Here is a 57,671-nt window from a genome sequence, read left to right on the forward strand (position 1 = left end):
TTGTCCTCACCCACCGGCTGCTCACCTCCGCACCACCCCTGATCGCTTCCAAACCCACGTCTGTCAATGGCTCCGCTAGGTCTTACCACATTAGTAGTACACTTGGACAAGGGAAATCCGGGGTAAATGGTCCCATCGGCGCCGACCGCCGGGTCTCCGACTTCACCGCCGATTCCGAACGCCCACTTCTGCGTGGCGCTCGTGCCATTGTCGGTTAGCGCGTGGAGGAAGCCTTCATTGGAGCCGACGTAGATCGTGCCGTCGGCACTGACCGCCGGCGAGCAGAGCACAGCACCGCCGGTTAGGAACGCCCACTTCTGCGTGCCATTGGGGTTTACCGCGTAGAGGCGGTGGTCATAGGAGCCGAAGTAAACGGTGCCGTCGCTGCCGATTGCCGGCGAGCACTGCACAGAGTTGCCGGTTAAGAACTTCCACTTCTGCGTGCCGTTGGGGTTTACCGCGTAGAGGTAAGCGTCATCGGAGCCGACGTAGATTGTCCCGTCGGTGCCGACCGCCGGCGAGGAGTACACAGCACCGCCGGTTAAGAACGTCCACTTCTCCGTGCCGGGGTTGGCGCTGGTGCTGTAAGGGCTAAGCCCGGTGTGCGTGAGATTGTAATGGAACATCGGCCACGCCGATGTGGCCAACTGCGCGTGCAATACGGTCAGGGTTCCGATCGCCAGCATCGCAAACGCGGCCGCGCTCAAGGCCGCAATCACGCCAATCCGCACTTTTCCCGAAGACGGTTTCATTCGTTTGGAAATCACCACAGCCGACGCCGCTTGCCACACCACTAGCAGAAGCGGCCACAGCTTAAAACGGCCCAATAGAGCCGTGCCTTCAGGGGCTTAACCATTCCTCAAAACTTTCGGTCGATAATATTCCGTGCAAGCAGCAGCCGCGAGTTTTTCATCGCCGTCGGAACGCGGCGCTGGTTCCGCCGGAGCTGATGACGGAGGGAACTTCCGACGAATCGCTTCGACACCTTACCAGGGCAGAGGGTTCCGCCGGCCGCCGCAGCACACATCAGGAGCCGAGGCTTTAACGAAGACTTGAGATCGCAAATTGTGACTGAAAACCTTGACAGTCCCCCTGCCTCGTGCAGAATCCGTCAATGGCCAAGCCTCAACCCGTCGTCCCCCTCGAACGCATTGCCAACCGCATCTACCTGATCCGCGGCGAGAAAGTCATGCTCGACCATGACCTCGCGGAGCTTTACGGCGTTCAAACCAAGGTGCTGCTGCAAGCCGTCAAGCGCAATATAGAGCGTTTTCCAGACGACTTTCTGTTCCAATTCTCCAAACAAGAACTCGAAAATTGGAGGTCACAAATTGTGACCTCCAATCCCACCGCCAAGATGGGATTGCGAAGGCCGCCCTACGCATTCACCGAACTCGGCGTTGCCATGCTGTCCAGCGTGCTCGGCAGCAAGCGCGCGGTCCAAGTCAACATCGCCATCATGCGGGCCTTCGTAAAGCTCCGCCAGATACTTGCGTCCAACCGCCAACTCGCCCGCAAGGTTCAGGAGCACGACCGCAAAATCGCCATCCTTTTCGACACCGTCCAAAAACTTCTCACGCCACCCGAGCCGCCGAAGAAGCGCCCCATCGGCTACATTCACCACAAGGACTGACCCCACCCGTCGAGCGTAAAAGCGCAAACACTGAAATGCCGAAGAGGCCCTTTCCACGATCATGCTCCGCGCCCGCAAAGCATCGTTTTTCGATACCTTACGTGAGCATTCTCTGCTATAGAAAAAGACGTGATCGAAAAAACGCAGTGTTTTCAGTGCATTCAGCGAAACTTACACAGAAACTTACACATTTTCACATTTTATGGAAATAAACCCAATAAAAGAAAGGTTTTTTCTCTATAGTCAAACGACTTAAAATCCTCTGGAGCGAAAGTTCCGTGCGGGTTCGAGTCCCGCCCCCGGCATTGAAAATAAAGGGTTTTCTGGTGCGAAGCAGGATAAAGAGGGCCCCCGCGGGACGGTCGATCGTGCTGGCCGATTTTTGAGACTCCCGCCTAGCTGTCAAGCCGTGACGCAGTTGCCGCGTTGCAGGAATCCACGATCGCGAGGCCTGCTGTTGAATCGGCGAAGTACCTGCGCTGCGCCCATAAGGATACATCAACCAGCCCGATCATCACCGGCACCTCGATCAGCGGCCCGATCACAGCGGCGAAAGCCGCGCCGCTGTCGATTCCGAAGGTCGCAACGGCGACCGCGATGGCGAGCTCGAAGTTGTTCGATGCGGCGGTGAACGAGAGGGTAGCCGTCTGCGGGTAGTTCGCTCCCGCCTTCAGACTTAGCACGAATGACAACGCAAACATGATCGCGAAGTAGAACAAAAGCGGTATCGCAATTCGCACTACGTCGAGCGGCAGGTGGACGATTGCGGCGCCCTTGATCGAAAACATCACGACGATCGTGAAGAGAAGAAAGATCAGAGTGAGCGGGCTGATTTTCGCAGCGAAATGATCACGATACCAGGCTTTCCCTTTGAGGCCCGTCAGAATCTTCCAGGTAACGAACCCAGCAGCGAACGGTATGCCCAAATAGATGCCGACGCTTTTCGCAATCTCGCCAATCGTAATGTGAACGATGGCTCCGCCAAGGCCGAGCCATCGGGGAAGGACGGTCACAAACACGAAGGCATAGACCGAGAAGAACAGCACCTGGAAGATCGAATTAAATGCCACCAGGCCGGCGCAGTAATCCGTGTCGCCGGCGGCGAGATCGTTCCAGACGATCACCATCGCAATGCACCGCGCCAGACCGATCAAGATGAGTCCGACCATATACTCGGGGCGATCGCGCAGAAAAATGATCGCGAGCGCAAACATCAGAATTGGTCCGATTACCCAATTCTGGACAAGTGAAAGACCGAGGATCTTCCAGTCGCGGAAAACGTCTCCGAGTTCGTCGTAGTTCACCTTGGCCAGCGGCGGATACATCATCAGGATGAGACCGATCGCAATCGGAACAGAAGTCGTCCCAACGCTAAAGCGATCGAAGGCAGTCTTAACGCCGGGCCACAGGAAACCGAGCGCCACGCCGGCCCCCATCGCCAGGAAAATCCAAAGCGTCAGATATCTGTCGAGAAAGGAGAGTCGGCGCAGGACTGGAGCCTGTGCCGTCGTCATCGTTACGCTCATTGCGAACTTCTCCGTGTGGAGGAAGGTGCGAGATGCGGCTGCTATTCGCGCCCTTCGGGAAGTTTGATTTTCCCGATTTCTCTGACTCGCTGCCCGAGAGCGAAACTGTCGAGTGCCTCGATTCTCAGGCTCGTGAAGATTTTGATTCGATTCTCAAGTTCCCGGTAGATACGGAAAAAGAAGCGTCGCTTCGCATCATTGCTTCCTTCAAAGGCCGCGGGGTCGGCGACTCCCCAGTGCGCGGTGATTGGCTGACCAGGCCACACTGGGCACTGCTCGGCAGCCGCCTGGTCGCAGACCGTGAAAACGAAATCGAGGCGGGGGCTGTCCGGCGCAGCGAACTCGTTCCAGCTTTTCGAGCGCAGATCTTTGGTTGCATAGTTCAGCTCGTTCAACAGCTCGAGCGTCAACGGATGCACGGCGCCTTTGGGATGGCTTCCGGCGCTGTATCCTTTGAACTTTCCCCTGCCCCACCGTCCGATCGCGCACTCGGCCATGATGCTGCGCGCTGAATTGCCGGTGCATAGAAACAAGACGCTATACTCACGACTGGGCATGGACGCGATCATCCGTCGAGGCTTCGGTTCACTGTTGCGCCTTGGATGCGGAGCAGCAGGCGCCCGAACGGCGTCGAATAGAAGCGCATCGAGGAATCGAGGTCATCGACCCGGACGTGAACGTGAAATCGTTTCATACCGATACGCTCCGATTTTTCTTTGGCGTGGCCGTCTGCCGAGCCGTGCATTCGGTTCCGCGGTCTCGGGCGGCGGCGGGACTGCATAGTTCCGGCCGTCCCTCGCAGCAGTTGTCCGTCAGGTAAGCGAGGAGACCGTTCATCCCTTTGAAGTTTGCGCTGTAAATGATCGAGCGGCTCTCGCGTCGCGAGGTTACAAGGCCGGCAAAGCGGAGCTGGTTCAAATGAAACGATAGAGTAGGCGAAGGCTGGCCAAGTCGGTCGCCAATTTCTCCGGCCGGTAATCCATTGGGGCCTTTCTGGACAAGCAGCCGGAAAATGTCCAGGCGCGTCTCCTGGGCAAGCGCCCCCAATGCCATGATCACATTCGACTTCTTCATACTTTTAGACTTATACAAATGTCGTAGCGTGAAGTCAAATTGAGCCAATGCGGTCGTCGTTCGCCGGCGAGTAGTCGCTCCAGAATGATTCCCGGTCCGAGCTTCGACGTGTTGCATCTTGGTTATTTCGATGATACTAGAATCATCGTAGTGAAAGAGTTTGTGTCGCAACTGAGCGCGCTTGGACAATCCGGCCGGCTCGAGATCTTCCGCCTGCTGGTGCGCGCCGGGCCGCAAGGAACCTGCGTGGACGAGATCAAGCGCCGGGTCAAGATGCCGGGCTCGACCCTGTCTCATCACCTCGACGCATTGACCCGATGCGGGCTGCTGACGGCGCATCGCGCGGGCCGATTCATCTACTACGCCGTCAATTGGCCGAAAGCCGCAAAGTTGATCCGGTTCATGACCGAAGACTGTTGCGCCGGCCTCCCCAAGACGTTCGGCGCATCGCCGGATCGTTCCCAATCCACTAGCCGCCTCTCCCGTCAGGTAACGGGCAGGCACGGAGGTCACGATGAGTAATGAATCGATAAGGGAAAAGGTCAGGGAGGAGTACGCGCAAGTGGCGCGGCGAGTTACCAATCAAGGCGGCTCATGCTGCGGCTCGGCGGTGCCCGTGGGAAACCCAATCGCGCCCCGACCGTCTGATCGCTACAGCGAGGGCGAGATTGCATCGCTTCCCGCCAAGGCGCTTGCAGCGTCGCTGGGATGCGGGAATCCAACCGCGCTGGCCGAGCTGAAGCCGGGCGAAACCGTGCTCGACCTGGGCTCCGGCGGCGGGATCGACGTGCTGCTTTCCGCGCGAAGAGTGGGGCCGGCCGGCAAGGCGTACGGGCTCGACATGACCGACGAGATGCTCGCGCTTGCGCGCGACAACCAGCGCAAAGCCGGCGTCCAGAACGTCGAATTCCTCAAAGGCGAGATGGAGCATATCCCGCTGCCCGACAATTCGGTGGACGTGATCATCTCGAACTGCGTCGTCAATCTCTCGGCCGACAAGGATCGCGTGCTGCGCGAAGCATTTCGCGTGCTGAAACCGGGTGGGCGATTCGCCGTTTCTGACATCGTGGTGCGCGGTGAGATGCCCGGCGAGATTCGCCGTCGCGTCGAGTTGTGGGCCGGATGTATCGCGGGGGCGCTCGAGGAGTCGGAATACCAATCGAAGCTCGCTGCGGCGGGATTCGAACAGATCGAAGTGGAACCGACGCGGATCTATACGGCGGCTGACGCGCAGGGATTTCTTGCGGAAAATCCGGAGCTCGAGAAATTCGCGCAGATGGCCGATGGCAAATTCATGAGCGCCTTCGTCCGTGCGCGCAAGCCGGGCGCCGGGAGGAAATCGTGAAATCTATAACCGGTGTCAAAGTGGCGGATGTCGTCGCGGTCTATAGCAGTGCGCCGGCCGACCTTTTTCGACTTATGTTTGGGCAGCAAATTCACGTGGGAGGAATGAAGGCGTCGATCGATCTGGCGGATCGAGCGGGAATTGCCGCCGGGACGAAGGGGGTCGATCTGTGTTGCTGCAACGGCGCGGACATGCGCTTTCTCGTGCGGTTTCGCAATGTCGCGTCGATGGTCGGCGTCGATGTTACCGAAGCGATAGTCGAGCAGGGGCGGCGGCTGACCCACGAAGAAGGTCTGGACGATAAAATCCGATTCGTACTCGCCGATGCCTGCCAAAGCGGCCTGCCGTCGGCCAGCGCGGATTTCATATGGAGCGAAGATGCGTGGTGCTACGTCCCTGACAAGCCAAGGTTGATTGCGGAGGCGGCGCGCATTGTTCGTCCCGGAGGCGTGATTGCGTTCACCGACTGGGTTGAAGGGCCCGCGGGACTAAGTGATTCCGAGGCCCAGATGTTTCTCGGCTTGATGACGTTCGCCAACGTCGAGGACGTCGCGGGATACGCCAAGCTGCTCTCGGCAAACGGCTGCAAGGTAAGCGTCGCCGAAGACACCGGGCGGTTCGCGAGCCATGCGGATTTATATCTCAACATGATTGAGATGCAGCTTATGTATGATGCCCTGCGGCCTCTCGGGTTCCGCACCGACCTGCTGGAAACGTTCCTCGGCGGGTTCCGTTTCCTCCGTGACCTGGCGCGCGCGGGCAAGATCGCGCAGGCGCGGTTTATCGCGCGGCGAGGCTAGGCCGCAGCGGGTTTCAAGGTAATCGAGGTCGAAGCAACGCGAGTCTACGCCGTGTCTGTTGAGTGCTTGGTAATGGGCAAATCTCTGTTAGAGTAGCCCCCGGGAGATCAATGATGCCGCTATCGGTTCCATGGGAACGCCGACTTGTCGGATAAGATAGGGACCGCGACCGAACCGGCGAACCGCTTCCGCACCAGCAGTCAGTTACTCGAATGATTCGATGCCAAGATGCTGCGCAGGTCGTCACTACCAGATTTGAGGCAATGTCACACATCGCGAGGCGATTGTCGGCGTTGTTGATCCTCGCGGCGCTCGGCGCCAGCGGATGCCGCCACCCGGTGCGCGAGCAACGCGTGCTCGATCCGGCATCGCGCCGAGTCACGGCATCCGGCACAGTCGTCGGCTTCGTCGGCGTATACGGCAGTCACGCATGGCTCGGCATTCCGTTCGCCAAGCCGCCGCTCGGGGCGCTGCGATGGCGAGCGCCGCAACCGGCCGAACCATGGACCGGTACGCGCCAGGCACTCGATTTTGGCTCGGCGTGCACGCAGTTCCCGAGCCCGATCGGCGGCCTCGATACCGCCAGCGCGGGGCAGCCTGTCGGCAGCGAGGATTGTCTCTACCTGAACGTGTATGCGCCACGGGTTGGCGAGTCCGACGTGCCGACGGGTAACGCGCGGTGGCCGGTGATGGTGTGGATACACGGCGGCGCCAACACGGTTGGTACGGGGGCGCTGTACAACGGCGGTAACCTGGCGGCGACGCACAAGGTTGTGGTGGTGACGATCAACTATCGCGTCGGCCCCTTCGGCTGGTTCCGCCACGCCGCACTGCGGGGTGAGGGCGCGAACGAACTCGACCGATCGGGCAACTTCGCCATCCTCGATATCATCCGTTCGCTCCAATGGGTGCGCGACAACGTGGGAGCTTTCGGCGGCGATCCCGGCAACGTCACAATCTTCGGCGAATCGGCAGGCGCCAACAACGTGTACATGCTGTTGTTGGCTCCGCAAGCGCACGGGTTGTTTCATCGCGCGATCTCCGAAAGCGGTGGTCTGAATATGAGTACCATCGCCGAGGCCGAGCACTTCACCGACGATGCCGAACCGGGTCGCACCAACAGCTCGAATGAAGTGCTGGTGCAGTTGCTCATCAAGGACAAGCGCGCCGCCGACCGCGCCGCAGCCAAAACAGTACTCGCCGCGATGAGCGCCACAGATGTCGAGCGTTACCTGCGCGGGAAGACGAATTTCGACATTCTCCTGGCCTACATGCCGACGCCCACAACCGCCATGATCGAAATGCCGAAAGTCTTTGGCGACGGTGTGGTGCTGCCACAAGACGATCCGCTGCAACACTTCGCGCGTGCCGACGGATACAACCGGGTTCCCGTGATCGTCGGAACGAATCGCGAGGAGAGCAAGCTGTTCCTGTTCGGCGACCCAAGACGGGTGCAACGCATTTTCTGGCTCGTGCCGCGCCTGCGTGACGAGGCGCGTTACAGCCTCAGTGCCGAGTACCTGTCCAGGTTTTGGAAGGCGGCCGGCGCCGACGAGCCGGCGGCAGCGATGCGGACGACTCAGGACAACGTGTTCGTTTACCGCTTCGATTGGCACGAGGAGCCGCATGTGATGGGCGCGGATCTATCCATCATGCTCGGGGCTGCGCATGGTTTTGAGATCCCGTTCGTCTTCGGCCACTGGGATCTCGGACGCCAGGCCAACGTCATCTTCTCCCAGGACAATGAACCAGGCCGCCTGGCGCTCAGCAAACAGATGATGTCGTACTGGGCCGAGTTCGCCTATCGCGGCGCACCCGGGCGCGGTCGCGACGGTCGGCAGCCGCAATGGTCGGCATGGGACAACAGCGCGCCCACCAACCCGAAGTTCATCATCTTGGACACACCGGCCGACGGCGGCGTACGGGTGACGTCGTCCGGCACTCAAACGGCAGCGGGCGTGCTCGCCGCTGTAGACACTGATCCGCGTCTGTCAACGCAGCGCGACAAATGCATGATCTTCCACGATCTGGTGAACCGATCGCGCACGTTTACCAGGAAGGAGTATCCGACGGCCGGAAAGAGCGGGTGCGCAGCCTACCCGTTCGATACATATCCGTGGGGCGGCTGAGGCCGCAACCGAGACATCTGAGGGTTGCCGAAGGAGTGGAGCGCAGGCTCACAACTCTCGCGATTTTTCTATGAAAGATTCTAAAAAACCTCAGCCTGTTGAGAGCCGCGCGGCAAAGATGCTGCGCGAGATCTTCCAGTCAGGACGGCCGCTCACCTACATCCGCTCCTCCGAAGAGCAGCGAATCGGAAGGGTGCTGCGCGAGGTCGGCCGGGCGCTGCACGCATCCACACCGGTGCCCGTTTGGACCTGGAGCCTCACGCAAGGATTGCTTCGCGATGACGGAGTGGCCGAGACCGGCACTCTCGATCCTCGCGAAGCTCTGGACTTCATTGCAGCCCACAAGGACGCCGCCATCTTCCATCTCAAGGACTTTCACGAGCCGCTGCGCGAATCTCCGGAGGTCAGGCGCCGTCTTCGAGACCTGTACGAAAGCTGTCTCGATCAACGGAAGTTCGTAGTCATCAGTTCGCCGGTGCAATTCGTTCCTGAGGAGATCGAGCGGGATCTTTTGTATCTCGAACTGAGGCCGCCTGATCTCATCGAACTGGTCGAGTTTCTGCGGAGCGAGGCTCAGCAACTCTCGGCGCCCGGCGTCGGCACCGACGTGAGCGAGGCAACCCTGTACCAGCTCGCGCGCGCCCTGCAGGGAGTCACGCTCCAGGAGGCGCGCTACGCGGTGCGCCGCGCTCTGAGTGCGAGTCGAAGCCTCAGCGCCGAGTCGTTACCAGCCCTGCTCGAGGAAAAGCGGCTCCTGGTCAACCGCGGCGGCATCATCGAGTTTGTTGCCGACAGCACGAGCATCGGGCAGGTCGGCGGCCTGGAGAAGCTCAAGCAGTGGCTGCTGGAGCGTCGTAAACTGTTTCAACTCCGCGAGAGCCTGAGCACTGACATAGTACCCAAGGGCGTTCTCGTCATGGGCATCCCGGGCTGCGGCAAGAGCCTCTGCGTCAAAGCCATCGCCTCGCACTTCGAGCTTCCTCTCTATCGAATCGACATGATCGAGATCTTCTCCGGCAGGCATGGGGAGCCGGAGGGAGCATTCGTCCAGGCCTGCAAGACGCTCGAAGAGATGGTGCCCGCGGTGGTTTGGTTCGACGAGATTGAGATGGGGATTACGTCGGGGGATCCCGGCGGCGCGCAGGGCAGGATCTTCGCCTTCTTTCTGACCTGGATGCAGGAGAAGGCGCGCGGACTCTTTGTCGCCGCCACCGCAAACCGAATCGACCTTCTCCCCGCCGAGATGATTCGCAAAGGACGTTTCGACGAGGTCTTCTTCGTTGACCTGCCGCAGGTTGCCGAACGGATCGAGATCTTGAAGATTCACCTCGGCCGCCGGGGAATGGATGCGACCAAGTTTGACCTGGAACGATTGGCCGTCTTTATGAAGGGCTGGACCGGCGCCGAGGTCGAGCAGTCGGTCGTATCAGCGATGACCAGGGCGCGGCTGCAGGACCATGAGGTTACCGAGCAGGATCTCTTCTTGTCCGCCGGTGAGCTGGTTCCGCTGGCGCGCACCATGAAGGAACAGATCAATCACATTCGTAGCTGGGCGTTCGAGCGAGCGGTCCGCGCATCTCCCATTCCCAGCGGCGGGTAACGGGATGCGCAAATGAAAAGGCGCAGGATTGCCGCGTTCCCGACAACCGCCCTGCTTTCGCTTGTGATCGCGAAACCGGTACTTATCGCTTGACTATGATCTTCTAATGCAGGACCATCCGGCGGTCTTTGCTGAAGCCAAAACCCCCAGGAGAATCCATTGATAAGCCTCAAGACGATTCTTGCAAGTTTCACCGTAGCTTCGCTGGTGGTCTGCACGCTCGGCCTGAGCGGTCCGGCCTCAGCGCAGAGCCCGCCGACCTCACAGAAGCAGCTCGACATCGCGGCCGCCCGCGCAGAGCGCAAGGCAACGGTCGGCACCAACATGAATCTGAGCGCCGATGAAGCGACCAGGTTCTGGCCGGTTTACGACGCCTACGAAGCGAAGATGGACAGGATCGAAGACCGCCACGTCAAGGAGCTCAAAGAATTCGCGGCCAGGTACAATAATCTCACCGACGCCGATGCGAAGAAGAAGCTCGACGAGGTAATCGCCATTCAGCAGGCGCGGCTTGACGTGCAGAAAGAATTCATTGCGCGGTTCCGCGCCGTTGTCTCGCAGGTGAAGGTGACGCGGTTCTATCAAATCGACAACAAGATCCAGGCGTTGATCCAGTGCGACATCGCGCAATTGGTGCCGCTGGCGCAATCGCCGGGCGAGGTTGCTCAATAGTCAATCAGTACGGAACCAGTGACCCCGCCCCTTTGCGTTTGCAGACGGATTGTTGTTGGTGCGAGTCTAGCTGCCTCCGCCACATTGGCTCCAACTGAACATACAATCATCGGCCGATGTATCGACCGGCACCATCGTCCGCCTGCGTGCTTCATAGCACAATTGGACACTAGAATACTTAGATTAGCTTAGAGTAAGCTAAATATCACAGGCAGAATTATTGCTTATCCGAGGCGGGGAATTATTAGTCTCGTTTAAGTCGTACTGCTGTTTCACTCGGGGGAGGAGCAAATGAACAAGTACGCATGAAAAACACGACTCGGCGTGGTCGCGATCTTTTGTGCGACCGCGGTTGCGATTGTCGGCCCTCATAGCTCTCTAGGCTACGCGTCCCCCACCCCGACGCTATTCGTTACGGACTACATGACCCAAGCCGTGACTGCTTATCCGGCCGGGAGCAGCAACGGCGATGTCTCTCCGCTGACTCCCGCCCCTACCGACCTCGCCTCGCCAGGATGGATGGCCTTTGACGCCATTGGGAACATTTACGTCACCAACCAGGTCGGCACCATCACCATTTACGCCGCGGGGACCAACGGCGACATCGCCCCAATCGCCATCATCGCCGGGAGCAACACCGGCCTGGAGTCCCCAGAAGGCATCGCGCTGGATTCCTACGGCAACATCTATGTGGCGGATGACGGACCTTCCGGCAATGGCCCCAGCAGCGTGTTTGTCTATCCGCCGCTGGCAGTCAGCGGCACCGGGACGCTCAACGAGACCCCCATCGCCACCATCAGCGGGCTCGCCACCGGCCTGAGCGCCCCAACGGGCATCGCGCTGGATTCCAGCCGCAACATCTATGTGGCGGACAACTTCGCCGACAGCGTGTTTGTCTATCCGCCGCTGGGAAGCAGCACCGGAACGCTCAACGAGGCCCCCATCGCCACCATCAGCGGGCTCGCCACCGGGCTGAGCGCCCCAACAGGCATCGCGCTGGATCTCAGCGGCAAAATCTATGTGGCGGACAACTCCGCCGACAGCGTGTTTGTCTATTCGGTGTTAAGCCCGAGTTGCACTTCTGCGAGTCCTTGCGCCATTAGCGTGGCTCCCATCGCCACCATCAGCGGGAGCAGCACCGGCCTGGCCGACCCATACGGCATCGCGGTGGATTCCAGCGGCAACATCTATGTGGCGGATGAAGGCAGCAACAGCGTGACGCTCTATGAGCCGCTGGCCAGCCTCCTCATCGATCTCACTGCTCCCGACGTGACGCCCAGCGCCGCCATCAGCACGACCATGACCACCGGTCTGAGCAACCCACAAGGCATCGCGCTGGATTACAGCGGCAACATCTATGTGGCCGACCAGGGTGACCGAGGGTGCGATGGCACCGCCAGCGTGTTTGTCTATTCGGCGTTGAGCCCGAGTTGCACTTCTGCGAGTCCTTGCGCCATTAGCGGGTCCCCCACTGCCACCATCAGCGGAGACGCCACCGGCCTGTGCCGGCCACAAGGCATCGCGCTGGATTCCAGCAACAGAATCTATGTGGCGGATGACGGCGGCCTTGCGAACAGTTACACCCCGAGCGTGTTCCTCTATCCGGCGCTGGGAAGCAGCACCGGGCCGCTCAACGAAACCCCCACCGCCACCATCAGCGGTCCACTGACAGAACTGTATGAGCCCCTGTCCATCGCCATCACGCCGACTCCTGTGGTATCCGTGACGTCTTACGTTGAATTCGGAAACGAACCCGTCGGCGACACCGCCACCCAGATCCTGACGGTCAGGAACACCGGCAACGCGCCGCTGTCCATTGCCAGCGTTTCCTCCCCCACCGACTCGGTTAACTTTGCGAAGACCGCCAGCACGTGCCCGGCGTCCCAACTTGCACCGCTCGCGACCTGCACGATCACGGTCAGCTTCACGCCGCAAACGCTCGACATTCACAGTGCAACGCTTACGATTGCGGACAATGCTGGCGCGGACACGCAAACCGTGGCGCTTAGAGGCGCCGGCACGAATGATATGACGGTTTCGCCCGCCAGCCACGCATTCGGCAGCGTGAAGGACGGCTCCATGGAGACCCAGTCGATCACGGTGCACAATTATCAGACCATCTCGGTCACGCTGAGCGAAAGCATCGACGTCACTGCGGGCGGTAGCAATGACTTCAGAGTCGCGGGCGGCACCTGCACCGGCACGCTGGCGGCCACGACGGCTTGCACGCTGATTGTCACTTTTGCTCCGACCACGTTGAGTGCGGAATCAGCGACCATGACGGTTACCGACAGCCACGATACGCTCGGTCCGTACAATGTTTCATTCAGCGGGACCGGAGCGGTACCGGAATCCCTGTCGGCGAAGACGCTAAGCTTCGGCGGTGTCCCCCAGACGGGGTCCAAGACGATGAGCATCACGCTGACCAACGATGCCACCGGGCCGATCACGCTTAGCGGCACGAGGATCGGCGGCGCCAACCCGAGCGACTTCGCGGTGACGGGCGGGACGTGCGAAGCCTCGCTGGCGGCGTCCTCGAGCTGCACCTACGCGGTGACGTTTACCCCCAAGACCGAGACTGCGGAGAGCGGCACGCTTTCAATCGCGGTTGCGCAAGACCCCAATGGCGGTCCGCCGGCGGTCGCTCTGAGCGGGACCGGAACGATACCGGAATCCGTGTCCCCGATGACGTTAAGCTTCGGCAAAGTGGCCAAGACGGGGTCCAAGACGATGAGCGTCACGCTGACCAACAAGGCCCATGCCGACGGTGGATCAATCACGCTTGCCAGCCCGAGCCTTGGCGGGGGGACCTACGGGAGCGATTTCTCGGTGACGGGCGGAACGTGCACCACACTGCCGAGTGGGTCGCTGTCGGCGGCGTCGTGCACCTACGCGGTGACGTTTACGCCGAGCACCGAGGGGGCGGAAAGCGGCACGCTTTCGATCGGTGTGTCGGGAGACACGCTCCTCTCCGTCAGCCTGAACGGAACCGGAGTTACGCCGCTCAAGGTGACTCCGGCGAGCCTCGCTCTCGGCCCGGTTAAGGGAGGCAAGACATCGGCGGCGAAGACAGTCACCGTGACCAACGTCGGCAGCGCGACGCTGACGATAAGCAAAAGCGTCAGCGGGACCAGCGACTTCAAGGTGACGGGCGGAACGTGCACCACACTGCCGAGTGGGTCGCTGGCGGGCGGCGCATCGTGCACCTACACGATGACGTTCACGCCGAGCATCGTTGGAGCGGAGAGTGCGACGCTTGGGGTAAGCGCGGTTGGCGATACGGCCAGCCCACACAACGTGAGCCTCCGCGGCACCGGCGAGGCCTGATAGCCGGATCGATCCCGCCGCAATAGAACCAAGCGCCCTGTCCGGCTATCGCGGCCGGACAGGGCGTTTAGTTTAGTGGCTTTTGCAAGTAGCGTGCGTGTAAGAGTAAACATGACCGATGACGGCGCCCATTGCGACGATGAAGAGCGACGATAAGCATCGAGAGACCCTCGCGATCCTGGTCGGCGGCGGTCCCGCTCCCGGAATCAACGGCGTGATCGCCTCGGCCGCCATTGAGGCTATCAAGTGCGGACTGCGCGTGGTGGGACTGCGCGACGGTTATCGATGGCTGGTGGAAGGCGACACCGGGCACGTCGTCGAACTCGAACTCGAGGAAGTCAGCAGGATCCACTTCACCGGCGGTTCGATCCTGCGCACCTCGCGCACCAATCCGGCGCGCGACGAAGCGAGCCTGGGGCGCGTGGTCGATGCGCTGACAGCGCTTGGCGTTCGCTACCTGATCTGTATCGGCGGGGACGACACCACGTACGGTGCGGCGCGAATCGCCGAGCGCACCAGAGGCAGGATCGGCATCGTGACCGTGCCGAAAACGATCGACAACGATCTGCCGCTGCCCGAGAATGCGGCGACGTTCGGCTTCGAAACCGCTCGCGCCATCGGCGCCAGCATCATCGAATCGCTGATGGAAGACGCCCGCACCACCAGCAGGTGGTACCTGACGATCTCGATGGGCCGGAAGTCGGGATCCCTCGCGCTCGGTATGTGCAAGTCAGCCGGCGCTACGCTGGCGGTGATTCCCGAGGAATTTCGAGGCAAGAGGTTCGACCTCGCGCTGGTCGTGGACACTATCGTGGGCGCGATAATCAAGCGTCGCGCCAGCGGCCACGACGACGGCGTCGCGGTCATCGCCGAAGGGATCGCAGAGCGCATGGACGTTGGCGCGCTGGCTTCGGGGACGGCCTCGCAAGCCGACGCTTACGGCCACGTGCACATCGCGGACATCCCGCTGGGTATTGTCTTGCGCGATCAGGTGCGCGCGGCGCTCAAGCAACTCGGCATCGATGCCACCGTGGTCCCCAAGGACATCGGCTACGAGTTGCGCTGCGCGAAGCCGTTGCCATTCGACGTCGATTACACGCGAACGCTGGGCTACGGCGCGGTGCGCCACCTGCTAAGCGGCGGCTCCAGTGTGCTGATCGCGGTTGCGGGCGGCCGCGTGACGCCGGTCAGTTTCGAGCAACTGCTCGACCCGAACACGGGCCGGATTCGGGTGCGGACAGTGGATGTCTCCACCGAGTCATACCAGGTGGCGCGCTCTTACATGATTCGGCTCGAGCTGCAGGACTTCGAGGAGCCGGCGCTGTCGAAGCTCGCCGAACATGCCAAGCTCTCAGCCGCGGCTTTCAAGGCGAGATTCATCCCTTCGGTCCGCGCCACGACTGATGGGGCCTGAGACCTTTGGCGGGTATGGCTACTGAGTCGCGCCAACGCCGCCACTGCCGCCTTGGGGCGGATTCAATGGTCCACACTTGAAGCCTGCTGATGGACTGGTCGCACGCTTTGGATGACGCGGTTGATTTCTGGTTGTGAAATGCCGCCTGCGCACCTTTTGTCGCGAAACACGAAGTGAGTGCGGCCCTTGTTTCCGAACAGATCGGCGGCAATCGAGGGCGGGCGGTTAGCTGAGTTTCCGTATTGGAAGCCGTGGAAATCTTTCGTTTGAATCAGGAAGATGCCTGACTCCCCGTCGTTCGCACCCACCTGGATCGATTTCATCAGCAACAGCATTATAGTGCGAGCCGCCGCTCCTCGGGGCGTGAGTAAACCGATATCGCCAGGGGTGGTCTCGAGCGCAGCTCGGATGAAGGTATAGTCGGACTGTATAGTCTCGTCGCCATAGAATCGGGCGAGCGCTCTTCTATCAACGCCGTTCTTTCCAGGGACTCCATTCACAACCTCGTTTGGTGGGGGTGTGTAAAACACGATGGACTTTCCAGAATGAAAGGAAATCAATTGCCACTTTCCGACGAGTCTCGTCTTTTGCTCGTCCACATCGTCCCAGGGCACTTCGAATTCGTAGCCGAAATAGGAAAGCTTCCGGCCGGGCGCGCTGGAAATGGACAAATCCTTCAGCGCGACCGGGGTCTTCCACAAAGAGGGATCATCCTTACCCGATAAATTTCGTCCTTTGATGATTACGAACCAGGCCGAGACGCCGAAAACATATAGGTAGATGAAGACGACGCCGAACACGATTGCGCACCAAGTCAGGATACGGCGCCGTCTGGGCGTGAAGTGCGGAAGCCAGCCTCGATTAATTGCCCCCAAAATGCGCCCCGCTCCTCTTCAGTCGCCCTTGCTTAGCCGGGATTTCCATGGAAGGCAAACAGGCGGTGAACAGGATTCAAACGGGCGCCTGGCGCCGTCGCAGGCTGTCCTGAGGGGCCGATCGAGCGGCGCGGCGCCGCGATCAATCCAGGACACGGTGGCGGAGGGACCGGCCCTGCGGCCTATCCGGGGTATTGACAACCTAGCTGGCAGAAATTGCAATTTGTGGTAACTCCAGCAATTATACTTGTTGGATATGTTTAGAGTTGGGAGCTAAACAAAACATCGGGGACCTAGGGGACCCCAAGGAGCACTTACTTGGAGATCGATAAAATCGTTGCAGACTTGAAGAAGGAAAGGGACCGGCTTATCCGTGCGATCACGGCTTTGGTGGGAGCGGGAGCGGAGGCGGCAGGCAGGAGAGGCCGGCCCGCGGCTCCCAAGCCGGGCGCCACGAGAAGAAAGCGACGCGGCGGTATCACCAAAGAGGGCAGAAAGCGGCTGTCAGAGCTTATGAAGAAGCGGTGGGCCGAGCGCAGAAGGAAAGGACTAACGAAACTTAGTAAATAGCGGTGCGCCTGGATCGCCACCCGTCTGGAGTGTGCGGTTGATTCGCGACCGTCGCGTCCGCACAATCTTCAGATGGCGGATTCAGTACAACGCGCGTTCGATCTTGCGGCGGAGGACTACGACCGCACGCGGCGCCGGCTGGTGCCGGGGTTCGACGACTTCTATCGCGCGGCGATCGATTTGATTCAGTTTCCGCACGATAGCCAGCTCAAGGTTCTCGATCTCGGCGCCGGCACGGGCTTGCTGGCGGCGTTCATCGCGTACAGTTTCCCGCAGGCGCGGATCACGATGGTGGACATCTCGAGCGAGATGCTCGAGCGGGCGCGTGCGCGCTTTGAATTGGCCGGCGAGCGCTTCCGCTTCGAGGTCTCCGACTACGGCGTTGACCCGATCCAGGAAAAATACGACGCGGTCGTTTCGGCACTGTCGATTCATCACCTGGGCGACGACCAAAAGCGCTCGCTGTTCGCTCGAATCCACGGCGCGCTCAACGACGGCGGTGTATTCGTCAACGCCGAGCAGTGTCGCGGCGCGACCCCGGAGCGGCACCGTTTTCATCACGAGCGATGGATCACGCGGGTGCGCGAATTGGGGGTTGATGATCGCGACCTGGCGGCGGCGCTCGACCGGATGAAGTTCGATCGGGCGGCCACGCTCGAGGATCAGCTCCAATGGCTGCGCGAGGCGGGGTTCCGCGATATCGATTGCGCGTACAAGAATCTGATCTTCGCCGTTTACCGCGGCATCAAGTAGCGAAGAGCGGCGTCCGTCATTGTTCGGCGCGGCTCAAGACGCAAATCGCGTGGCCGGCGGCCGCCTGCCACCCGTACGCCTCCTTGCGTCTCCGATAGTTGGTAAGGTACTCGCGTTGCATACTATGAAGAACTCTCGCTGTTCCGCGCGGTGCTCGGTGACAAAGCGCGGGTCGAGCGCACCGATCACATCATGGCGGGCGCGCGGCGCTGCGCGTATCGGATCACGGCGCCGGACCATCGATAGGGAGCGTATCTTGCGGCGACCGTAGCTTCGAATTCCATTCGACTACCTGAACGAACGGTTTGAAGAAAAGTCGCAGTCTCGGCTAGGTTGGGCGCTGGGGAACGATGGCGCCGGCGCCCGATCCTGTTTCCGCGTTCCGATGGCGCAAAAGGATTCGCGATCTCGTGTAGTTGTAGTTGTAGTCAGGAGGAAATTTCATGGCGCGCAAATTATCAATCGGAGTCAATTGGCAGGGCAAGCTCGACTTCAAGGCGGCGATCGAACGCGCGAAAATCGCGGACGCCGCGGGAATCCATTCGATCTGGGTGGCCGAAGCGTGGGGGCGCGATGCCTTCACGCTGCTCACGCTGCTCGCGGAGCACACCGGCAAGGTGCAGCTTGCGACCTCGATCGTGAATATCTACTCGCGCACGCCGGCCGCGCTCGCGCAGCATTTCGGCACGCTCGACGAGTTGAGCAACGGCCGCATGATCATCGGGCTGGGCACCAGCGGTCCGCAGGTGATCGAACATTTCCACGGTATTCCGTTCAATCCGCCGCTGACGCGGATGAAGGAGTACGTGGAAATTATCAACATGATAATGGCGCAGACGCCGCTGAACTACGAAGGCAAGCTGTTCAAGCTGCAGCGCGGCTTCACGATGCGCTTCGAGACCCCGCGCAAGCATATTCCAATCTGGATCGCCTCGCTCAATAAAAAGAGCGTCGAGTTCACGGCGAAGAAAGCCGACGGATGGTTGCCGGTGATGATCCCGATCAACTCGCTAAAGAAAGCGATCGCGGATTTCCGCGCGATTGCGACGGCCGCCGGCCGCGAGGCGCGCGCGGTCGCCGTCAAAGCGCCCGGACACGTGACGGTAACGGCCAACATCGATCGCGCGGTTGCGGGACATGCTGCCAACGTCGCGTTCTATGCCGCGCGCATGGGCACCTTCTATTCCGAGCAACTCACGCGCTTCGGCTTCGGCGACGACGTGCAGAAGGTCAAACAGGCGTGGGATGCGGGCGGCTCGAAGGCGGGCACCGCGGCGCTGTCGCCCAAGCTGCTGGGCGAGTTGGGTTATATCGGCGGAGTCGAAGGCGCGATCGAGCGGCTCAAGGCGCAGGACGAAGCCGGCGTCGATCTGCATCCGGTGGAAATCGACGCGGGCGGCAAGCCGGGCGAGTTCGAGAAGACCGTCGCGCGGCTGCTCTGACGATCGTGCAGACGGAATTTGGCGATTCGCCGAGGGGCAATTCAGTGAGAATCAGAATCCAGCTGGTCGCATTCGCACTGCTGCTCGTAGCAGCCGCATTGCCCGCGCCGGCGCGCGCTGAAGACGCGGCGAAAGCGGACGGCATCAAGGTCGAAGTGACCGGCTTTCGAAACGACAAGGGGCAACTGGGATGCTCGCTGTGGCCAGGTCCCGCGGGATTCCCGCGCGACGATTCGCACATACTTGGTCACGTCTGGGCAAAGATTCAGGGCAATCGCGGCGAATGCGTCTTCGCCGGAGTTCCGGCCGGCGACTATGCCGTCACCCTTTTTCACGATGAGAACGGCAACGGCAAGTTCGATTCGAATTTTATCGGCTATCCGCTCGAGGGCTATGGATTTTCAAACAACGCCAAGGCCCAGTTCAGAGCGCCGTCATTCGACGAGACGAAATTTCACTATGACGGCAGCGGCACGAAGCAGATCCCGGTCCAAATGATTTATAGATGATGAAAGCAGTAATCGTTGAGAAACCCGGCGATGAAAATGCGCTCAAAATCGGCGAAATTGCCGAGCCTGCGATCAAGCCCGACGAAATACTGATTCGCGTCCGAGCCGCCGGGGTGAATCGCGCGGACATTCTTCAGCGCCAGGGATTCTATCCGCCTCCGCCGGGTGCGTCGGAAATCATCGGCCTGGAATGTGCCGGCGAGGTTGCCGCCGTCGGCGCTGCCGCCATCGGATGGAAAACAGGCGATCGCGCGATGGCATTGCTGCCGGGCGGCGGTTACGCGCAGAAAGCTGCGGTGCATTGCGGATCCGCGATGAAGATTCCCACGGCGCTGAGTTTCGAGGAAGCTGCCGGAATCCCCGAGGTCTTTCTGACCGCGTTCCTGAACTTTTTCATGCTCGTCGGGATCAAGCGCGGCGAGACCGCTTTGATTCACGGTGGCGGAAGCGGCGTCGGCACCGCATCGATTCTGTTGCTCAAGGAAACGGGCGTGCGCGTGATCGTAACTGCGGGCGCGGATGAGAAATGCGAGCAATGCCGGAAGCTGGGCGCCGACGTCGCGATCAACTACAAACGCGGGCCTTTCGCGCCGGCCGTGAAGGCCGCGACAGATGGGCGCGGCGTGGATGTGATTTTAGACAGCATCGGCGGCGCCTACCTGTCCGGAAATATCGAGTCGCTTGCCAGCGGCGGACGGCTGGTCCTGATCGGCTTGATGAACGGGACGCGCGCCGAGCTCGATCTGGCCGCCGTTCTGCGCCGTCATCTGAAAATCTTCGGCTCGACTCTGCGCACACGCCCAGCCGCCGAGAAGGCGCAGATCGTCGCGGCGTTCCTCGAGCAATTCGGCGCGGCTCTCGAAGCCGGCCGGTTGCGTCCGCCAATTTACAAGGTGCTCCCGGCCGCGGACGCGCCGACGGCGCATCGCATGATGCAAGCGAGCGAGCACTTCGGGAAAATCATTCTCAAGTTCGACTGATCCGGTTTGTTGACCTGCTCGCGCGCCGGGAGCATGGCGCGCCAGCCGGCGCTGGAACCGACGATTGATCCAAAGGCGCGCGCAAGTGGCGCAATTCGCGAAACTGATGGGTGTTCGCGCGCGCCTTCTGGTAGGATTCCGGGCGAGACAGCGTGAACCGCAAACCGATCAAACCCAACGCGCTCAAACCGGGCGATACAGTTGCGGTCGTCGCGCCCGCCGCGGCGATCGAACGGGAGCATCTCGAGCGCGGCGTCAACGTGCTCGCCTCGATGGGCTTTCGGGTCAAAGTTTCGCAGCGCGTGCTGGCGCGTTCGGGGATATTGGCCGGCGACGATCGCGAGCGGGCGAGCGAGCTTCGAGAATACTTTGCCGACCCCGAGGTCAAGGCGATCTTTTCCGCGCGCGGCGGTTACGGATGCGGGCGACTGCTGCCGCTGCTCGACTTCAAAGAGATGGCCCGCACGCCCAAGATATTCGTCGGCTTCTCGGACGCGACCTTTATCCTCAACGCGCTGGTCGATTTCGCCGGGATGGTATCGTTTCACGGGCCGATGGTCGCGATGGATTTTGCGCGAGGCCTGAGCCCGCGCGCGTTCGAGCACATGCAAGACCTGCTCGGCGGCAAACTCGACGGCTTCGAGCTCGAGGCGCGCGAGACGATGCATCCCGGGCCCGCACAGGGCGAGGTCATCGGCGGGTGCCTGTCGGTGCTGGTCGCGACGATAGGCACACCGTATGAGCCGCGCTTCGACGGCCGAATCCTGTTCCTCGAAGACACGGGTGAGAAAGCCTATCGAATCGATAGAATGCTCGTGCAGTTGCGCCAAAGCGGCGCGCTCGGCCGAGTGGCGGGAATTGTGTTCGGCGCGATTCGCGCGATCGACGGAAACGAGCAGGAGACGCGGCTGATTGCGCGCTTCGCCGCCGAGCAGACGGCCGGGCTGGGATGCCCGGTGCTGTACGGCGTCGAGGCCGGGCATGGCACCGAGAATTTTACGATTCCGTTCGGCGCGGTGGCGCGAATCGATTCCGCCGCGCGCCGAATCATCTTCACTGAGCCGGCCGTGACGCGGTAACGGGCCAAGTTTTCCGGAGGATTAAGCCTTGGGATGGAGTGATGTCGAGCAGGCATTCAACGACGCGGTCGAGGAGCGGGTGATTCCCGGCGCGACGGTCGTCGTGCGGCGCGGCGCGGAGGTCGCGTTCGAGGGCGCATTCGGATTCAGATCGATCGAGCCGAGCCGCTCGCCGGCCAAAATCGAAACCGTCTATGACCTGTCGTCACTCACCAAGGCGCTGGCGACGACGGTCGCAGTGATGATGCTGGCGCGCGACGGCAAGTTTCGTCTCGACGATCGGGTGACGCGCTTCTTTCCGAACTTTGGCGTGCACGGCAAGACCACGGTCACTTTTCGCCATCTGCTGGCGCATTGCTCGGGGCTGGCGGCATGGCGGCCGTTCTACCAGCGCATCCTGGATATCGAAAAAGGCGGGCGGGTCAACTTCATGGCGAGTCACGGCGCCAAGGAGTTTGCTTACGAGGAGATTCATCGCGAGAAGCCCGAGGCCGCGCCCGCGACCAGGACAATTTACTCGGATCTCGGTTTCATCCTGCTGGGTGAAACGGTCGAAAAGGTCGCCAGCGTCGCGCTCAACCGATTCTGCCGCGAGAAAATCTTTCACCCGCTGGGCCTGCGCGCGACCGACTATATAGACATCTCACTGGTCCGCTCGCGACGGCTGGAGCCGGTCGCCGACATGTTCGCGCCGACCGAAATCTGTCCTTCGCGCAAGCGGCTGCTGGTAGGCGAAGTTGACGACGAGAACGCGTTCGCGATGGGTGGAGTGGCGGGTCACGCCGGACTGTTCGCGCCGGTGCGCGAGGTCGATCGCCTCGCGCGCGAGCTGATCGCGTGTTACGCCGGACGTTCGGATTTCGTGCCGCAAAAAATAATCCGCGAGTTCTGGACGCGCGACACGACCGTGCCCGGCTCGACGTGGGCGCTCGGATGGGACACGCCATCGGCGGAGCATTCCAGCTCGGGGCATCGATTCTCGCCGGCGGCAGTGGGCCATCTTGGCTTCACCGGCACTTCGATATGGATCGAGCCGGAAAGCGAAGTTGCGATCTCGATGCTGACCAACCGCGTTCATCCGCGGCGCGACAATCAAAAGATTCGCGAGTTCCGCCCGAAGATTCACGATTTGATCATGGATGCGCTCGACGGTGGCTGATTCCGGCAGCGCCGCGCGCCTCGCGCGCATTCCGGCGTCCCCCCGGCGCGTGCATCTGATCGGAGTCGGCGGCACCGCGATGGCCGCTGTGGCCGGGATGCTGGTGGAGCGCGGCTTGTCGGTCACGGGCTCCGACAATCAGCTCTACGAGCCGACGGCGTCGCTGCTCAGAAACTCGCGGGTGGGATTGATGACGGGATTTTCGCCCGCGAACCTGTCGCCTGCGCCCGACCTGGTGGTGGTGGGCAACGCGATCGTGGCGAGCAATCCCGAAGCGGTGGCGCTGCTCGATTCCGCGATCCCGTATCTCTCGATGCCTGAAGCGCTGTGGCATTTTTTTCTGAAGGGCCGGCGCGTGCTGATGGTCGCCGGAACGCATGGCAAGACCACCTCGACCGCGATGATGGCGCACGTGCTCGACGCGGCGGGGCGCGATCCTTCGATGCTGGTGGGAGGAGTCGCGAGCGATTTCGGATCGAACTACCGGCTTGGCCAGGGCGCCGATTTCGTGATCGAGGGCGATGAGTACGACACCGCGTTTTTCGACAAAGGACCGAAGTTTCTGCATTACCGGGCGATCGGTGCGATTATTACGGCGGTCGAATTCGATCACGCCGATATCTATCGCGATCTCGAGCATGTGAAATCGAGTTTCCGCGCGCTCGTCGAGCAGATGGATTCGTCGCGGGTGCTCGCGGTATGCGCCGACTTTCCGCACGCGCTCGAAGTCAGCGCGGCAGCGCGCTCGCGGCGGCTCACATACGGGCTGCGCGGGGGCGAATACGGCGCGACAGACATTACGGTGGGCGCGGACGGCGCGAGATTTTCGGTGACGCGCGACGGCGACCGAATCCAGGATTCAATTCATCTTCCGATCGGCGGCCGAATGAACGTCGCCAACGCGCTGGGCGTTTACGTGCTGCTGAGCGCGTTTGGAGTCTCCGGCGACGAGATTGCCGGCGGCTTGCGCACCTTCAAGGGCGTCGTGCGGCGGCAGCAGGTGATCGGAGAGGCGGCGGGAGTGACGGTGGTCGATGACTTTGCGCATCACCCGACCGCGATCGGCGTCACGCTCGAGGCGATTGCCGAACGGTTCCCCGGCCGGCGGATACTTGCGGCGTTCGAGCCGCGCTCGAATACGGCGCGGCGCAATGTTTTTCAAAATGCGTTCGCGGCCGCATTCGATCGAGCGTCGCGCGTCTATCTGGGTCCGGTCTATTTCAAGGAAAACGATCCGATCGCGCCGGGCGAGCGGCTGGAAACAGGCGCGCTCGCGAGTGCGATCAGTGCGCGTGGAGCGCGCGCGATTGCATGCGCGTCGAACGATCAGGTCCTCGAGCGGATGCTCTCCGACGCGCGCGCGGGCGACGTTGCGCTGTTCATGTCGAACGGGCCGTTCGATGGATTGAAGGAACGATTCCTGGCGGCGTTGCAGGTTCGGGGGAGTGGAACGACTTAGGGAACCTCTGCACAGGCAGTTGAGCGGCATCTGCTTGCCAAGCGGCGCCGGGGTGCGCGACTAATGCTGTCCTCGATTGCGAAACCATTTGCAGCGCTGGCGCTCGCAGCCGCGCTCATCTCGATCGTCCTCGCCGCTCTCGGCGCGTCTCCGGTTGGCGTGTTCGCGGCGCTAGGCGAAGGCGCGTTCGGCAACTGGTACGCATGCGTGGATACAATCGTAAAATCCACGCCGCTGGTCTTCACGGGGCTTGCGGTCTCGCTCGCTTTCTCGGGCGCGCTATGGAATATCGGCGCCGACGGACAGCTTACGATCGGCGCGATCGCGGCCGGCGCGATCGGTCCGCATCTCGGCAATCTTCCGCATGCGATCGCAATTGCGATCATTCTCGCCGCCGGCTCCCTCGGCGGCGCGGTTTGGGGCGGCGTGGCGGGATGGCTGCGCGCGCGGCGCGACGTAAACGAAGTTATCAGCACGATCATGCTGAACTTCGTCGCCGTGCAGGCGCTCAGTTGGGTCGTGCATGGTCCGTTGATGGAACCGTCGCGCGCGTATCCGACCAGCTCGCCAATCGCACGCGCCGCCCAGCTTGAATTCTACTTTGCGCCGAGCCGCATCAACCTGGGCATGATCCTCGCAGTCGTGCTCGCCGCCGCGTGCTACCTGCTGTTGTTCCATACCGGAGCCGGATTCGAGCTGCGCGCGATGGGCCGCAACCGGCGCGCCGCGACTTTCTTCGGCATCCGAATCCCGGCACTCACGTTCCGGGTGATGGCGCTGTCAGGCGCGATGGCGGGGCTTGGCGGCGCGGTGCAGGTCTCCGCAATTTCGCATCGATTGTACGAGAAGCTCTCGCCCGGATGGGGTTTCGAGGCAATTGCGGTCGCATTGGTGGCGCGCCTGAATCCGCTCGGCATCATCCCGGCCGCTCTCCTGTTCGGTGCGCTCGACAACGGCTCGCAGGCGATGCAGCGAACGCAGGGTATCTCGCCGGAGCTGGTGCAGGTTATCCAGGGTCTCGTGATTTTGATCATCCTCGCGTTCGACACGCCGGCCTGGAGCGGACTCCGCGAGCAGATTTTCGGCGCGCCTCATGATGCCCCCGCGGTGCCGCCGGTTGCGGAGATGCCCGATGCTTGAAGCGTTCCTCACCTCGGCGATCACCATGGCGACGCCCATCCTGCTGGCCGCGCTGGGCGAGCTGATCGTGGAGGAAAGCGGCGTCGTCAACATCGGAATCGAAGGCGCGATGCTGGCGGGCGCGTTTGCTGCGCTCGCGGTCGCATACTTCAGCGGGATTACCGCGCTCGGCCTGGCGGGCGCAATCGCGGCGGGCGTCGCGATCAATGCGATCTTTGCGATCCTGGTGGTGAATCTCGCCGTCAACCAGGTCGTGACTGGAACCGCAGTCAGCATCCTCGCGCTGGGATTGACCGGCGTCTTCTATCGCAAGCTGTTCGGCGTGACCGGCAAGGCGTTCATGGTGGCGCCGATTGCGAAAATCCCGCTCGGTCCGCTGGCGCGAATCCCGCTTCTCGGTCCGGTGCTCTTCAATCACAACGGACTGGTGTACTTCACGTTCATTCTCGTGCCAGCGCTCTGGTACGTGATCGCGCGCACGCGCTATGGACTGAGGCTTCGCGCTTGCGGTGAGCGTCCCGAAGCGGCGGACGCGCTCGGACTCGGCGTAATTGCAATCAGATGGCAGGCACTGATGATGTCAGGCGCGCTGACGGGCCTGGCCGGCGCGTTTCTGACGCTCGCGTACGCCAACACGTTCGTCGAAAACATCTCGGCCGGCCGCGGCTTCGTTGCGCTGTCCGTGGTCATAGTAGGACGATGGAATTCGTGGGGCCTGGCGGCCGCATCGGTGCTGTTCGGCGCCGCGATGGCGTTGCAATTCGGATTGCAGGCGCTCGGTACCGTCGTTCCGTACCAACTATTTCTCGCGCTCCCCTATGCGCTGACGTTGGTGGTACTGGCGGGCTTTGGCGGACAGGCGGCGGCGCCGAGCGCGCTTGGCGAACCGTATCGCCGGCAGTGAGCAGGGGTGAACAGTGAACACGCAGATTTCTCAACTGCGCGCGATGATGTAGTTTAATCTGCGATGCCTACGCTGACGCCCACGCCCAGAGATGCGTCATTTCCGATGGCGGATTGCGCGGCTTGCGGCAAGCCGGTGCTGACCTACGTCGCGCTCGACGACGATGGCGCCGAACGCCGCGTCTGTGTGCATTGCGACACCGCCGTCGCCGACCATCTCAAGTGGGTCTCGCCCGGCGAACTCGAGCAGGCGGGTTATTATTTTGGCGCGCCGCCCGCCGACGGCGCCGCCGCCGGCGAGAAGGGCGGTTGCAGCACGGGCTGCGGCAGTTGCGCCGTCAAGAAGCATTGAGCGCGCCGGTCTGGCGCAGCGCTTCATAAACCACGATCGACACCGCGTTGGAGAGATTGAGGCTCCGGACGCCCGCCTCGAAGATTGGGATCCGATACGCACGGTCAATTCTTTCAAGCACGAAATCGCGGCCCAGCCCCGCCGTCTCGCAGCCAAAGAAAAGAAAATCGCCGCGCGCATAGCGCGCATCGAGATAGGTCGCGCCGGCGTGAGTCGAGAAAAATTTCGATTTCGCCCTCGTTGCCGGCGGATCGCGATGCACCGCAGCGAACTGCTCCCATCCTTCATACGTGCGCAAATCCACCAGCGGCCAGTAATCGAGGCCCGCGCGCTTGAGATAGCGATCCTCGAGCGAGAATCCGAGCGGACCCACCAGGTGGAGCCGGGCCCTGGTCGCGGCGGCCAGACGCGCGATCGATCCCGTGTTCTGCGGAATTTCGGGGCGAACCAGGACGATGTGCAGATTCGGCTCGGCCAGGTGCATCAGTTGCCTGGCGCCGGCGCGCCACCGAGCGGATACCGATGGCCCCTGAGATTGACGTAGAAATGTCCGGCGTCGTCGGATTCGAAGCGGTCACTGAGATGGTAGTAGGCGGAGCGAAGGAAGCGTGCGCGAGCATCGCCGCCCTTGACGCGCGCATAGAGGACGTGGCCGGCGCCGATCTCCAGCGCGGTGGGATCGAGCGGCTCGCAAGTGTCGTCGTTCAGCACCATCATGAATCCGCCCAGCTCGTCGTCTTCGAGCGCCTTGACTACGTAGGGCGTGTCCTCGACCGCGACCGGCGCGCGTTCTTCAGCGACTTGCAGATAGTAACTGCCGTCGGGATTGCGCTTGATGCTCCGGCTGAAGAGCAGGGAGATTCGCGGGTTGTCGATCCGCTCGTCGTCGCTGTACCAGTGGCCGTCGCGCCGAAACGAGAGCTTCCCCGATTCGGCGATATAGAATCCCGCGCGCGGCATCGTAACCTACTTCTCCAGTTCTTCCATCTTCATTTGTCACGACTATCGAGGATGATCGTCACCGGGCCGTCATTGACGATTTCAACTTCCATCATCGCGCCGAACTCACCGCTCTCAACCTTAACATCGCGAATCCGCGCGAGCGAGAGAAAGTGCTCGTAGAGGCGGCGCGCTTCGTCGGGCGCAGCTGCTCCAGTGAACGACGGTCGGCGGCCTGAATTCGTGTCGGCGAGCAACGTGAATTGCGACACGACCAGCAGCGCGCCACCGACTTGGGCCAACGAGCAGTTCATCTTGCCGGCGTTGTCGGCGAATACGCGCATGCCGACGATTCTATCTACAAGATGTGCCGCGTCGGCCTCGCGGTCGCCGCCGGCAACTCCCAGCAGCACGACAAACCCGCGCGCAATTTTGCCCAGGATGCGCCCGTTGCAGCGCACCTCCGCGCGGCTGACGCGTTGAACAACTGCCCGCATACTTGCGTCATATAATAGCGATCGCCGCACGGCGAAAGCCTTTGTGGTGCGGGCGGGCCGTCGCATACTATAATTCCAAGCGATAATGATTCCTGTCTTGTTCCACCTGGGCCCGCTGACCGTTTACAGCTTCGGGCTGATGATGGCGCTTGGATTCCTGGCGGCCGACTACGTTATCCGCCTCGAATGCGTCCGCCACCGCTTCGATCCCGAATATTCGTCCTCGATTGTGATCGCGGCAGCCGTGATGGGGCTGGTCGGTTCGCGCATTTACGCGATCCTCGACGATCTGCCCACGTACCTTGCCGATCCCAAGTCGATGATCTTCTCCGGCTCGGGTTTCGTATTCTACGGCGGCATGATCGGTGGAATCCTCGGCGCTTACATTGTCTCGCGGTGGTATCGAATCGGATTCGCCGTGACTATGGACATGTGCGCGCCTGCCCTTGCCGTCGGGCAGGCAATCGGCCGAATCGGATGCCAGCTGGCGGGAGACGGCGACTGGGGACTGCCGTCCACCTTGCCGTGGGCGATGGCGTATCCGCGCGCGATCGTCGGCTGGAGCCCCCAGACCGTGCTGAAATTAGACGAGCATTACCGCCTCGTTTCCGGCTACTTCCCCGGCGTCCGCGTGCATCCCGCGCCGGTTTACGAAACTATTCTGTATCTCGGCGTGTTCGCGATATTGTGGTCGATGCGCAAAACGTATCATCCGGTTGGCCGGCTGATGTATTGGTACCTGGTGCTGGCGGGCGGCGCGCGCTTTCTCGTCGAGTTCGTGCGAATCAATCCGCGGGTCTTCCATGGCCTCAGTGAGGCGCAGCTGATTGCGATCGCGATGATGATCGTCGGCGGCGTCGCGTTGATTCTCACCAGGGAAAAAGATTTGGCGAAAAGTGGCCAGCAGCCCGGCGAAAAAAACCGGCGTCCGGCGATGAACGCGGGGCGGGCCTGAGAGCGATGGAGATCAAGGACAGAATCCTCTACCTCGTCGCCGCCATCGTCGTGATTACCGGCATTACGCTCATCGCGCTCAGCGGGCATCGCGGCGCACGCATCGGCCTGGAAGCGAATTCACCCGAAACGGCAGAGCAGTCCGCGGCGACGGTGGCGGCCGGCAGTCGAGCGGCCGATTTCAAGCTGGAGACCCTCGACGGAACAACTGTCTCGCTCGAATCGCTGCGCGGCAAAGTCGTATTTCTGAACGTGTGGGCGACGTGGTGCGGACCGTGCCGGGAAGAAATGCCCTCGATGCAGACGCTGTACGACGACTTCAAGGGCAACAAGGACTTCGTGATGCTGGCAGCCAGCCAGGACACCAGCGGCCGCTCGGTGGTGGCGTCGTACGTCAAGAAGAACGGGTACCATTTCACAATACTGCTCGACCCCGAAAACAAGATCAGCGAGACTTACGACGTGAGCGGGGTGCCCGAGACTTTCATAATCGATCGCAAGGGCCAGATAGTCGCGCACCATATGGGCGGATTCGACTGGTCGCGGCCTGACGTGAAGGACGCCTTGCAGCAACTGCTCGACTCAAAGCAGGGGTGAGCAGGGGCCGTGGCGACGGCAGCGCAGTGTTAAGGCCGCGCTCCGTTGTCGCGCGCGGGCAGGAGTGACCCCTGCACCCAGTGTTAAGGCCGCGCTCGGTTGTCGCGCGCAGGCAGGGGGTGACCCCTGACTCAGTGTGTCGTGGGTAGCGTACAGGTGCCAGTCACTTATACTGAATCAAATCAGGGGAGCGCATGGTCGCGGCCTGACGTGAAGGACGCGTTGCAGCAACTGCTCGACTCAAAGGAAGGATAGAGAGCTATTATTCAAGCTGGGAATTCCGGTTTGAAGGATCGTTGCTTGGCAATTCCAGGGGACAGTTCAAAAGACATTCAGCCCACAGCTTTTCGCTGGGCCGAGCCACGTCAGAAAGAGATTTACGACGGCCTCCTGTTAATCGGTGAAGGTCCTGCGGCCTTCTACAAGAATGCCTGCCAGATAATGGCAGACCCAGCAAAGTTCGAAAGTGCCACCCATATCGTCGGTCATCTCGTTCGAGAGATCGAAAGCGCTTTGCGGGCTTCGCTCAGGACTTTTGCTCAGGACGCGACAAATATTGCGAGCCGCAAGGATTCAGAGAAACACGCGGCCGAAATAAAGAGCCTTTGGCAAGGACTGGAACTGCCGGAAGATCACCCTGCGCTGGAGAAATGGTTACGATTGGCGGATAGCAGTTACAAATTTAAGCTGCCCGCAGTTGCGCACCGTGAAGCTCTCGGCAGCCCGCGGCCTATTACGGATGAGTTCGAGCGGTGGTGGAGCGACATCCAGACCATCCTGTTGGCCGTTCTCGGTCGCCTACGCGAGCGCTTCCTCGAACCACTGCGTGGAATTGACCGTCTGCTTAGCATCGCCGACCCTACCGAGGACGACGTTAAGTTTTTGAGAAATAATGTACCAAACAACATGGTCGTCCTCGGATATTTCTTTGCGAATTGTCAAAACCCGAAATGGCTAAGACTCTGCCGCGGTGCCGGGTATCTTCGGAATCCGCCTCAAGAGGGACTTTGGCGGGTCGCCGGCTATCTTTACCGTATGGCCAAAATTGACGGGGCTGCACAGGAAGTCTGCGAGATCATCCTAGACTTGCCGGAGATAGAAAACCGTCTCGTCCGAGCGGAACTGGTAGAGGCAATACAAGCGATGCCACCGAATCTGGCAGCACGGCACACTGATCAAGTGTGTGCTTGGGCGGCGGATTCAACCGGATTTCTTCACGTGGAGCTCGGAGCTCTGATGCGTGATCTGGCAAAGGGGGATCAAAGAGACGTCGCTTTCAGGCTTGCCAAAGTGCTTCTCAAGGTCCTGCCGCCTGCTGAAAGTGGGCAAAGTGATCTCAGCATCATCCATCCCATGCCGCAGATTAGGATGGATATTTCGAATTACGAGCAAATCCTGAAGAACCATGTCCCTCAACTGGTAGAGACGACGGGTTTGGAGGGTTTGGCCTTTCTCTGCGATCTTTTGAGCGCTGCGATAAGCTTCTCCCTCAGAGAACCAGAGAAATCCGTTCCATACGATCTGTGCCATATTTTACACCCGGCGATCGATGGTTCCCGACAGAATTTTGGCCCGGAGCTGAGGTCATTGCTGATAAGCGCGATTCGAGATGCAGCGATAACCTTGGTAACGTCGGGACGCGTACAACTGGCAGTCATGGTAAAGGCCCTGGAGGAGCGGCAGCCGCCGTGGCACATTTTTCGTCGTATCGCGATGCATCTGCTTCTCCAGATTGACGATGCGGCTACCTTGGACATCGCAGTCACTTATTTGACGGATCGCGATTTGTTCGATTCGCCCGAGTGCCTGCATGAGTATGTTCTTTTGCTTCAACGACGATTTCCTAGTCTGCCGGCGGAACATCAGCAGCGAATTTTGGGTTGGATAGATACCGGTCTGTTACCCGAACAGTTGACAAATCTGAAAAAGAATCTGCCGCAGTTCGGGGGCAAGGAACTGACAGAGCGCGACATAGCCAGATACGTCAAACTCTGGAGGCGCGACTGGCTGCAAAGATTTGGCGATAGTCTGCCCGTGGATCGAAACCCTCAGCTACAGGCGCTAATCGACGAGTTTGGCAGTTCGAAGCACCCAGACTTTTCGTCGTACCACGAGGAGATGATTGGTCTCCGAAGTCCTCTGAGAATAGAGGATTTGAGAGCTAAATCCATAGACGAGTTGATTGAATACTTGCAGAAATGGCAGCCTGCGGAAGACTTCATGGGGGCTTCGCGGGGCGGTTTGGGTGAAAAGGTTGCAGCGCTTGTGGCCGAACAGCCGGCCTTCTACGCAATGGAAGCATACCGATTCAAAGGTCTCGATCCCACCTATGAACGCTCCCTGCTCGATGGATTACGACTCGCATTGGGAAAAACGCTGGAGTTCGACTGGCGACCAGTGTTGGGATTCTGTCTCTGGACCCTCGAGCAGCCTATCGAGATTCCCGGTCGCAAGCGTCAGGCGATTGAAGACGATCCGGATCGCAGTTGGGCTCGAAACGCAGTGGCTGTTCTCGTCAACGCTGCGCTTGAGCACAAGCCGGTGCCAATACCGTTTGAACTAAGAGTCGAGCTTTGGAAAGTGCTTGAGGCTTTATCGAAGGACCCGAATCCGACACCTGAGCATGAAAAAAAGTATGGCGGGTCAAATGCGGATCCGTCTCATGCCGCGATCAATTCGACGCGTGGTCAAGGAATGGAGGCTGTAATTGCCTATGCGCTTTGGGTGCGCAATCACATCTGCGGCGACGGCAAATCCGAATCACGCACTCCGTCCAGTTTCGACTTCAGGCAGATACCTGAGGTGCGAGCTGTCCTCGAAGCGCGGCTTAACCCCAAGGTGGAGCGTTCGCTCGCAATAAGGTCGCAGTACGGTCGATTCTTCTCCACCTTGTGGTACATCGATCGCGCTTGGACCGCTGACAGGATAAATCTGATATTTCCCTCTGATGAAACCGAGCGGGACCGATGGGAGGCAGCGTGGAGCAGCTTCCTGGCCTTCTCTAACGTTGACCGTGAGATTTTCGATGTCCTGAAGGAGAAGTATTCGCTTGCGATCGACAGGCTCGGTGACAAGCCGGCGCTGGCCAGGCTACCGATAGATATGGGCCAGCGTTTAGCAGACCATTTGATGGGCTTTTACTGGCATGGAATAGTATCCGCTGAAGAAAAGCATGGCCTTTTCGACCGCTTTTGGCTTGGCGCTTCCGTCAAAGTCCGGCGCTACGCTCTTTGGAATCTTGGGAGATGGATATACAACGGGACGGAGCCATTGGACGTGGCTCTGAGCAAAAGACTGATGAGCCTTTGGGAGCGTCGCCTCTCCATTGCCCAAGCGTCCGGAAATCGCGATGCATATCACGGAGAGATTGGTCAGTTCGGATGGTGGTTCTGTTCAGAGAAGTTCCCGGAGGGATGGGCTATCCGGCAATTACAAGGAGCGATTGATTTTGCAGGCCATGCTGAACCAGACCATCTAATTTACGAAAAACTAGCCGCATTGTGTGTGCGATTGCCTGGTGAGTCAGTGAGCTCGCTCGCGAAATTATTGGCGACGGCTAGTCCTTGGCAGATATCGGCCCATGAGAAAGATGTTCGGAAGGTGTTAGAAGCGGCTGTCGGCTCCGGAGGAAGTGCAAGGGATGAGGCGGTGAAGCTCGTTCATGCATTAGGAGCGCGCGGAATACTTAATTTCCGAGACCTCGCGAATAATATTCCGGGTAAGCAATAATCGTGGGTTTCTCATCGCCGTGGCGCCTCGGCGACGAAGACCGCGCTCTCGGCAGTCCTGCCATCTTTAAGCACCGTGATCATCGACGCCGTGCCGGTTCCGTCAGGATCAATCTGATCCGGGGTCGCTCCGCTCCGGTCAGGATGACGATCCGAGAAAGTAGATGCGCCGCAGAACCCTCACCTACCGACCGCCAAGGGGTCGGCCTCCTCTCCCGTAAAGTAACGGGCGAGGCAAATTCCCCCTGGAAAACTTCTAACAGGGCGAAGCCCGCATGTTTTCTTGTCATCGGGTGCAGGGGTCACCCCTGCCCAGGGAAGCGTGAAACCCACGGCGGGTTTCGCATCTGCGGAGTCGGTGGGGGGCGGGCAGGTGCGGGGGCGGTGAATCTGCTATTATTTACGGTAACGGGGGTAGTCGCGCGGCCGTATGCATTAAAGTGCGGCATCTGCTTAAATTAAATGTCTGAACTCATAATCACGAGTCCCAAGCGACACTAAATAAATGTCAATGATCAAAAGACATCGATGGTCCATCACGGTGGCGGTCTCTCTGGTCGCCTGTTTCCTTGTCCTCCAGGAGGTCGCCGTGCGCCGAGCCCAGGCGCTCTCGAACGACACCTACCAGGAGCTCGACACGTTCGCGAGCGTGCTCGCAATCGTGCAGAAAAACTACGTCGAACCGGTATCGACCAAACGGCTGATCGACGGCGCCATTACCGGGATGCTGGCGTCGCTCGACCCGCATAGCGCCTACCTGACACCCGATCTGTACCGCGACCTCGAGGTCGAGACGCGCGGCAGCTTCGGCGGACTCGGAATCGAAATAACCATCAAGAATGGCGCGCTCACCGTAGTTGCGCCGATCGAGGACACGCCGGCGTATCGCGCCGGACTCAAGGCCGGCGACCAGATAATCAAGATCGACGACGACTTCACCAAGGACATGTCGCTTACCGAGGCGGTCAAGCGGATGCGCGGGCCCAAGGGCAGCAAGATCAAGCTGACGCTTCATCGCAAGGACGTGCCGGAGCTGTTCACGGTGACGCTCGCACGCGACGTAATCAAGATTCAGTCGGTCAAGTCGAAGATGCTCGACGGCGGCTACGGATACATCCGCGTCACCACCTTCCAGGAGAACACGGGCGAGGGGGTAGAGAAGGCGATTGACGGGTTCGAAGCAAAGAGCCACGGCAAGCTCAAGGGAATTGTGTTCGACCTGCGCGACAATCCGGGCGGATTGCTGAACCAAGCGGTAAAGGTTTCGGACGATTTTCTCGACGGCGGCCTGATCGTTTACACGCAGGGGCGCGAGGAAAATCAGCAGCAGAAATACTTCTCGCACAAGAAGCAGGACTTCGTTGACTATCCGATGGTGGTGCTGGTCAACGGCGGCAGCGCGAGCGCCAGCGAAATCGTCGCCGGCGCTTTGCAGGATCAGAAGCGCGCCGTCATTCTCGGCACCCAGACCTTCGGCAAAGGCTCGGTGCAAACGATTCTGCCGCTCGACGATCATTCGGCGCTGCGCCTGACCACGGCGCGCTACTACACGCCCACCGGCCGCTCGATCCAGGCGGTGGGAATCACACCCGACATCGATGTCGAGCTGCCCAAAGAAACGCTCGCATCGCTAACGCAGCAGGGCGCCGAGTTCGACGAAAACCCGGAAATCCACGAGTCTGATTTGCCCCATCATTTCCAGAACGGGCAGAAGAAGAATGACAAGAATCCTGCGACCGGCGCGGCTGCTGCGCCCGGGACCGAAAAGGGCGATAAGGGGCCCGGCGCGAAGGGCGCCAAGGCCAAAGAGGAAAAGGACGTGCAGCTCGATCGCGCGATCGACATCCTCAAGCATTGGAACACGTTCAAGCTCCAGCTTGCCAAGGGCGAGTCGCAGTCGGCGGTATCCGAGGGCGACAGCGCCAAGTCGAAGGGCGACTAGAGGACGGTAAAGGAATCGATCGCAACGCGCCGGGCATCATGATGTCCGGCGCGTTTTTTTCACGCCGGCGCCGCGTTGTTGTTGCCGCCGGCGAGCCTGTGGCCAGGACAATTGTGGAAAAGCACGTCTAATGCGCCATATAGGTGCGCGGCGACTCGTTCTGATAAGCTAAACGACCATGGAGGGGCAGCTCGATCTTTCGATGCGCAGCCGCCGCTCGGGCCTGATCAGCGTATCGGACCTGGTGCGGATGGTACGCGACGCGCTCGACGCCAACCTCGGCGAGCACTGGGTGGTCGGCGAGGTCTCGAACGCGCGGCTGGCGCCATCGAATCATTTTTATTTCACGCTCAAAGACTCCCGCAGCGCGATCAACGTCGTGATGTTCAAGTCGGCGTTCAACGGGATGCGGTTCAAAGCCGTCGACGGGATGGAAGTGATTGTTCGCGGGCGGGTGCAAATCTTCGAACAGCGCGGCGCGTTGCAGCTTTACGCCGAGGAAATGGAGCCGCGCGGCGTCGGCGCGTTGCAGGCCGCGTTCGAGCAGTTGAAGCGGCGGCTCGAGGCCGAAGGGCTGTTCGATCGGGGGCGCAAACGCGCGATGCCGTACCTGCCGCGCCGGATCGGAATCGTGACGGCGCGCGGCGGGGCGGGACTGCGCGACATGTTGCGCATCTTGTTCGATCGATTCCCGAACCTGCAGGTGATTTTCAGGCCCGCGAAGGTGCAGGGCGACGGCTCAGCTCAGGAGATCGCGGACGCGATCGCCGATCTCAATCGCGACGGCCGCGCCGAGGTGCTGATCGTTGGACGCGGCGGCGGCTCGCTCGAAGATTTGTGGGCGTTCAACGAAGAGATCGTCGCGCGGGCGATTTTCCGGTCGGCGATCCCGGTGATTTCCGCCGTCGGCCACGAAGTGGACTATACGATCGCCGATTTCGTCGCCGACCTGCGCGCGCCTACTCCCACGGCGGCCGCGCAGATGGTCGTGCCCAGCCTCGCCGAGTTGACCAAATGTGTCGCGTCGCTAGGCGCGTCGCTCGCGAGCGTGATGCAACGGGAGCTGTCGGGCCGGCGGGAATCGATCGACGATCTGGCGGCGCGGATACGCCATCCCGGCGTCGCTATCGCCGAGGCGCGCGAACGCGTTGCCGAGATCGAGGGCGAACTCGCGCAAGCGGTGTCCTCGCGAATCGCGGAGCGCCGCCGCAGCGTCCGCGAATTGCGGATGCGGCTTCGCAGTCCCGATGCGATGGTGCGCGAGATGCGCCTTGCGACCTCCCGGCTCGGCAACAGTCTTGTTCATGGCACGCGGTCGGCGCTCGAAGGCAGGCGGCGCCAGCTCGGCGCACAGGCAGGCCGGCTCGACGCCTTGTCGCCGCTGAAAGTTCTCGATCGCGGCTACGCCGTGGTGGTCAATAGGACCAATTCGCGCGCGGTGCTCGACGCGGCCACGGTGAAGCTGGACGACGAGCTCGATATCAGGCTGGCCAGGGGGCGGCTGAGCGCGCGCGCGACCGGCCGCACAATCTAGACGATGGTCACGAAGACGAAAAAATTCGAGGATGAGCTCAAGGATCTTGAAACGATCGTCAATCAGATCGATTCGGGTGAGCTTACGCTCGAAGAATCAATCGGAGCCTTCGAACGCGGCGTCATGCTGGTGAAGGCGCTCAATGGGAAACTCGACGAAGTCGAGCGCAAGGTCGAACTGCTAACGCGGAGCGCCGGCGGCGAACTGCGCACGGCGCCCTTTGAAGCATCGTCTGATGACGAGCACCCCGCCGGCGCAAGGGACGACGACGAAACATCCTGCTAGCAATGGTTCCGGCGCCAAACCCAAGCCGCGGCGCTCTGCGGCGCCGTTGGTGCGCTTCAGGCTCGACGCCGAAATGGCGCGCCGCGGTCTGGCCGACAGCCGCGAAATCGCCCAACGCCTGATAATGGCGGGGCGCGTGCGCGTCAACTCGCGGCCGGCCTACAAAGCCGACCTCAAGGTCGATTCTGAAACTCCCATCGCGCTCATGGCGGGTGCGCCGCAGTTCGTCTCGCGCGGAGCGTACAAGCTTATCGCCGCGCTCGAGCATTTCGGCATCTCGGTCGAAGGCAAGCTCGCGATGGACGTGGGTGCATCGACCGGCGGCTTCACCGATGTGCTGCTGCGCCGCGGCGCCAAGGCCGTGATCGCGATGGACGTCGGCTACGGGCAACTGGCGCTGAAGCTGCGCGAGGATCCGCGCGTCATCGTGCTTGATCGCATGAATATCCGGCTCGCCTCGCCGGACGACTTGCCCCACGCGCCCGAGCTGGTGACGATCGACACCAGCTTTATCTCACTGCGGCTGGTGATTCCGTCAGTGCTTGTGCTGATCGCGCCGCGCGCCGAGATAATCACGCTCATCAAGCCGCAGTTCGAAGTCGGCAAGGGCAAGGTCGGCAAGGGGGGCATCGTCAGGGACGAAAAACTCCGGCACGAAGCGGTCGCGGGGATCGTCGAGTTCGCGGAGAGTATCGGCCTCGCGGTGGTCGGCACAATCGAATCGCCGATTGAAGGCGCGGCCGGAAATCGCGAATATCTCGCGCTGATGAAATTCCCGGGCGAATCCGGAAAATGACGCGCGCATGGGCGGTCGGATTGGATATGGGTGGCACCAATATCCGGTGCGCAGCCGTAGCCGCCGGCGGCGGCGATGTGATCCTGATGGAGCACGGGCCGTCGCATGCGTCGCGCCAGGCCGCAGCCGTCGCTGAAAACATCGCCGCGCAGCTCATTCATCTATTGGACACCGCGCGCCGGCGCGGACTTGGATCACCGCGAGCGATCGGAGTCGCGGTGCCGGGACCGCTCAACGTGTACTCGGGAACCGTAATGCAGGCGCCGCACGTCGCCGCATGGCGCGGATACCCGCTGCGTCACAACCTCGAAGCGCTGATAGGCAGGACGGTGGTCGTCGAGAACGACGCCAACGCGTGGGCGCTCGGCGAATACTGGCGCGGCGCGGCGCGCGGGCGGCGCGACGTCGTGCTGCTGACACTGGGCACCGGAGTCGGCGGCGGACTGATCGTCGGCGGCAAACTGGTTCACGGGCGAAGCGGGATGGCGGGCGAATTGGGGCATGTGACGGTCAATCCGGACGGTCCGCGATGCGACTGCGGCGCGAACGGATGCCTGGAGTCATACGCATCGGCGTCAGGGCTGCGCGGCCTGGTCGAACAGCGCCTGGGACTGTCGGGGGGTGCGGCGTTGCCGGCGCAAATCGTCGATTCGGAAGGGAATTTTTCGGTGCGCGGACTGTCGGCCCAAGCTCGCCGCGGCGACAGACTCGCGCTCGAGGCGTTCGCCACGGCCGGCAATTACCTCGGAATCGCGGTGGCGTCTTTTCTCAATATCTTCAATCCCGAGCTGGTCGTGATTGGGGGTGGCGTCGCCGGCGCACTGCCATACATGCGCAAAACCATGATGACGCAGGTGCGCGAGCGGGCCTTCACGGCGATCGCATCGCAGGCGAAGATCGTGCGTGCGGCGCTGGGTCCGCGAGGCGGTGTTGTGGGGGCTGCCTACGCGGCGCTGCATCCGGCCAAGCGTGCGCGCCGCGCCGGGCTAAAGTCAGGGGATGCTGCTGCATCCTAGACCCTGGGCGCAATCTCAGGGATACTGGAATGGGTTCGCAGGCAAAGGGTCCATCATGAGCGTGCGACGGTTCAGGTCAACTTTATCCAGACTGGCCCTCGCGGCGACGTTTATCGTTGCCGGCTGGGGAGTTGCGTTCGCTCAATCCGATTTCAACGAGAGTACGATTCCGCCCTCTGCACCTCCCTCGCGAGTCGTGCGTCCGCCGAGCGAGGCCGAACCGTCTGAGGCTCGCGACACGGCACCGCCGGCGGACCAGCCGGCGCCAAAACCCGTCGTCAAGCCGGATCATCCCGCGAACATCATCCCTTACACGGTTCGCCCCGGCGATTCGATCGGCGCAATTGCGCAGATGTTCGGGATCACCGTCGATGAGCTTGCCCACGCCAACCGGATTCATCCTGACGACGAGCTGCAGGTGGACGAGGTGTTGAAGGTTCCGCATCCTTTCACCACCGAGGTCAATACGCTCAAGTCACAGGTTGAGGCGCTGAGCGCGCAGCAGCAAACGGCGGAGCAGAAGGCCGATTCGGCGGAGGAGCAGGTCAAATCGCTCAAGGCGCAAGTCCAGGAACTGACCGGCGACAACCAGGACTTGCAGCTTGGCAACAAGTTGCTGCCGTGGTGGCGTGCAACCGCCGTCAGCCTGGGATTTTTTGCGCTGTTCATGCTCGGCGCGATGTTGCTGACGCTGTTCGAATGGTGGCGGATGCGGCGCAGGTTCGTGGCGCTGGCCGCGATGACCGACGCGCTCAGCCGGCTCGACTATAAGTACAAAGCGATGTTCGCGAAGGCGGAGTTGCGCTTGCAGCAGCTCTACGGCCGGCGCCGCGGCGGAATTACCGAAGGGCAGCCGCGGCCCAAGATGCCCGAGGAAATCGAAATCGAGCGGCTCAACGACGAACTCAAGCAGATCCTCGAGCTGCACCTGCAGCGGCTGGGTGCGCGATTGCCGGGGGCGCGGCGCCGCAAGGGATGGCGCGAGATGTTCGGCGGCGGCGACGTCGGCTCGACGGTTGAAGCACGCTCGTACCGCCGCTAGGATCGCATCTCGTCGATGGTCAGGCCCGGACTTGGCGGCTATCAAAATATCGAGGGGAAACAGGTCATGAAAAAACTGGCGCTCATGGCTTTGCTCGCAACCGTGATGGTTGCGCCGGCGGCGATCGCGGCCGACGGCAGCGAGAAATCGGTCACCGGCAATCTCGAAGACGCCTACTGCTACGCCACGATGGGTGCGAAGGGCGCGAGCCACAAGGCGTGCGCGATAAAATGCGTATCCAAGGGAATTCCGGTAATGCTCATCGAAAGCGGGACCGAGAAATCCTACATCCTGTTGCCGGACAAGGATGCGTCGCCGCTTCCGGACAGCGTCATTCAGCGGATGGAAGACCGGGTGACGGTGACGGGCAAGGAATACAGCAGGAACGGCGTGAACTACCTGGTCGTCGAGTCCGTGAAATAGCCGCGGGCAAGCATCGTCGTGCTAGACCGCGTTCTGCCGGGCGCATCGGACCTGCAGAATATCCATCCCATCCTGGTGCATTTTCCGATCGCGTTTCTCTACGGCGCGGCGCTCCTTTATTTCCTCGCGGCGATCCGCGCGAGCGAAGCGCTTAAGTGGACCGCGCTCTGGATGCTGGTGCTGGGCGCGCTTGGCGCGGCGGCGGCGGTTGCCAGCGGTCTCTATGCAGCGCCGGGCCTGATGGTTTCGGTATCGGTCCGCCACGAACTGCTGCGGCATCATAAGCATCTGATGGTCGCGGCGTCGGCGGTGACGGGCGTGCTGACAGTGTGGGCGCTCGCGATGCGGCCGATGCCTACGCGGGGACGCTACGTGTTTCTCGCCGGTCTGATTGCAGTGATGTGGTTGATAGCGGCGGGCGCGGACATCGGCGGCGAGATGGTTTACGGCTACAACGCCGGCGGCTCGGCCTGCCCGCAGCCGATCGATTTCAGGAAGTAGAAAGCCTCCCCGGAACTCGTCCATGGGCGCGGGGCGGGCGATAAACGCCGATGAGAGAATCGCCCGCCCGTGGAGCAAATCACGTGGCGGCGCCGATTCTCCCTACTCAGGTGCAGGGACCGGGGGCCCCTGCACCGTGGCGCCTAAAAGCCGGTGCCGCTGAGGCTCACGTCGTGCGGGCTGGCCCCGTCGCCGACTGCGCTGACCCCGAGCGTCGCGCTCTCAGGGCCAACCATGCTGGGCGTGAACGTCATCGTGTAGGTGCACGATGCGCCGCCGCCCGCCAGCGACCCACTCGGCAGTGTGGTGCACGTCCCGCCCGTCACCTTGAAGTCGCTGGTCCCGCTGACGCTTTTGCTTATCGTCAGCGTCGCGCTGCTGCTGTTGGTCACCGTGACCGTCTTCGCCGTGCTTGTCGCGGTCTCGTGCAGCGTGCCGAAAGCGAGGCTCGCCGGAAGCACCTTGAGCGGCGTAACTCCGGTTCCGCTCAGGCTGACGGAGAGGAGCGTGTCTCCCGACACACCGATCGAAAGCGTGCCGCTTTCCGCGCCATCCGTGCTGGGCGTAAACATCACCGCGTAGGTGCACGACGCCGCCGACAGCGTCCCCCCGCAGGTCCCGCCCGTCACCGAGAAATCGCTCCCGTAGGCCCCGCCAAAGCTCGGGCTGGCAAGTGTGAGCGCCCCCCCGCCGGCATGCGCCTTGTTGGTCAGCGTGACGTTCATCGTCTTGGACCCCGTCTGGGCGACGTTGCCGAAGCTTAACGTCGTCGGGGACACGGATTCCGGTATCGTTCCGGTTCCATTCAGGCTGACCGCCGGCGGACCGCCACCGGGGTCTTGCGCAACCGCGATTGAAAGCGTGCCGCTCTCGGCACTCTCCGTGCTGGGCGTAAACGTCACCGCGTAAGTGCAGACGTGCGACGCCGCCAGCGACCCAACCAGCGGGCACCCATTCGTAACGCCGCTCGCCACCGCGAAGTCGCCCGAGTTGGGGCCGACGCCGATGCTCGCTCTCAGCGTGATCGGCGCGGTGGCATGGTTGACTACCGTAACGCTCTTCGTCTTGGACGCCGTCTGGGCGACGTTTCCGTAGTTCAGGCTGGTCGTGGACACGGATTCCGGCACGCTTGCCTGCACGGTGAAGTCAACCAGGTACGGAGACAGCGGATCGGGGACGTCCGTAACCGCCATGGTCGCCGATTCCGTACCCACCGCAGTCGGAGCGATGGTCACATGCAGCGTACAAGCCGTCTTGGCCGCCAGCGTCAGCCCGCAGGTGCCGCCGCCTGTGACGGTGAAGTCGCCGTGGTTGAGACCGCTGAAGCTTTCGCTCAGCGAGACGGAGCTGCTCTGCTTGTTGCTCACGGTCACCGTCTTGACGACCGTCGTCCCGTCCTTGGCGTTGATCGAGAAGCTGGCGGGCGTAACCGTCATCGTGATCCCGCCCGTGCCCGTGAGCGCCACGCTCTGCGGGCTGGAGGCGGCGTTGTCGCTGACCGTCAGCGTCGCGCTGTACGGGACGGCCTCGATGGGGTTGAACGAGACCGCCATCTTGCACGACGTATTGGGCGCGACCGTGACGGGGATCGTACCGCATGTACCTCCGCTGACGGCAAATTCAGCCGGGTCGGACGATGTCGCGCCTGAGATGATCAGCGAGCTGGTCCTGCCGGTGTTCTTGACCGTCAGATCTTTCGTAACCGTCTGGCCTACGGGAACGTTGCCGAATGTGAGCGAAGCGGTCACCGACATCGAGGTAGTCGGCGTGGGCGCCGGCGTCGGCGTGGGTGTTGCTGACGACGTAGCCAGGGGATTCTTGTATTCGAGCACACGGTTGTTGGATGTGTCGGCGACGTAGAGGGTGCCGCTTGAGTCCAGCGCGACGCCGCTCGGACTGTACAGGCTGGTCGCGCTGGCGCTCGTCGCGCCGAGGTTGGGGTGGCTGGAAGTGAAACTGTCATCCTGCCCGAAGACGTGATTGGCGGTGCTGCTGGTGAGCGGCGTGTTGTATTCGAGCACCCGGTTGTTGGAGGTGTCGGCGACGTAGAGGTGGCCGCTTGAGTCCACCGCAACCCCATAGGGATCACACAGGTCGATAGCGGTGGGAGTGCCGTCGTCGGTGTCGGAATTGCACCCGGTCGAGGTGAAGATGTTGCCCTGCCCGAACACGGCATTGGCGCTGGCGCCGTTCGTAAGCGGGGCGTTGTATTCGAGGACGCGGCTGTTGGAGTAGTCGGCGACGTAGAGGTTGCTGCTTGAGTCCACCGCAACCCCAACAGGAAGGTACAGGCTGTTCGCGCTCACTCCGCCATTATTCTCGTAATTCGAAGTGAAGCTGACGCCCTGTCCGAACACCAGATTGGCGGTGCTGCTGGTAAGCGGAGTGTTGTATTCGAGGACGCGGTTGTTGCCGCCATCGGCGACGTAGAGGTGGCCGTTATTAGCATCAACTGCGACGCCATAGGGATAACAAAGGTCGATAGCCGTGGGAGTGCTTCCGGTGTCGGAATTGCACCCGGTCGAGGTGCTGCCGCCCTGCCCGAACACCAGATTGGCGGACCCCTCAACGCAGGGGAACGAACCACCGCATCCGGCGAACGGGGCGGTGTATTCGAGCACGCGGCTGTTGGAGTTGTCGGCGACGTAGAGGTTGCCGCTTGAGTCCACCGTAATCCCATAGGGGTAGCACAGGCTGCTCCCGCTTGCGCCGTCAGTAGTGTTGCAGGCAGTCGAGTTAAAGTCCGGCTGACCAATGACCAGGTCGGCCGGAGAGCCATTGGCGAACGTCGTCACATCGTTCCAGCCCAGCACCCTGGAGTTGGTTTCGTCCGCGACATAAAGGTGGGTTGGCGTTGCGCTGGCGTCGATCGTGACCGCGAATGGATTGTGAAGGGAGTATTGGTCAGGGAAGTTTGCCTGGTTGTACGGAAAGTCAGGCTGCCCCAGCACAACATCGGCAGTGGTATTGGGTGCAAGCGGAGTATCGTATTCGAGCACACGGTTGTTGGAGGTGTCGGCGACGTAGAGGTTGCCGCTTGCGTCCAGCGCAACCCCAAAGGGATAGTTGAGGCTGCTCGCGCTCAGCCCGCCATAATTCGCGGTACTCGAAGTGGAGCTGCCGCCCTGCCCGAACACGGCATTGGCGGTGCTGCTGGTAAGCGGAGTGTTGTATTCGAGCACGCGGTTATTGAGTGCGTCCGCAACGTAGAGGTCGCCGCTTGAGTCCACCGCAACCCCGCTGGGGAAGTTGAGGCTGCTCGCGCTCACTCCGCCATTATTCGCGTAATACGAAGTGAAGCTGCCGTTCTGCCCGAACACCATATTGGCGGTGGTGCCGTACGTAAGCGGGGTGTTGTATTCGAGCACGCGGCTGTTGAGGTGGTCGGCGACGTAGAGGTCGCCGCTTGCGTCCACCGCAACCCCAGCGGGAAGGTAGAGGCTGTTCGCGCTCACTCCGCCATTATTCCCGTAATTCGAAGTGAAGCTATCGCCCTGCCCGAACACCATATGGGCGGTGGTGCCGTACGTAGGCGGGGTGTTGTATTCGAGCACGCGGTTATTGATTGTGTCGGCGATGTAGAGGTTGCCGCTTGCGTCCACCGCAACCCCCCAGGGGGAGTTGAGGCTGAACGCGCTCACCTGATTCGTGGTATTAGAAGTAAGGTTGTCCGTCTGCCCGAACACCATATTGGCGGACCCCCCAGCGGGCGGGAACGAACCGGCGAATGGGGTGTTGTATTCGAGCACGCGGTTGTTGCCTTGATCCGCGACGTAGAGGTTGCCGCTTAAGTCCACCGCAACCGCATAGGGGGAGCACAGGCTGCTCCCGCTTACGCCGCCACTGTTGCAGGCAGTCGAGTTAAAGTCCGGCTGACCAATGACCAGGTCGGCCGCAGAGCCATTGGCGAACGCCGTTCCATCCTTCCAGCCCAGCACCCTCGAGTTGTTGACGTCGGCGACATAAAGGTTGCCGTTGACGTCGATCGCAACCCCCTGCGGAGCATTAAGTTTGCGCGCGCTGGGAAAGTTGGCGGCGTTGTATGTGAAGTTGGCCTGACCCAGCACAAGATCGGCGGTGCCATCGCCCGCGATCGAGACAGTCGCCAGGGCGGCGGCGATGATCAGCAGGCACGGCGCTGCGAGTTTCCAAAATCCATATTTGTGCATCACGATTTCCCCGGGAAAATGGCGGTCACGCTGCGCGCGGCGCGCATCCGACAAAGTTTCGCGAACCTGTGGACCGCACGATCGCCAAGGATCCCATCAGCGCCTCTATCGAAGCGGCGGCCGACGCCAGGACTTGACCACGCTCATGGGCACGCGGGCGATTCATCGCAGATCCCTCCCCAAGCAAAGGACAAACAAGTCGAAGTTTCCGAGCACTACGACTTATACAAATACAAAGTGTGCAAAATTACCCCAAATCGTTCATGAGCAACTTTTATGCCGTGAAATTGCGTTGAAAATCAGTGCCTCAGATGGCCCGGTAGCAACTCCGATACAGCCCCGATGACTCATTTTTGCAACAGGTGTGGCCCCCATTCGCCGCTCGGCTATCTCAGCCCGGTGGAATATAAACGGCGAAACCCGCAGCGATTGTCTGCTTAACCCGGGTGTCCATGGACTCGGGGCAAGTTCACGCCGCAAGCAGGATTGTTGGGGCGGTTTCGTGATACTCGGTAATACGAGGCATCGAAGGTGACCCCCCGTCCCGACGACCGCTCGCAACCATTTCAAAGGCTGACGCGCTGGCTCACGCCGAACCGATCCACCGCGATTCGCCAGTATCGCTCGCGCGCCCGCATCTACGATCTCGAGCTCGCATTGTTCGAACCCGTGCGGCAACGCGCCATCGATCTGCTGCGTCTGAAAAACGGCGACCGGGTTTTGGATGTCGGCTGCGGCACCGGGCTGAGTTTTTCGGCACTGGAAGGTCTGGTCGGCCCCGAAGGCTCGATCGTCGGAATCGAGCAGAGCCCCGAGATGCTCGAGCGGGCTCGCGCGCGGACGGCTGAGAATAGCTGGAAGAACGTCGCGCTCATCCCGGCCTCGGTCGAGGAAGCCGCTATACCGCTGGCGGCCGACGCGGCGTTGTTTCATTTCACGCACGACATAATGCGTACGCCCAAGGCGCTCGCCAACGTATGCAGCCATCTCAAGCCGGGCGCGCGGATCGTCGCGGCCGGACTCAAGTGGGCTCCGATCCGGGCGATGCCGCTGAATCTCCTGGTGTGGAACGCCGCGTTGCGATCGACGAGCACGCTCGAGGGCCTCGCGCGTCCGTGGAGCCATCTCGAGCCGCTGGTGTCACGGCTCGAGTTGGAGCAGATGCTCGGCGGCACCGTCTATATCGCCAGCGGCGTCGTAAAGTAGGCCGGAATTTTCTGATACTATGGCTATATGGCGTCGCGAGGGATTGAATCAGTGATTCCCGAGCACCCCGGCTCGCGACGCCCCGATGTCATGAGACATACACTTGTTCTCGCGGCGCTTTTTGCTGCGACCGCCGCGTTCGGATGCAGCACTCAGCAGCCGGATCAATCGCAATCGCAACCGGCAAGCGCGTCTCAATCGGATTCGCAGCTTGTAATCGCGCCCAAGATCACCGACGAGCCGGCGCATCCGTTGCCGTTCAAGGGCCGGTTGGTCGCCGGCGACCCGACCGAACTTCCGCCCGCAGTGGCGATGTCCCTGTCGAGCACTTCACCCGTAACATTCACCTATCGCGAGGAATTGACGCACGACGACTATCACGTCCCACTGATTGTCAGCGCGCTCGATCCAGCCAACCTGGTCGGTGCTCCGCTCGGCGATATTGGGACGACTGCGTTTGCGTCTTTGTCGATCAGCGACGGCGACCGGATTCTCGGCGACTACACCGCCAAGGAGCACGTCTCGAAATCGTACAACCTGTACTCGCATCCCACCCACAAGCAGGTGGACGACGCTGCTCGCGCCGCGGTCAGGAACAGGATCGATCAAAAGCTCTATAGCGATGAGGCCAGGTTGGCGGATGCCGTCGCCAGCGCGGGCAAATCTCCAACTGCTTCCGTTGGCCAATGAATCGCCGGCTTCTGGTACTTTTGCTCGGCGTCGTCGGCACGGCAGGATTCGGATGCGCGGTCCAGGGCCAACCGTTTGAAAAAATCCCGTCACCTCCGGGCAATGCGGTGATTTACGTGTACCGGCCTTACAGCTACGGGTCGTCGGCGCTTCGCCCGGCGGTTACATGCGGTGAGGACACGGCGCGGATCGGTCCGGGCGGCTATCATGCTTTCATCGTTCCCGCCGGCGAGAAGGTAGTTTGCAGCATCCAGACCGACACCGCCGACGAAGTGGAAATCCAGACCGAGCGGCGAGCCTACTACATAAGAGAGGAACTTGGATGGGGCGTCCTGACTGCCACGCCGCATCTCAATCCGATCGATACTGATGCGGCGCAGACCGAGATCCAGAGCTGCGTGCTGGAACCTCCGATCGGGAGCGCGAAATAATGTCGATCGAGGATGACGTGGCGTCCTCGTTTTTTCGTGCCGCCGCCATCTCACAGGGAATTGCGATGCGCGCGAAACCTGGCAACGCAAGCGGTGGGAAGTGCCCCTGCACTGCGTATTGCCCGACGCGCCTGCTTGAGGTGTAATGCCACAGCACGTGGGGGAAACAAACTGACTATAATCGTTAAATCTTGAGCGGTCTTGTCACTCGGCTAACAAGGTCGCTTGCATGCTGATCGGTGTTTACTCCCTGGCGCTTTTCGTCAGCGCGTTTCTGCTGTTCTGGATGGAGCCACTCTTCACCAAGATGGTATTGCCTCTCTTGGGTGGATCGCCGGCGGTCTGGAACACCGCGATTATGTTCTTCCAGGTCGTGCTTCTCGCCGGCTATGGCTATGCGTACTTTCTCAGCCGGGTTGCGAAACCAAGCCGGCAATTCTGGATTCATGGAGCCATTGTCCTCACAGGATTGGCATTCTTGCCGCTCGCGATCGTTCCGGGCCGGATTCCTCCGAGCGATCACTCGCCGATCTTGTGGCTGATTGGCCTTCTGGCGGTTTCGGTCGGATGGCCTTTCTTCGCGCTGTCGGCGTCCTCGCCGCTGCTGCAGGCCTGGTTCGGACAAAGAGGCCATAGATTAAGCGCCGATCCATACTTCCTTTATACCGCGAGCAACTTGGGCAGCCTCGCCGCTCTGCTGGCCTTCTCGTTGATGCTCGAACCGTCGCTGACCTTGGCGGAGCAAAGCAGGGCTTGGATGGTGACCTACGCCGTATTGGTAATCCTGGTCGGCGCCTGTGCTCTGCCGCTTGGGCACGGCACATTCCACGCGCAATCGACCGGCGCAAAAGCTGCGTCGCCACGCCAGGTTACCAGCCTGCGACAGAAACTTGTGTGGATCGCGCTTGCCTTTGTTCCCTCGAGCCTGCTGTTGGGGGTCACCTCATACATTACCACTGACATTGCGCCTGCCCCGCTGCTATGGATCATTCCTCTAGCTCTCTATTTGTTGTCTTTCGTCGTGGCATTCAGCCGGTCACCTCTTATAAAGCTGGCGTGGGCGCTGAAGGCGCAGGCGGCAGCAATTGTCGTAACTTCGATCGGGATTCTGGCCGGGTCGGTATTTGGCTCGGGAGGGACTATCGCCTTAGACGTCTCGCTTCACCTGTTGACATTTTTCCTCATCGCGCTTGTCTGCCATACGGAGTTGGCCAACCGCCGGCCTGACGCCGAGGGAGTCACCGAGTTTTATTTCTGCATTTCTATCGGTGGCGCCGCGGGTGGGATCTTTAATGCGCTCGTGGCGCCGTTAATGTTTTCATCCACCTATGAGTATTACCTGGTGCTGGCCGCAGCCTGCGCTCTTCGACGGCCCGTGGGGAGGCCGGCGCGCGCTAACAGTCCCAGGGATTTTCTAGTTCCAGTGCTACTGGCTCTCGCCGTTGCAGCGATGGCCTATGGCTCGGCTCGCGGCCACCCACCCGATTTAGTCATCCGCATACTTTTCCTCACGCTGACTGCGGGCCTGCTATATAGTTTCACCGAGAACCCGGCGCGTTTTGCGCTTGGAGTAGCGGGCGTGCTAGGCAGCGCTGCTTTAGTACAGGCTTCCGTGGGAGTGCTCCATCAGGAGAGGAACTTTTTCGGCGTCAAAAAAGTCGAGATCGTGGACCAGGGAACCAAAACAGTCCTCGTGCATGGAACGACATGGCATGGAGCAGAGTTTATCGACACCGATCTTAGGCGAAAACCGCTGCTGTATTACGCTCGATCAGGACCCGTGGGGCAGTTCTTCACGTTGTTCGGTGACATCCATACCGTCGGCGTTATCGGTTTGGGAACGGGAGCGCTCGTCTGCTATCGGAGACCCGGCCAGGAATGGACGTTCTATGAAATTGATGGGGCAATCGAGCGAATAGCTCGCGACCCACGCTACTTCCACTATCTCGAAGATAACGGGGCCGACACGAAGATCATTTTGGGCGATGGTAGACTGTCTATTCAAAAGGCGCCGAATAACTACTATGACGTGATCGTTATCGACGCATTCAGTTCGGACTCGATCCCCGTCCATCTTCTTACAAAAGAAGCGCTATCGCTCTATCTGGCGAAACTGAAAGATCACGGGATAATTTTGTTTCATATAAGCAACAGGTCTTTGCTCCTGGCGCCTGTTGTAGCGACCTTGGTGGAGAGCGTAGGGGCCGTCAGCAAGGACGAAGTTTATCACCCTTCTGCGAAGGAGGGGGCGCAAGGAGCCACTGTGGCGGAGTGGGTAGCTATCGCTCGGCGCCAACAGGATCTTGGCTTTCTCGACAAAGAGCCGCGTTGGAAGCCGCTCGTTTCGGAGCCGGGGGCCAGGCCCTGGACCGATGATTTTTCGAATATCGTCAGCGTGATCAGGTGGTGACCACCGCTGCGCCCCTCGATCGCGAATTACTTCTATGCGCGCCTGCCTTTTGAACACATCGGTTACCAGATAAAGGAAACGCGCCCTGAATAGTCAATCGGCTATGTGCGGCTGAGCCGGCGCCGTAGTTGGGCGGCCAATGGCCCGCCTCCACAGTTTCGACCATCCAGCGCTGAGCCGATCCATATACAGATAGATCACCGGCGTTGTGTAGAGCGTCAGGACCTGGCTCACGAGCAGTCCGCCGACGATCGCGATGCCAAGCGGGCGGCGCATCTCGGAGCCCGTGCCGGTGCCCAACGCGAGCGGCAACCCGCCGAGCATCGCAGCCATCGTGGTCATCATGATCGGGCGAAAGCGCAGCACGCACGCCTGGTAGATCGCGTCGTGCGGCGACTTGCCTTCGCCGCGTTGAGCCTCGAGCGCGAAGTCGATCATCATGATCGCGTTTTTCTTGACGATGCCTATCAGCAGGATGATTCCGATGAGCGCGATCACGCTCAGGTCGATGTGGAAAATGAGCAGGGCAAGAATTGCGCCGACGCCGGCCGAGGGCAGCGTCGAGAGGATCGTGATCGGATGGATGTAACTTTCGTAGAGAATGCCGAGCACGATGTACACGGCGAAGAGCGCGAATAAGATGAGGAAGCCTTCGTTCTTGAGCGAGTCCTGGAACGCCTGTGCGGTCCCCTGGAATGTTCCGCGAATGCCGGCGGGCAGTTTAATCTCCGCCTCGGCCTGCATGATCGCGTCAACCGCATCGCCCAGAGCGACGCCTGGTGCGAGATTGAACGAGATCGTCACGGAAGGAAATTGACTGGTGTGATTAACGGCGAGCGCGGTCGTGTCATTGGCGAAGTGGGTGAAGGCGTTGAGCTTGACGAGCTGCCCGGTGCTGGAGCGCACGTGGATCTGGTCGAGCGATTCGGGGTTCTGCCAGAACTGCGGCGCGACCTCCATCACGACATGGTACTGGTTCAGCGGCGTGTACATCGTGGACACTTGCCGCTGCCCGAACGCGTCGTAGAGCGTATCGTCGATCGCCTGTTGCGAGAGTCCCAGGCGCGAAGCGGTGTCACGATCGACGACGACGTTGGCTTCAAGGCCGCTATTCTGCTGATCGCTGCTGACGTCGGTGAGAATGTGAACGGTGCGCAATTTCTTGAGCACCTTCGGCGCCCATTGATTGAGCTCATTGAGGTCGTCGCTCTGGAGCGTGAACTGATATTGCGCGTTGCTGCCTCTGCCGCCGATCCTCAGATCCTGCGTGGCCTGCAGATAGAGATTGACGCCGGGGACGTGGGCGACCTCCTTGCGGATGCGCGCGATAACCAGATCGGCGTCGATCTTTCGTTCGCCCATGGGCTTGAGGCCGATGTACATGGTCGCGGTATTGGTTGCGCCATTGCCGCCGGTGAATGCGATCACGTTGTCGACGGCCGGGTCTTTATGGATGGTTGTTATCAGTTCAGCAAGCCGATCCTTCATCGCCTGGAATGAAGTGTCCTGGTCGGCCTGCACCGCGCCCATCAGACGTCCGGTATCCTGCTGAGGGAAGAATCCCTTGGGCACGACCCTGAATAGAAAAATGCTGAGCCCAAGCATCGCGAGCGCTACCATCAGAGTAAACGGCTGATGGTCCAAAACCCACAACAGGCTGCTCTCATAACGGTCAAGCATCCCCTTGAAAAATCGCTCGCTCGCCATGTACCAGCGGTTATGTTTTTCCTGGTCGTGCGGCTTGAGCAGTTGCGCGCTCATCATCGGCGTCGTGGTGAGCGAAATTACCAATGAAACGAGGACCGCGGCCGACAAGGTGACCGCGAACTCGCGGAATAGCCGGCCGACGATTCCGGCCATCAGCAAAATCGGGATAAAGACCGCGACCAGCGAGATGCTGATCGATATCACCGTGAAGCCGATGCCCGCAGCGCCCTTGATCGCAGCTTCGAACGGCGGCATTCCCTGTTCGCGGTAGCGGGAAATGTTTTCGATGACGACAATCGCGTCGTCAACCACAAAGCCGGTGCAAATCGTAAGCGCCATCAGCGAGAGGTTATCGAGGCTGTACCCGAGCAGGTACATGATGCCGAATGTTCCGACCAATGAGAGCGGAACGACGACTCCCGGAATCAACGTGGCGCGCAGGTTACGCAGGAACAGGAACACCACCATGATCACGAGCGCAGTCGAAATGCACAGCGTGAACTCGACGTCGCGCACCGAGGCGCGGATGGTGGTGGTGCGGTCCAGGACTACGGAGAGATCGATCGCCGGCGAGATCGAGGCGCGCAACTGGGGCAACGCGGCATAGACTCGATCCACCGTATCGATGATGTTGGCGCCGGGCTGGCGGAAAATGACGACCAGGACGGCCATCTTGCCATCGACCATCCCAGCGGCGCGGACGTTCTCGACTGAATCCCTTACCAATGCGATATCGGAAAGCTGAACCGCGGAGCCATTGTGGTAGCGCACGATCAGCGGCTGGTAGTCGTCGGCCTTGAGCAGTTGATCGGTCGTGCTCAGCCCCCATGTCTGGCTATCGTTGGCCACTTCGCCCTTGGGCCGGTTCGCGTTGGCGGCGGCCAGAGCCGTTCGCACATCCTCGAGACCGACGCCGAGGTTGCTCATCTGCGTTGGATTCAGTTCGACGCGGACACCCGGCAGCGCGCTTCCACCGACCATGACCTGGCCGACGCCATCTATTTGCGAGAGCTTCTGCTCGAGGATTGAATCAGCCGCGTCGTACATCATTCCCGGGCGCACGGCGTTCGAGGTCAGGCCGAGAATCATGATCGGCGCATCGGCGGGATTGACCTTTCGATAGGTCGGCTTGCTCGGCAGAGTTGTCGGCAGTTGCCCGGCCGCGGCGTTGATGGCGGCCTGCGCGTCGCGCGCTGCAGCGTCGATATTGCGGTTCAAGTCGAACTGCAAAACTATGCTGGTGGCGCCGAGGTAGCTGGTCGAAGTCAGTTCCGTCAGACCCGCGATACGGCCGAACTGGCGCTCGAGCGGAGTCGCCACCGACGAAGCCATCGTCTCCGGACTCGCACCGGGCAACGTCGCCTGGACCTGAATGGTCGGAAACTCGACCTGCGGCAACGGTGCAACCGGAAGCAGCCGGAATGCGATCGCTCCCGCGAGCGCGAGCGCGATGGTCAGCAGCGTGGTGGCGACCGGCTTCCTTATGAAGGGTTCGGAGATGCTCATGACGCTTGAACCGGAACGGTCTCCGGAACAACATCTTTTGTCTTCCATTTCGACACTTGGGTCGCCAAGCGGTCGAAGGTCAGGAAAATCACCGGCGTCGTGTAAAGCGTGAGCACCTGGCTCACGAGCAGGCCGCCGACGATTGCGATACCGAGCGGGCGGCGCAACTCGGAGCCGACGCCGGTTCCCAACGCGAGCGGCAACGCGCCGAGCAACGCCGCCATCGTGGTCATCATGATGGGCCGGAAGCGCAGCAGGCAGGCCTGGTAGATTGCCTCGCGCGGCGGCTTGCCTTCCCCGCGCTGAGCTTCGAGTGCGAAATCGATCATCATGATCGCGTTCTTCTTCACGATACCTATCAGCAGGATGATACCGATGAGCGCGATCACGTTCAGATCTTGACCGCAGATCATCAGAGCGAGGATCGCGCCGACGCCGGCCGACGGCAGGGTCGAGATAATCGTGATCGGGTGGATGTAACTCTCGTAAAGAATTCCGAGCACGATATACACGGTGACCAGCGCCGCAAGGATCAGCAGCGGCTCGTTCCTCAACGACGCCCGGAACGCGGCGGCGGTGCCCTGGAAGGAAGCCTCGATACTTGCAGGCATCCCGATTTCCTCGCGCGCCTGGTCGATGGCGGAGACCGCGTCGCCGAGTGAATAGCCCGATGCGAGATCGAACGAGATTGTAACCGCGGGAAACTGGCCCTCATGGTTGACGGCGAGCGGGGCCGAACCCGGTTCGAAGTGGGTGAAGGCGCTCAGCGGCACCTCACCGCCGGCGGTCGAGCGAATATAGATGTCGTCAAGCGCGTGTGGATTGCGCTGCAACTCCGGCGTGATTTCGAGCACCACGTGATACTGGTTCAGCTGTGTGAAAATCGTCGACACCTGCCGCTGTCCGAAGGCGTCGTACAAGGTCTGGTCGATCAGATTCGGGGTGATACCGAGGCGCGAAGCGGTCAGCCGATCGATGACGATATGCTCCTCCCAGCCCTCGTTCTGCTGGTCGGTGGCGACGTCGCGCAGCGCGGGCAGCATCTTGAGCTTATCGACGAGTTTGTTGGTCCACAGATTCAATTCGTTGGCGTTCGGATCTTCGAGGCTGTACTGATATTGGGTCCGGCTCACGCGGTCTTCGACCGTCAGGTCCTGCACCGGCTGCAAGTACAGCGTTATCCCGCTGACCGCCGCCAACTTCGGCGCCAGGCGTCTGATCACAGTGCTGATGTCGACCTTGCGCACATCGAGCGGCTTCAGATTGATCAGTATTCGTCCGCTGTTGACGGTGATATTGGTGCCATCGATCCCGACGAACGACGACAGGCTCTCCACCGCCGGGTCCTGCAAAATGACCCGCGCCAAAGCCTGCTGGCCGCGCACCATCGCGGCGAACGACACATCCTGCGGCGCTTGAGAGACGCCCTGGATAACGCCGGTGTCCTGCACCGGAAAGAAGCCCTTGGGCACGACGATGTAGAGCACGATGGTCAGGACCAGGGTGGAGATCGCGATCATCAGCGTTGCGAATTCGTGTTCAAGAACCCATTCGAGCGTTCGCCCGTAAAGCGCGATGGTGTCTTCGAATACCTTTTCCGACTTGCGATAGAACCAGCTCTGCTCGCTCTTGGGCCTATGCCGCAGCAGCTTCGCGCTCATCATCGGCGTCAGCGTCAGCGAGACGACCGCGGACATCAGGATCGTCACCGCCAGCGTGACCGCGAACTCACGGAACAAGCGGCCGACGATGTCGCCCATGAACAGCAGCGGAATCAGCACCGCGATCAGCGAGATGGTCAGCGAAACAATCGTGAAGCCGATCTGCTCGGCGCCCTTGAGCGCGGCCGCCAGCGGCGCGTCGCCTTCCTCGATAAAGCGCGAGATGTTTTCGATCATCACGATCGCGTCGTCAACGACGAAGCCGGTCGAAATCGTAAGCGCCATCAGCGACAGGTTGTCGAGGCTGTAGCCGAGGAGGTACATGACGGCGAGCGTTCCGATCAGCGAGAGCGGAACCGCGATGCTGGGAATGATGGTCGCCGACAGACTGCGCAGAAACAGGAAGATGACCATCACGACCAGCGCCACCGTCAGCATCAGCTCGAACTGCACGTCCGCCACCGAGGCGCGAATCGAGGTGGTACGATCTGTAAGTATCTCGATTTTCACCGACGAGGGCAGCGAGGCCTGCAAGCGCGGCATCAGGGCCTTGATGCGGTCCACGACGGCGATGATGTTGGCGCCGGGCTGACGCTGAACGTTGAGGATCACGGCGGGCGTGAGGTTCATCCACGCCGCGGCCTTGACGTTCTCGGCGGCGTCGATCGCAACTGCAACATCGGAAAGCTTAACCGGCGCGCCGTTGTGATATGAGACGATCAGAGGCATGTAGTCCCTGGCTTTCAGGAGCTGGTCGTTGGCGCCGATCGTGTACGCCTGGTGCTTGCCGTCGAAGTTGCCCTTGGCCTCGTCGACGTTGGCGTTGGCGATCGCGGTGCGCAGGTCCTCGAGCGTCAATCCATACGACGCGAGCGCGGTCGGATTGGCCTGCACGCGGACCGAAGGTTTCTGGCCGCCGCCGATGCTCACCAAGCCCACACCGGGCAGCTGTGAGATCTTCTCGCCCAGACGCGTATCGGCCAGATCTTCGACCTGGTCCAGCGGCAGTTCCTTCGACGTGAGCGCCAGCGTGAGGATGGGCGTGTCGGCCGGATTGGTCTTGCTGTAAACGGGCGGGTTCGGGAGATCCGTCGGCAGGTAAGTCGCGGCCGCGTTGATTGCCGCCTGTACCTCCTGCTCGGCAACGTCGATGTTCAAGTTAAGGTCGAACTGGAGCGTGACGACCGAGCTGCCGAACGAGCTGCTCGAGGTCATCTGGGTAAGCCCGGGCACCTCTCCGAATTGGCGCTCGAGCGGCGCCGTTACCGAAGACGCCATCACGTCCGGGCTTCCGCCCGGGTAGAAAGTCATGACCTGGATGGTCGGATAGTCCACCTGCGGCAGCGCCGACACGGGCAACTGCCCGTAGGCGACGAGGCCGGCCAGCATCAGTCCGACCATCAGCAGCGAAGTTGCAACCGGCCGGAGTATGAACGGGCGCGAAATACTCACGGAGTACTCGCGGGCGGCACAGCCGCGGTCTGCACATTCACGTGCGACCCTTGTTGCAGCTTGTCCACCCCGTCGGTGACGACCAGGTCACCGGCCGCAAGACCCTTGTTTATGGCGATCACGTCGGCCTGGGTTGCGCCCACGGTCACGCTGCGCATCTCGACGGTCTGGTCAGGCTTGACGACATAAACAAACGAACCTTGCTGGCTGCGCTGGAGACCGGCCGCCGGGATCAGAATCGCGTTGTGCAGGGTATTGACGAGCAGCTTGGCGTTGACGAATTGATTCGGAAACAGCGCGTTGTCCTCGTTGGGAAAGGACGCCTTGAGCTTGATCGTGCCGGTGGACTGATCGATCTGGTTGTCGGTCGTGAGCAGGGTTCCAGCCGCGAGTTGGTGCTTGAAGTCACGGTCGTAAGCCTCGACCGGCAAGCGGGGGTCGGCCTTCATCGCGGTCTCGAGGCTTGGCAAATCGTCCTCAGGAATACTGAAATCAACCGCGATCGGCTGCAGCTGCGTGATCACCGCCAGACCGGTCGTGTCGGTCGCATGAATGATATTGCCCGCGTCCACCAACCTCAGCCCAACCCGACCGGTGATCGGCGAAGTGATGCGGCTGTAAACCAGCTGAAGCTTGGCGTTGTCGACGGCGCCCTTATCGCTCTCGATCGAACCGGCGTACTGTCCGACGGCCGCTTCCTGGTTGTCGAGGTCCTGCCGTGCGAGGACCTTTTGAGCGTAGAGTTCCTTGTCGCGTGCCAGTTGAATCTTCGCGTTTTCGAGCGACGCCAGATCTTTCGCGAGCGTGCCCTCGGCCTGGGTAAGCTGCACCTGGTACGGACGCGGATCGATCTCAGCCAGCAGATCGCCGGCCTTTACCAACTGTCCCTCGGTAAAATTTACCTTGTCGAGCGCGCCATCCACCCGGCTTTTGACGGTGACCGTGTTGTAGGCCGTCACCGTTCCGATCGCGGATATGTACTGGTTCATATCGCCGAGCTTCGCCGGCGCCGCTGCCACCGGAACGATCGTGTGCACTACGGCTGGAGACGCCTGTGTGGAAGAATCAGGTCGGCTGCGGGCGATAAGAAAGTAAAGGCCAACTACCGTGACGGCCAAAACGACCAGCCACAGCCGCCATCGTTGAATAGCTTTGTCGAGCCAACTGCGCACTTCAGCGTCCTGTACAAATCGCGAGGCGTCAGGCTTTCCGGTCGCGGGGGCATCTGAATCCATCATGTTCTCCGTGGCACTCGTATCCAAGCAGCCAAATACCAATATAGCATCTATTGTTGCAATTTTGGACCAGCCAGTCCATATTTCAGATGAGGCCCCTTGGAGGCGATTACGAATCACGCAGAGTGTTGAAGAGTGAAAAGCTCGAAATCGAAAACGACGATTGATCCCAATCTTTCAACAACCTGCTAGGAATCCAATGATTGCAG

Annotated in this window: 47 protein-coding genes and 1 pseudogene; 35 read left to right on the forward strand and 13 right to left on the reverse strand. The window is 61.1% G+C overall.

Going from position 1 to position 57,671, the window contains the following annotated elements; translation table 11 throughout:
* On the reverse strand, nucleotides 1-752 hold a 752-nt coding region (locus ABR989_RS14440), incomplete at its 3' end, for an outer membrane protein assembly factor BamB family protein (RefSeq protein WP_428129883.1).
* A gap of 362 nt (nucleotides 753-1,114) precedes the next feature.
* On the opposite strand from ABR989_RS14440, the gene ABR989_RS14445 reads away from it, so the two are divergent.
* Complete coding sequence (locus tag ABR989_RS14445) at nucleotides 1,115-1,633, forward strand: ORF6N domain-containing protein (protein ID WP_428129884.1); 519 nt, start codon at nucleotides 1,115-1,117, stop codon at nucleotides 1,631-1,633.
* A gap of 395 nt (nucleotides 1,634-2,028) precedes the next feature.
* Here ABR989_RS14445 and arsB read toward each other — a convergent pair whose 3' ends face one another.
* From arsB to ABR989_RS14465, 4 genes are read right to left on the reverse strand one after another with little or no spacing between them, the layout of a single operon-like run.
* Nucleotides 2,029-3,159 carry an ACR3 family arsenite efflux transporter gene (arsB, locus tag ABR989_RS14450; protein ID WP_428129886.1) on the reverse strand — a complete coding sequence of 377 codons (1,131 nt, stop codon included), beginning with the start codon at nucleotides 3,157-3,159 and terminating at the stop codon, nucleotides 2,029-2,031.
* A 41-nt stretch (nucleotides 3,160-3,200) separates the two neighbouring features.
* Complete coding sequence (locus ABR989_RS14455) at nucleotides 3,201-3,728, reverse strand: arsenate reductase ArsC (RefSeq protein WP_428129888.1); 528 nt, start codon at nucleotides 3,726-3,728, stop codon at nucleotides 3,201-3,203.
* Complete coding sequence (locus ABR989_RS14460; protein WP_428129890.1) at nucleotides 3,725-3,853, reverse strand: hypothetical protein; 129 nt, start codon at nucleotides 3,851-3,853, stop codon at nucleotides 3,725-3,727. The genes ABR989_RS14455 and ABR989_RS14460 overlap by 4 nt, the downstream gene beginning before the upstream one ends.
* Nucleotides 3,850-4,233, reverse strand: a complete 384-nt coding sequence (locus tag ABR989_RS14465) for an ArsR/SmtB family transcription factor (protein WP_428130016.1) — start codon at nucleotides 4,231-4,233, stop codon at nucleotides 3,850-3,852. The genes ABR989_RS14460 and ABR989_RS14465 overlap by 4 nt, the downstream gene beginning before the upstream one ends.
* A gap of 84 nt (nucleotides 4,234-4,317) precedes the next feature.
* Here ABR989_RS14465 and ABR989_RS14470 point away from each other — a divergent pair, with 84 nt between their 5' ends.
* The 8 genes from ABR989_RS14470 (at nucleotide 4,318) to pfp (ending at nucleotide 15,520) form a co-directional block, all read left to right on the forward strand.
* Nucleotides 4,318-4,755, forward strand: a complete 438-nt coding sequence (locus ABR989_RS14470) for an ArsR/SmtB family transcription factor (protein ID WP_428129893.1) — start codon at nucleotides 4,318-4,320, stop codon at nucleotides 4,753-4,755.
* Nucleotides 4,748-5,578 carry an arsenite methyltransferase gene (locus tag ABR989_RS14475; protein ID WP_428129895.1) on the forward strand — a complete coding sequence of 277 codons (831 nt, stop codon included), beginning with the start codon at nucleotides 4,748-4,750 and terminating at the stop codon, nucleotides 5,576-5,578. Before ABR989_RS14470 ends, ABR989_RS14475 begins: the two co-directional genes overlap by 8 nt.
* Nucleotides 5,575-6,378 carry a class I SAM-dependent methyltransferase gene (locus ABR989_RS14480; RefSeq protein ID WP_428129897.1) on the forward strand — a complete coding sequence of 268 codons (804 nt, stop codon included), beginning with the start codon at nucleotides 5,575-5,577 and terminating at the stop codon, nucleotides 6,376-6,378. The genes ABR989_RS14475 and ABR989_RS14480 overlap by 4 nt, the downstream gene beginning before the upstream one ends.
* A gap of 263 nt (nucleotides 6,379-6,641) precedes the next feature.
* Nucleotides 6,642-8,507, forward strand: a complete 1,866-nt coding sequence (locus tag ABR989_RS14485; RefSeq protein WP_428129900.1) for a carboxylesterase/lipase family protein — start codon at nucleotides 6,642-6,644, stop codon at nucleotides 8,505-8,507.
* A gap of 70 nt (nucleotides 8,508-8,577) precedes the next feature.
* Nucleotides 8,578-10,107 (forward strand): AAA family ATPase, encoded by a 1,530-nt coding sequence (locus tag ABR989_RS14490; RefSeq protein ID WP_428129902.1) that lies wholly within the window; start codon nucleotides 8,578-8,580, stop codon nucleotides 10,105-10,107.
* Nucleotides 10,108-10,266: 159 nt separating this feature from the next.
* Nucleotides 10,267-10,779 carry a hypothetical protein gene (locus ABR989_RS14495; RefSeq protein ID WP_428129904.1) on the forward strand — a complete coding sequence of 171 codons (513 nt, stop codon included), beginning with the start codon at nucleotides 10,267-10,269 and terminating at the stop codon, nucleotides 10,777-10,779.
* Nucleotides 10,780-11,202: 423 nt separating this feature from the next.
* Nucleotides 11,203-14,106 carry a choice-of-anchor D domain-containing protein gene (locus tag ABR989_RS14500; RefSeq protein WP_428129906.1) on the forward strand — a complete coding sequence of 968 codons (2,904 nt, stop codon included), beginning with the start codon at nucleotides 11,203-11,205 and terminating at the stop codon, nucleotides 14,104-14,106.
* 118 nt (nucleotides 14,107-14,224) lie between these two features.
* Nucleotides 14,225-15,520, forward strand: coding sequence for a diphosphate--fructose-6-phosphate 1-phosphotransferase (gene pfp, locus ABR989_RS14505; RefSeq protein ID WP_428129908.1), 1,296 nt, complete (start codon nucleotides 14,225-14,227; stop codon nucleotides 15,518-15,520).
* A 62-nt stretch (nucleotides 15,521-15,582) separates the two neighbouring features.
* Here pfp and ABR989_RS14510 read toward each other — a convergent pair whose 3' ends face one another.
* On the reverse strand, nucleotides 15,583-16,320 hold the full coding sequence (locus tag ABR989_RS14510; RefSeq protein WP_428129910.1) for a hypothetical protein: 738 nt from the start codon (nucleotides 16,318-16,320) through the stop codon (nucleotides 15,583-15,585).
* A 717-nt stretch (nucleotides 16,321-17,037) separates the two neighbouring features.
* Between ABR989_RS14510 and ABR989_RS14515 the strand changes: the two genes are divergently transcribed.
* From ABR989_RS14515 to ABR989_RS14565, 11 genes and pseudogenes are all read left to right on the forward strand, one after another.
* Nucleotides 17,038-17,718, forward strand: coding sequence for a class I SAM-dependent methyltransferase (locus ABR989_RS14515; RefSeq protein WP_428129913.1), 681 nt, complete (start codon nucleotides 17,038-17,040; stop codon nucleotides 17,716-17,718).
* 129 nt (nucleotides 17,719-17,847) lie between these two features.
* Nucleotides 17,848-17,964, forward strand: a pseudogene (locus ABR989_RS14520) (MarR family transcriptional regulator); the annotation flags it as partial.
* Nucleotides 17,965-18,161: 197 nt separating this feature from the next.
* Nucleotides 18,162-19,160, forward strand: a complete 999-nt coding sequence (locus ABR989_RS14525; protein WP_428129916.1) for an LLM class flavin-dependent oxidoreductase — start codon at nucleotides 18,162-18,164, stop codon at nucleotides 19,158-19,160.
* Nucleotides 19,161-19,204: 44 nt separating this feature from the next.
* Nucleotides 19,205-19,669, forward strand: a complete 465-nt coding sequence (locus ABR989_RS14530; RefSeq protein ID WP_428129918.1) for a DUF2141 domain-containing protein — start codon at nucleotides 19,205-19,207, stop codon at nucleotides 19,667-19,669.
* On the forward strand, nucleotides 19,666-20,649 hold the full coding sequence (locus ABR989_RS14535; protein ID WP_428129920.1) for an NAD(P)H-quinone oxidoreductase: 984 nt from the start codon (nucleotides 19,666-19,668) through the stop codon (nucleotides 20,647-20,649). The genes ABR989_RS14530 and ABR989_RS14535 overlap by 4 nt, the downstream gene beginning before the upstream one ends.
* Nucleotides 20,650-20,801: 152 nt before the next feature.
* Nucleotides 20,802-21,728, forward strand: a complete 927-nt coding sequence (locus tag ABR989_RS14540; RefSeq protein WP_428129922.1) for a S66 peptidase family protein — start codon at nucleotides 20,802-20,804, stop codon at nucleotides 21,726-21,728.
* 28 nt (nucleotides 21,729-21,756) lie between these two features.
* Nucleotides 21,757-22,887, forward strand: coding sequence for a serine hydrolase domain-containing protein (locus tag ABR989_RS14545; protein ID WP_428129924.1), 1,131 nt, complete (start codon nucleotides 21,757-21,759; stop codon nucleotides 22,885-22,887).
* On the forward strand, nucleotides 22,880-24,346 hold the full coding sequence (locus tag ABR989_RS14550; protein WP_428129926.1) for a UDP-N-acetylmuramate--L-alanine ligase: 1,467 nt from the start codon (nucleotides 22,880-22,882) through the stop codon (nucleotides 24,344-24,346). Before ABR989_RS14545 ends, ABR989_RS14550 begins: the two co-directional genes overlap by 8 nt.
* Before the next feature lie 63 nt (nucleotides 24,347-24,409).
* Nucleotides 24,410-25,486, forward strand: coding sequence for an ABC transporter permease (locus tag ABR989_RS14555; protein ID WP_428129928.1), 1,077 nt, complete (start codon nucleotides 24,410-24,412; stop codon nucleotides 25,484-25,486).
* Entirely contained in the window at nucleotides 25,479-26,390 is a 912-nt protein-coding gene (locus ABR989_RS14560; protein WP_428129931.1) for an ABC transporter permease, read from the forward strand. The genes ABR989_RS14555 and ABR989_RS14560 overlap by 8 nt, the downstream gene beginning before the upstream one ends.
* 63 nt (nucleotides 26,391-26,453) lie before the next feature.
* Nucleotides 26,454-26,741 (forward strand): hypothetical protein, encoded by a 288-nt coding sequence (locus ABR989_RS14565; protein WP_428129933.1) that lies wholly within the window; start codon nucleotides 26,454-26,456, stop codon nucleotides 26,739-26,741.
* Here the strand turns inward: ABR989_RS14565 and ABR989_RS14570 are convergent.
* The 3 genes from ABR989_RS14570 to dtd are packed head-to-tail and all read right to left on the reverse strand — an operon-like array spanning nucleotide 26,728 to nucleotide 28,177.
* On the reverse strand, nucleotides 26,728-27,225 hold the full coding sequence (locus ABR989_RS14570; protein ID WP_428129935.1) for a tRNA (cytidine(34)-2'-O)-methyltransferase: 498 nt from the start codon (nucleotides 27,223-27,225) through the stop codon (nucleotides 26,728-26,730). The genes ABR989_RS14565 and ABR989_RS14570 overlap by 14 nt on opposite strands.
* Nucleotides 27,225-27,701 carry a DUF1285 domain-containing protein gene (locus ABR989_RS14575; protein ID WP_428129938.1) on the reverse strand — a complete coding sequence of 159 codons (477 nt, stop codon included), beginning with the start codon at nucleotides 27,699-27,701 and terminating at the stop codon, nucleotides 27,225-27,227. The genes ABR989_RS14570 and ABR989_RS14575 overlap by 1 nt, the downstream gene beginning before the upstream one ends.
* Before the next feature lie 29 nt (nucleotides 27,702-27,730).
* Nucleotides 27,731-28,177: a D-aminoacyl-tRNA deacylase gene (dtd, locus tag ABR989_RS14580; RefSeq protein WP_428129940.1), complete on the reverse strand. Its 447-nt coding sequence runs from the start codon at nucleotides 28,175-28,177 to the stop codon at nucleotides 27,731-27,733.
* Between the two features lie 85 nt (nucleotides 28,178-28,262).
* On the opposite strand from dtd, the gene ABR989_RS14585 reads away from it, so the two are divergent.
* From ABR989_RS14585 to ABR989_RS14635, 11 genes are all read left to right on the forward strand, one after another.
* Nucleotides 28,263-29,132: a prolipoprotein diacylglyceryl transferase gene (locus ABR989_RS14585; protein WP_428129942.1), complete on the forward strand. Its 870-nt coding sequence runs from the start codon at nucleotides 28,263-28,265 to the stop codon at nucleotides 29,130-29,132.
* 5 nt (nucleotides 29,133-29,137) lie between these two features.
* A complete protein-coding gene (locus ABR989_RS14590) occupies nucleotides 29,138-29,728 on the forward strand; it encodes a TlpA disulfide reductase family protein (protein ID WP_428129944.1) in 591 nt (196 codons plus the stop codon).
* A 300-nt stretch (nucleotides 29,729-30,028) separates the two neighbouring features.
* Entirely contained in the window at nucleotides 30,029-33,457 is a 3,429-nt protein-coding gene (locus ABR989_RS14595; RefSeq protein ID WP_428129947.1) for a hypothetical protein, read from the forward strand.
* A 510-nt stretch (nucleotides 33,458-33,967) separates the two neighbouring features.
* Nucleotides 33,968-35,398 (forward strand): S41 family peptidase, encoded by a 1,431-nt coding sequence (locus tag ABR989_RS14600; RefSeq protein ID WP_428129949.1) that lies wholly within the window; start codon nucleotides 33,968-33,970, stop codon nucleotides 35,396-35,398.
* 178 nt (nucleotides 35,399-35,576) lie between these two features.
* On the forward strand, nucleotides 35,577-36,932 hold the full coding sequence (gene xseA / locus ABR989_RS14605) for an exodeoxyribonuclease VII large subunit (protein WP_428129951.1): 1,356 nt from the start codon (nucleotides 35,577-35,579) through the stop codon (nucleotides 36,930-36,932).
* 3 nt (nucleotides 36,933-36,935) lie between these two features.
* Nucleotides 36,936-37,217, forward strand: a complete 282-nt coding sequence (locus tag ABR989_RS14610; RefSeq protein WP_428129954.1) for an exodeoxyribonuclease VII small subunit — start codon at nucleotides 36,936-36,938, stop codon at nucleotides 37,215-37,217.
* Nucleotides 37,168-38,013 (forward strand): TlyA family RNA methyltransferase, encoded by an 846-nt coding sequence (locus ABR989_RS14615; RefSeq protein ID WP_428129955.1) that lies wholly within the window; start codon nucleotides 37,168-37,170, stop codon nucleotides 38,011-38,013. The genes ABR989_RS14610 and ABR989_RS14615 overlap by 50 nt, the downstream gene beginning before the upstream one ends.
* The gene (locus tag ABR989_RS14620; protein ID WP_428129958.1) at nucleotides 38,010-39,029 is read left to right on the forward strand and encodes an ROK family protein; all 1,020 of its coding nucleotides are present in this window, start codon (nucleotides 38,010-38,012) and stop codon (nucleotides 39,027-39,029) included. The genes ABR989_RS14615 and ABR989_RS14620 overlap by 4 nt, the downstream gene beginning before the upstream one ends.
* Before the next feature lie 55 nt (nucleotides 39,030-39,084).
* Nucleotides 39,085-40,071, forward strand: coding sequence for a LysM peptidoglycan-binding domain-containing protein (locus ABR989_RS14625; protein ID WP_428129960.1), 987 nt, complete (start codon nucleotides 39,085-39,087; stop codon nucleotides 40,069-40,071).
* Nucleotides 40,072-40,086: 15 nt separating this feature from the next.
* Nucleotides 40,087-40,494, forward strand: coding sequence for a hypothetical protein (locus ABR989_RS14630; protein ID WP_428129962.1), 408 nt, complete (start codon nucleotides 40,087-40,089; stop codon nucleotides 40,492-40,494).
* Between the two features lie 18 nt (nucleotides 40,495-40,512).
* Nucleotides 40,513-40,995: a DUF2231 domain-containing protein gene (locus ABR989_RS14635; protein WP_428129964.1), complete on the forward strand. Its 483-nt coding sequence runs from the start codon at nucleotides 40,513-40,515 to the stop codon at nucleotides 40,993-40,995.
* A gap of 143 nt (nucleotides 40,996-41,138) precedes the next feature.
* Here the strand turns inward: ABR989_RS14635 and ABR989_RS14640 are convergent, their stop codons facing one another.
* Complete coding sequence (locus ABR989_RS14640; RefSeq protein WP_428130017.1) at nucleotides 41,139-45,164, reverse strand: choice-of-anchor D domain-containing protein; 4,026 nt, start codon at nucleotides 45,162-45,164, stop codon at nucleotides 41,139-41,141.
* A 531-nt stretch (nucleotides 45,165-45,695) separates the two neighbouring features.
* Between ABR989_RS14640 and ABR989_RS14645 the strand changes: the two genes are divergently transcribed.
* From ABR989_RS14645 to ABR989_RS14660, 4 genes are all read left to right on the forward strand, one after another.
* Nucleotides 45,696-46,370 carry a class I SAM-dependent methyltransferase gene (locus ABR989_RS14645; RefSeq protein ID WP_428129966.1) on the forward strand — a complete coding sequence of 225 codons (675 nt, stop codon included), beginning with the start codon at nucleotides 45,696-45,698 and terminating at the stop codon, nucleotides 46,368-46,370.
* Nucleotides 46,371-46,460: 90 nt separating this feature from the next.
* Nucleotides 46,461-47,060 carry a hypothetical protein gene (locus tag ABR989_RS14650; RefSeq protein ID WP_428129969.1) on the forward strand — a complete coding sequence of 200 codons (600 nt, stop codon included), beginning with the start codon at nucleotides 46,461-46,463 and terminating at the stop codon, nucleotides 47,058-47,060.
* Nucleotides 47,057-47,491, forward strand: a complete 435-nt coding sequence (locus ABR989_RS14655; RefSeq protein WP_428129971.1) for a hypothetical protein — start codon at nucleotides 47,057-47,059, stop codon at nucleotides 47,489-47,491. The genes ABR989_RS14650 and ABR989_RS14655 overlap by 4 nt, the downstream gene beginning before the upstream one ends.
* A gap of 229 nt (nucleotides 47,492-47,720) precedes the next feature.
* Nucleotides 47,721-49,901 carry a fused MFS/spermidine synthase gene (locus ABR989_RS14660; RefSeq protein WP_428129974.1) on the forward strand — a complete coding sequence of 727 codons (2,181 nt, stop codon included), beginning with the start codon at nucleotides 47,721-47,723 and terminating at the stop codon, nucleotides 49,899-49,901.
* Between the two features lie 93 nt (nucleotides 49,902-49,994).
* Here ABR989_RS14660 and ABR989_RS14665 read toward each other — a convergent pair whose 3' ends face one another.
* The 3 genes from ABR989_RS14665 to ABR989_RS14675 are packed head-to-tail and all read right to left on the reverse strand — an operon-like array spanning nucleotide 49,995 to nucleotide 57,462.
* Complete coding sequence (locus ABR989_RS14665) at nucleotides 49,995-53,114, reverse strand: multidrug efflux RND transporter permease subunit (RefSeq protein WP_428129976.1); 3,120 nt, start codon at nucleotides 53,112-53,114, stop codon at nucleotides 49,995-49,997.
* Entirely contained in the window at nucleotides 53,111-56,227 is a 3,117-nt protein-coding gene (locus ABR989_RS14670; protein WP_428129978.1) for a multidrug efflux RND transporter permease subunit, read from the reverse strand. Before ABR989_RS14670 ends, ABR989_RS14665 begins: the two co-directional genes overlap by 4 nt.
* Nucleotides 56,224-57,462, reverse strand: a complete 1,239-nt coding sequence (locus ABR989_RS14675; RefSeq protein WP_428129980.1) for an MdtA/MuxA family multidrug efflux RND transporter periplasmic adaptor subunit — start codon at nucleotides 57,460-57,462, stop codon at nucleotides 56,224-56,226. The genes ABR989_RS14670 and ABR989_RS14675 overlap by 4 nt, the downstream gene beginning before the upstream one ends.
* Nucleotides 57,463-57,671: the final 209 nt, after the last annotated feature.

It is taken from the genome of Binatus soli (SeqCode) (genome assembly GCF_050015535.1).
GTDB lineage: Bacteria > Desulfobacterota > Binatia > Binatales > Binataceae > Binatus > Binatus soli.

Excerpts from the sequence above, each read along its gene's own strand:
- ABR989_RS14485 (WP_428129900.1), top strand. The coding sequence starts at position 6,642 with ATGTCACACATCGCGAGGCGATTGTCGGCGTTGTTGATCCTCGCGGCG.
- ABR989_RS14570 (WP_428129935.1), bottom strand. The coding sequence starts at position 27,225 with ATGCACCTGGCCGAGCCGAATCTGCACATCGTCCTGGTTCGCCCCGAA.
- ABR989_RS14470 (WP_428129893.1), top strand. The coding sequence starts at position 4,318 with ATGATTCCCGGTCCGAGCTTCGACGTGTTGCATCTTGGTTATTTCGAT.
- ABR989_RS14600 (WP_428129949.1), top strand. The coding sequence starts at position 33,968 with ATGATCAAAAGACATCGATGGTCCATCACGGTGGCGGTCTCTCTGGTC.
- arsB (WP_428129886.1), bottom strand. The coding sequence starts at position 3,159 with ATGAGCGTAACGATGACGACGGCACAGGCTCCAGTCCTGCGCCGACTC.
- ABR989_RS14675 (WP_428129980.1), bottom strand. The coding sequence starts at position 57,462 with ATGGATTCAGATGCCCCCGCGACCGGAAAGCCTGACGCCTCGCGATTT.
- ABR989_RS14565 (WP_428129933.1), top strand. The coding sequence starts at position 26,454 with ATGCCTACGCTGACGCCCACGCCCAGAGATGCGTCATTTCCGATGGCG.
- ABR989_RS14665 (WP_428129976.1), bottom strand. The coding sequence starts at position 53,114 with ATGAGCATCTCCGAACCCTTCATAAGGAAGCCGGTCGCCACCACGCTG.
- ABR989_RS14445 (WP_428129884.1), top strand. The coding sequence starts at position 1,115 with ATGGCCAAGCCTCAACCCGTCGTCCCCCTCGAACGCATTGCCAACCGC.
- ABR989_RS14525 (WP_428129916.1), top strand. The coding sequence starts at position 18,162 with ATGGCGCGCAAATTATCAATCGGAGTCAATTGGCAGGGCAAGCTCGAC.
- ABR989_RS14455 (WP_428129888.1), bottom strand. The coding sequence starts at position 3,728 with ATGATCGCGTCCATGCCCAGTCGTGAGTATAGCGTCTTGTTTCTATGC.
- ABR989_RS14590 (WP_428129944.1), top strand. The coding sequence starts at position 29,138 with ATGGAGATCAAGGACAGAATCCTCTACCTCGTCGCCGCCATCGTCGTG.
- ABR989_RS14555 (WP_428129928.1), top strand. The coding sequence starts at position 24,410 with ATGCTGTCCTCGATTGCGAAACCATTTGCAGCGCTGGCGCTCGCAGCC.
- ABR989_RS14475 (WP_428129895.1), top strand. The coding sequence starts at position 4,748 with ATGAGTAATGAATCGATAAGGGAAAAGGTCAGGGAGGAGTACGCGCAA.
- ABR989_RS14615 (WP_428129955.1), top strand. The coding sequence starts at position 37,168 with ATGACGAGCACCCCGCCGGCGCAAGGGACGACGACGAAACATCCTGCT.
- ABR989_RS14660 (WP_428129974.1), top strand. The coding sequence starts at position 47,721 with ATGCTGATCGGTGTTTACTCCCTGGCGCTTTTCGTCAGCGCGTTTCTG.
- ABR989_RS14465 (WP_428130016.1), bottom strand. The coding sequence starts at position 4,233 with ATGAAGAAGTCGAATGTGATCATGGCATTGGGGGCGCTTGCCCAGGAG.
- ABR989_RS14620 (WP_428129958.1), top strand. The coding sequence starts at position 38,010 with ATGACGCGCGCATGGGCGGTCGGATTGGATATGGGTGGCACCAATATC.
- ABR989_RS14490 (WP_428129902.1), top strand. The coding sequence starts at position 8,578 with ATGAAAGATTCTAAAAAACCTCAGCCTGTTGAGAGCCGCGCGGCAAAG.
- ABR989_RS14655 (WP_428129971.1), top strand. The coding sequence starts at position 47,057 with ATGAATCGCCGGCTTCTGGTACTTTTGCTCGGCGTCGTCGGCACGGCA.
- ABR989_RS14535 (WP_428129920.1), top strand. The coding sequence starts at position 19,666 with ATGATGAAAGCAGTAATCGTTGAGAAACCCGGCGATGAAAATGCGCTC.
- ABR989_RS14630 (WP_428129962.1), top strand. The coding sequence starts at position 40,087 with ATGGTCAGGCCCGGACTTGGCGGCTATCAAAATATCGAGGGGAAACAG.
- ABR989_RS14640 (WP_428130017.1), bottom strand. The coding sequence starts at position 45,164 with ATGCACAAATATGGATTTTGGAAACTCGCAGCGCCGTGCCTGCTGATC.
- ABR989_RS14610 (WP_428129954.1), top strand. The coding sequence starts at position 36,936 with ATGGTCACGAAGACGAAAAAATTCGAGGATGAGCTCAAGGATCTTGAA.
- ABR989_RS14650 (WP_428129969.1), top strand. The coding sequence starts at position 46,461 with ATGAGACATACACTTGTTCTCGCGGCGCTTTTTGCTGCGACCGCCGCG.
- ABR989_RS14500 (WP_428129906.1), top strand. The coding sequence starts at position 11,203 with ATGACCCAAGCCGTGACTGCTTATCCGGCCGGGAGCAGCAACGGCGAT.
- ABR989_RS14560 (WP_428129931.1), top strand. The coding sequence starts at position 25,479 with ATGCTTGAAGCGTTCCTCACCTCGGCGATCACCATGGCGACGCCCATC.
- ABR989_RS14625 (WP_428129960.1), top strand. The coding sequence starts at position 39,085 with ATGAGCGTGCGACGGTTCAGGTCAACTTTATCCAGACTGGCCCTCGCG.
- ABR989_RS14585 (WP_428129942.1), top strand. The coding sequence starts at position 28,263 with ATGATTCCTGTCTTGTTCCACCTGGGCCCGCTGACCGTTTACAGCTTC.
- pfp (WP_428129908.1), top strand. The coding sequence starts at position 14,225 with ATGACGGCGCCCATTGCGACGATGAAGAGCGACGATAAGCATCGAGAG.
- dtd (WP_428129940.1), bottom strand. The coding sequence starts at position 28,177 with ATGCGGGCAGTTGTTCAACGCGTCAGCCGCGCGGAGGTGCGCTGCAAC.
- xseA (WP_428129951.1), top strand. The coding sequence starts at position 35,577 with ATGGAGGGGCAGCTCGATCTTTCGATGCGCAGCCGCCGCTCGGGCCTG.
- ABR989_RS14460 (WP_428129890.1), bottom strand. The coding sequence starts at position 3,853 with ATGAAACGATTTCACGTTCACGTCCGGGTCGATGACCTCGATTCCTCG.
- ABR989_RS14515 (WP_428129913.1), top strand. The coding sequence starts at position 17,038 with ATGGCGGATTCAGTACAACGCGCGTTCGATCTTGCGGCGGAGGACTAC.
- ABR989_RS14575 (WP_428129938.1), bottom strand. The coding sequence starts at position 27,701 with ATGCCGCGCGCGGGATTCTATATCGCCGAATCGGGGAAGCTCTCGTTT.